The following is a 51,953-nucleotide window of genomic DNA, read 5'->3' as shown; positions in this document are numbered from 1 at the left end:
CCCTGTTAAGGTGTGAGCAACGCAACACCGAAGCTACCGCATACCACCTTAAGCACTAAACGCAACGCATAGAAAAAATGCCAAGCGTTGCGAATCACTCTTAAACAGATTGTTAAGCGCACTCTAGCGCTGAAGGCAAAGATTTAGTATACAAAACATCCAACTCTTCATTCCAAAGGTCCCCAGATTTCATGCACTCAATCAATTCAATAAAACTACGATCACTAAGTAAAATGGTGGCAGTAGATGCTGAATACACTGAATTGGGCAAGCATTCAGTCAAAAGACCCTCGACTAGCACTATAAGACGATTTTTAGTTCGTACATCACTTTTAAGGTTATATGTTTCATACCTTTCCCAGCAAGTTTCAATCATACCTTGAATTTTTTCGCCTAGGAGAAATCTACTCATTACAAGCCTCTCAGAATGATTGAGATTGAGTACATCAATAGAACACTTACCTTTCTCAGTTTTTCCTTTGAGTCGGTAAAGCCGCATGGAAAGATGATCAGATGGTTGATCCACGTAAGGATTGATAATAGGTTCACTAAGCACATTATGGGTACTCTTAGAGCCGTTGCATTTTTTACATGAAGGAAGCAGATTTTCCCAATCAACTACCTTCTCTGGATTGTTTTTTTTATCTTCAAAATGCTCGACTTCCATATAGTTACTTTCTGAAGTTAATGAGCATTCACAGTAAGCACATTTTCCATGGCTAGATAATAGTAAAGCTGATTTAATGTGCTCGTTATTCCAAACGCTTTTTTTGCTCGTTTTGAACTCTTCTGTAAGTGCATGTACTTTTTCTTCTGTTAAAAAGGTAGGCTTCTCTTGGCGCTGCAACTTTATCATTCGCCCCCCTCTTTGATGGAGAGTAATTCAAGTTTCAATAGCTTTCGAATATGGTTGTCAGGATGAATTAGTTTATCTAATTCATTATATAATTCTAATGCGAGAGCATATTCTTCTTGTTCTATCGCATTTTCAAAACTGCCCAACACCTCTTTATATGTGCTTGTACGGGTGTCTTCCATTCCCATTATGTCCACTAAAACTTCTTCTACAGTCCAGCCTTGAAATCCGTACTCACCACCATTTACGTCTCTTTTGCTCACTTTACCATTCGACATCTCTAGTGCGATGATTTCATTGGGCTTTGCATTTTGCAGGACGTGTGGACTGTGAGTCGATGTAATAAACTGAATACTGGGAAATACTTCAACTAAGATCTTAGCAATTTTAGCTTGCCATTCTGGATGTAAGTGTAGTTCCAGTTCGTCAATTAATATTATCCCATCAAACTCATCAGCTTTGATTGGAGGATTCTTAAACCTCAACTCTATGTCTTTGATAATCCCAAATATAATTGATAGACAAGACTTAAAGCCTGACGAAAGATATTCATAATATATTTCACCACTAGGTGAGTTGACCATGATTTCATTTGAGGACGCAATTACCTTGCTAAAGGTGAAATCTGGGTTCAACAAAGCAAAGCTTTGTTTAGCCAATTCAAGGTTATGTAGTTGCACATCAGTCAAAGCTCCAGGGTGCGCAGAATAAAGATATCGATTTACAAACCAGTTCTTTACTTCATTTATTTTCACACCAGACTTTGCTTCTTCGTACAATACATGAATTTGCTTATCTGTATCTTTACTAACTGCATTAAGCGGTTGATAGCTAAATGTTCTTGATACTTTTAACGAAAGTAACTTATCGGACAGTTGATGAAGCCCTCGAACCTTTGACTGTAGCTCTGGCGAAAAGTCAACAATGTCAACATGAGATTCAAGCATGGCTCCATCATTCTCAATTGACGCAGTGAACCCACCTTGTTCACTGCCTACATGCCTCTTCAAAATGTTTGTACTATTCCATGAAAATGAATGTGCTATACATTCAAGAATGGTTGTTTTACCAATTCCATTCGGACCACATATAAAATTCATATTAGCGTCGAAATCGAGGTGGAGACTTTCTATACCGCCAATACCTCTGATATCTATCGTTTTTATTTTCATAGTTACCTTATTTGTTCAATTTGACTGTGCGCTTAACAGCTATATTAGACAGAATAATTCTGTATTTTGTCCCTGACACCATTCTGTCTAGTAATCTGAACCACTCAGGACTTGTCTAATAACTAATTTAATAACAACACCTTACCTGCTTGCTTCTGAAGCAAACATGATGAAACACAGAAATTTTCGATATAGCTTCGGCAAAATACAGAAAATGGCGCAATGTGTGAGTGAGTCGTCATCTTGCAGGTTGATTTCTTCCCCACCGCCTTAGCATTTTGGTTCCAGAACTGTCGGTAGCATGATGGTTAAGCCGCAATGTCGGCTAGTCTCTTGCTGATAAATTTACAGAACGACATTCAAGATTCGAGAGATGGTATGTGAAACAGATCGTTTAATCAATCAGTATTTCATACTTAAAATCAAACTATCTTATTGATACTTCTAACACTTTAACGCCGCGTGTAACGATTCATTTTTAGTGACTCACAAAGTCTTGGTACTCGTCCATTTGGCTTAAGTTTTCTATGCCGTTACATCGCCGCTTTCAACACGCTGGCAGACCTTAGCATTTATCCTTGTCAATTTAATGGTCTTTATCTACCTGAATTCTATACCTAAAGTTCCGCAGCCATGAAGCCTTTTGTGCACTGATAATTTTTGTCATCACGATTAATGCTAGAAAGGTGCAACGCGTGTTGAGGTGGACTGTCCACTCAACTACTCACGTTCTGAGCCGCACAGATTCAGCACTAAATACCATGTGTTGTGAATCAATCTTGATCGACGACTCCACACGTTTAGCCTCCACCACCAGCGAATCCCCATAGAACGGATAGATCAAAAGTCATCAATAGGTTTAGCTGCATAAAAAATGACGGAGCGAGGATGAAGGCATTCAGAAATTTCGCAACCGAGCAAAGGGTTAGTTAAGAGCGAACAGCCCAATAAAACCGAAGGCTTTCACCATTATGCGCATGGTAGAACAAACACAAAACAACAAAAAATTATTGTTATTCGATAATTTATTGTTGATCTACAAACATTCCGATGTATATTAGCTCCTCAACACCAACCCTAAACTCTTACGAGGTATAAAATGAAAAAGGCTTTACTGTTTCTTGCTCTTAGTTCTGTTTCTGTTTTCGCTCACGCTAAAGCAACACAAAATTCCGACCAGATGCTTGCCCAAATCGATAACGTTATTGTTTACGCAGGTGAAAATGTAGACAGCTCAGAAGAGGTATATGAAACGATCAATTCAGCTAACTCTGCTGGGTTTGAATACTGCGCGGTTTATTTACCGGAGGGGGAATTAGAGGCCAGCACGACGATCACTTTACGCCGCACTGAAGATGGCTTTATGTTGGAGTGTGCCTCTAATTAGAGCTAACGCATAAAAATACCGACCTCTTGGGTCGGTATTTATTCATTTATTGTTTTAGATGCCTATGTTGCGGCATTTAAAGCGAGTGACTGAGCAAACTCTCGCATGTGCCTTGCGTTGTCTGCTTTTTCTGCATCACCACATGCTTTTCCGTAGTATTGAATGTTTGGCGAGGAATACACGGGCAATACTTTTTCAGCGTAGGTCATCACGGTACCCGCTTCCCGGCACAAAGCGCCGAAAGAGTAAGGTTTTATATAATCATGGCTTTCTTGTAGCAACATACCTTTGAGCCAGTAGTCTGGCGTGTCGTTGTGCCACGCCCAAGCCAAATGACCCAGTTCATGCTCAAGTACCTCTACCTCTGCAGCAGATGACAGCACCAAAAAGCTGCGGCTTAAATTCAGATCAACCGAACCCACGGTTCCTTCGTCTGAGAACTCGTGGTCTTCAGGAAGAATCAGTGCATAGTAGCTCCCCTCTCGCTGCATGGGTTCCAACACCTCATCGCCAACCAGGTTGACTAACTGTTTGTGCAGCTTGCTGCTTTCCGCATCTTGGAAACCGGAAAGGTCGATTCTCGTGATGCCTGATAATGTTCGCTCCATTGGTACGCATGAGTTTTGCAGAACAAGATTAGAGTAGCCTATCATCTTCTGAATTTTTGACTCGCTCATCGATGCATCGGTAAAAAAGTGAACGGGAGTTTCGACTTTTTCACCCATATCACAAGGGGCAAGGGTCAATTCTTCGCCTCTGTGTTTACCAACGAAAAAGAGTGCCACAACACCCAGTAAAGTGCCGCCAACCACGAGGTTTTTCTTCATTATATTCCTTTATTGCCTTATCGCTTTATTACTTACTTTTTATAGCTTCGGTGCTTACTATTTATTGCTTGTGTGCTTAGTGCTTTATCAAACCATGTTTCGATGAGGGCAAGAGCGTTACACTGCTGCCATCAGTGTCTTGATAATGCTAGTTACATGAACCCATTAAGCTAACGCTTTTTCCATAGACAAGTGCACAATGCCTGCTTCCATGAACTCTTCTCCAAATGGTGTGAATCCTAGCTTGGTATAGAAGTCGATGGCTTGCTTTTGAGAGCCAAGATACACGCGCTGGTAACCGCTCTTCTTCGCTTCATCGATGAGCGATAAAACAATCTTCGAGCCAAGCCCCTGTCCTCTAAAATCTCTCATGATGGCAATACGGCCGTGGTGACCGTCGCTTAAAATACGGCCCGTGCCGACAGGCTTTCCATCGACAGTCACCACGGCATGGATGGCCGAACTGTCTAACCCGTCGAACTCTATTTCAGGTGCGATAAATTGTTCGTTAATAAAAACGTTCTCGCGAATAGAACGAATTGATTGTTCATTTTCACTATCAAAAGCAACATTTTTTACTTGGATCATCATTTACCTTTTGTGAACGTTAAAACTGAATGAAACACGAGAACCAAACTAAAAGCACTCGCTTGCATATGCAACATAACTAAGGGAACGGATCAACCTATTGAAAAGCCGTGCAACATGAAAGGAGTAGTACACAAAATTGAGAAGGATAGCGACAAAACCCAACGCTGATGTGTTGAAATTCACGCGTTGGGTTTGAAGAGATAGTGGTTTATAAACCGGATTAAGCGTGCGATTTTAGGTACTTTTTAACTTTTTTCATCGCCATTTGACGCTTTAGTGGCGACAGGTAATCAATAAATAGGTTACCCGATAGATGGTCAATTTCATGCTGCATGACGATAGCGAGAAAGTCATCGCTTTCAATGGTGATTGGCTTCCCTTCTCGGTCGAGAGCAGAAACAACCACAGACGTAAAACGCTCGACATCCGCATAGTAGTCAGGCACTGATAAGCAGCCTTCTTGGCCCAAAGCTTTGTTGGAGCCACTTGCGACTACCGGGTTCACCAAGATTAACGGTTGGTCTCGGCTGTCTGAAATATCGATAACCACCACGGCCTCTTTACGACCGATCTGAGTGGATGCCAAGCCGATACCATTATCAGTGGCATAGAGTGTCTCTAACATATCGTCGATGAGTGTTTGTACCGTCGATACATCTTGCACCTCTTCCGCTTTCACTTTAAGCCTTGGGTCCGGTGCGGTAAGAATGTCTAAAACTGCCATGCTTTCCTTTGAATTTTCAATTGAATCATTACGTTGTAAAAGAGTGAACAAGATAACCCAATGTTCTTTCAGTACCAAGTATGGGCGTTCTGACTAGTCAAAATTCTTGAAGTTTACCGGCTCCTTCAACAAGTTCACCAAAGGTAAGAACAGAGGTTCTGGCAGTTCATCTAAGTCGAACCATTGCCACTGCTTGCACTGATGAGGCTCCATGACTTGAGGCTCACCACGAGAACTGGTCGCGACAACATACAAGGTGACGTAGTGCTTGCCTTCTTTTTCGAAGATATCGTTGGTAAAGCCGAGCTTCTTAAAAGCGCCGACCTCTAACCCTGTCTCTTCAAGGGTTTCTCGCTGCGCGCACTCTTCAATGCTTTCACCCAGTTCAAGGTGCCCACCAGGCGTCGCCCACGTATTCGCACCATGTGAGCCAATGCGCTCGCCAAGTAGAATGCGTCCTTCCCGGAAAATGACCGCAGCCACACCTACACGTACTTGATTATTCACTCTTTACTCCTTTGAAACACATTACTCACTACTTGGTGAGGTATACCCTGTGGTGGTCGCGATCACTTCAAAACCACGTTTGGATACAATGGGTTTACTCATATCAGAAGCATCGATGGTAAGGTATTTAACCCCTCTCGACTTGGCTTCCTCAATGCGTTTGTTCAGTAGCAAACTGTAATAGCCTTTACCTCGAAATGCTTCGATGGTGCTTCCGCCCCAAATACCTGCAAACGGGCTGCTTCCATTAAATATGACCCACGCTGAGGTCACAGGCTGGTGGTCGACATACACGACATAGATAGACACTGAATCGGGAGCGTGCTGTTTAAGGCTAATTAAGTGATTGTAATGCCATTCGAAATCGCCCCCCCAAACTTGCTCTTGGACTTTAATCGCATCGCGAATGCCTTTGCTGTCCGCCACCTCGGTGATCTTACCTTTATCAAAAGGCTTGCAGGTGGCCTTAGACAGGTCCAACACCATGAATGACTCGCGCTCATCCTGCTCAAAACCATTCTCGAGCAATACGGCACTGATGTTCGTTGGTGTATCGGTACTGTACGTCTTCCACTCAAAACATAGGTCACGCTGCTTAAAGTACGCGAGTTGCTCTTTGACGATAGAGTCTGTGAGGCTTTCATCGAAGTCGAAAAAGGAGATATAGCTACCATGACGATCGTTCGATACGAACTTAGTCAGGTTGTTCTCTGTGACCTTAATACCATTGAATGAGTTAAAACGTTTCCGCTCAAATTCGTTGTACTCTTGCATTACATCCGTTGTATTCATAATTTTCTCTTGGTAGATCGCCCTATCTCTAATCTTTACACCATACACTTCGTACGCCAACCGAGCGAAAACCGATCGATTTACAATTTTTGCTACTGGTGCTGTTTGGCATTACGTCGGTTAAAAGTACCTTCGCCCCTAAGGCGATGGCATCTTCGATTCGAGATCTTAACAGCGCCGTTTGGCATCCCTTTGAACGATAGCGCTCTTGTGTATACGCATTGGCAAGTATGGCGTGTTCGTTGTTGATGAAACTCGTCGCCCAAGCGCACGGTTTACCCTCTATTTTCGCAACGTAACAACGGAAAGTATCCGTGCAATAGAGCGCGCGTTTCTGCTGCCAAATTTGGTCTGAACACTCTAAACCGGATGTTTTGAGCAAAGCCAAAAACTCATCGGCATTATCTTGTGTCCATCGCTCAATCGTGACTTTACCTACATCGCTCAATGGTTCTGGGCTCGATAGTTCTGCGCTTGATTTTTCAGTACTCGGCTTTTCTACATAGCCTTCTGCCGATAGCTCAAGAAACTCATGCTCAAAAGCGGGCACAAACTGATGTTTCGATAACCATGATTTCAGCTCTGCTGTTAAAGCGTTAGGCGCAATAGAAATCTCAGGTGAGATACCACCTTTAAATAGTTTGAGGTCTGCCTCTAAGCTCGCGGAATTGCAAACGCCATCAATGAGGATCTGGTTGTCGTACTTACGTGTTTTGTCGATAAAAACAGTGAAGCCATCATCTTCAATTGAAATCAGTTCACTGGCTAAATCGGTTGAAAGGGTTCGCTCGTTATTAAAATAAAAGTATGCGTTATATGCGTCTTTAACTGCTTTAACTTGCATTGTTTTCCTTAACTTGATGGAAACAAAAAGCTCTGTAGAGCCAAAACAACACACGATTAAGTGCTGCTTGTTTTGAATAGTACAGAGCCAATAGGAATACTGCGATTGTTACAGGTTTACTTTTAGCGCACCTGATGAATCCGCGACTAAATTTATTGTTCTAATCACGGCTTGCTTAGAAAGTGGACTGTATAAATGTGGGTAAAGTGCCCCATCATCTTCAACCCCTACTGGCGGCTCATCTCTTAAGTCTTTAGCAATCACGCTTTTGTCGATTTCTAGAAGATATGCTTGCGCCACTCCCACAAAGAAACAATCTACAATTTTTTGCAGTTGCTCTTCATAAGCAAGGTGGATAAAGCCTTCGTCCTTCAAGGATGCGGGTTCATAGGTTTCTGTGCTTTGGTATTCTTTGTAATCACTTTCGGTCAGTAAGTGGTATAGCATTTTTATTTATCCTACTTTCTAAGACTTTGAGTCTACTTAAGCCGTTTAGCGACCACCAAAGTATCTTCAAAGATCAAACTCAGAGTTATAGATTTTGAAAACATTGACTAAAGGTTCCTCCCAGCCGAGGGACTCTCTAAGCTGATCAACAATTGGTTTCACTTGGCTCTTTGCCACGTTGATTTCAACTTTTAATAGCGGGTAATTTTCGACTTTTCCTTTGCTCCCAAACACAGGCGTAGATCCATCAAGCGCTCGGTGAGACCCGATAACTGACCCGATAGCCCAACAGTGGTCATAGTTTCCAATCCTGTCGACACCGGACTCATGTAAAGTGCTAAGAACTCGCTCTTGTTGTTCAGGCGTACAGAAAATTTCAAGTTTATACATCTAATTTAAACTCCAAAATACCCTGTGTTTTGAATCACTCGGAGACCTCACGAGATGTTTTACAGCTTTCTACCACAGCAAAACTATTCTAAACACAAAGCCTAAAATTTAAGGTGTTGAGCTAGACTCTGAACCTTGTTGATAGGTTTGCGGTCATTCACCTAATGAATCCCAATCTGTTAGGTTTAACTGCTTACGTCTTATGGCGTAGAAGATTGACATAAGCAAGCCAAACAAAGCCCCGCATTGCAATGATTTATAGGCAGCTTCCAACATAGATATCCCAACCTCATTCCAATCCAAAAACCATTCAAAACCCCACCATATAGGAGCGAAATAGACCAAACAAAACACAAAATTTGAGAAAAAGCCCTGATAGTAAGGTGGCCGTATACAAAACCCGAGTTTACGCAACAATCTATCTATTGGGGGGTTATAGTTCGACTTCCAAACACCTTTGTCACTTAACTCTTTTAGAGCAAGTTGTATTTTCGTTTCATAATCCATGAGCTAACTCCTAAAGCTCTGCCTTTTATGCAAAGAAACCTAAAGACAACTGAGTTGCAGACAAATGTAAACCCAAGCGCACGCCCCACGTTACCCGCCTGATTACATGGTTTATTGTTAATCTCTTACGTCGCCCATATGCTTAACAATGCGCGCATACAGTAAGATATTTAAACTCATCGATATCGCAACATCAACGCCTGTGGTAGCAATATCGCCATCATCAGATATCACTGAAAAGTAATAGAAAAATAACAGGATATAGAGAGGCAACATAAAAATGAGAAACCTCAAACCCACAACAAAGCTGATACCAAAATAACGACCTAAGAAGTCTCGCCCATTTTCTGCACCATTCGCTCTATAAGCAAAATAGGTCCCTAGAAGTACGATGACGCTGAAACTGATTGATTCGATAACCTCCCAGGTATTTGAAAAGCCATTGGCGTAGCCATACATCGCGAGCGTACCCAACGCGATATATATAAATACATACCGAAAACGATCTTTCTCCGACAACTTATCGGCTTTGATGTCCGCCTTTAAGCCTTTGATGTTCCAAAAATACATACCTTGCCCTTTTACTGATAACGGTTCCGAGACCGAACATTGACGCTGTTTATAATTGAAATAGTTCGGCTACTAATAGCAACAGCTATTAAATTGACAATTAAGTCATTTAATAACAATGCCTTAGCAAGAAAGTCGCATCATACATGACGAGAAACAGAAGTATTCCTAATAACTCTAATTAAATGTAGAAATCGTATGAATATGTGTATTACTTATCATTTTATCCATATACATCCTTGCCCAGACGGGATAGTTGATTTTAGGTTTGTGTGTGCTGGGAAGCCGTAAGATTCTCTGTCGAGAATGATGCTCACTTTGGAATAAGCAGCTGATATATATGGCTAAAAAACCTTGTCTGTTTGAAATCACAACACCCATATGCAACTATGCGCAATTGCGTATGAATATATGCATCCTATGAAATATAAATTAAACAAGGGATATTTAATGAAAAAGTCAGTGCTAATGTTGTCTATGGCTATTATGGCGAATGCCAGTGCATCGGATCTGGTTGTTAGTGATCCAAAGACTCTTCTGCCAAATGAAAACGTACAAAGCTTCTCAATGGCCGATCTGAATGGCGACGGTGTTCAAGAGTTAGTCTTCGTGACTGCAAACGGTGAACTACAATATTCTCAGCTAATTAGCCTTGGTAATGGCTTTTTAGACTCTAGCGATTACGACCAAATACGAAGGGAGCAAGGAAAGGGTTATAAAATGAATATCTCATTAAACGGAGACAACTACAAAAACACGGTAGTAATTGCAAATAGTGGCTATCTAAGCCTACAAGACGGTATAAATACACGATGCAAAGCTAGAATGGCGCTACAAAATGGCACTATCGTTGCCGATTCTAGTAGCGGAAAGATAACATTGACCTATGTGTCTAGAAACCATATTGCAGGCAAAGTTAAGTGCAATTCAGGTAAATTCAAGCAGCTAGATGAAGTGAGTTTTAGCGCCACTTGGTAATGGCCTTAAACCAACCACATATTCGTGACACCCGCCCTACTATATTCTCTGTTTTATAATCAGCTAACATAGTGGCTAGAGTAGTCGCGAGTAAATTAAAAACGCCGACAGAGTTGTCGGCGTTTACTCTAAGTTTATTTCGTTAAGTATCTACTTCGCCAATGTACTCAAAAACTCGGCTTCGAATTCTTCATCAGCTTCTCGGGTGAGGCATCCCACCAGCCAATCGATGCTTTGATGGTCGAGCTTACTGTTCACGACGAACGCTTGCTTTACACCAAACTGATCCAGCTTGGCTGAGCCGTAGTTCTTGAATGATTTATTACCGTGGTAATGGAGTGATTTAATCGCTTCAGTGTTTGGCTCTGGTAAGGCATCAAGGGTGTTGGCAAGCTGAATCACCAACTCCATTGGATTCTTCGATGAAGAAATACGATACAGAAAACCGCCCTCCACTCTTTGGCGAACCCAGTAATCAAATCCGCTACAATCCATTACCTTGTCGCTGACTAAGGCAGCTTCACTGCGATAGCCACACGGCTCTACCACAACAGGTGTGTGTTTAAATTCTGGTTGGCCTGAAGCTGCATCGGTATGAGGCAAGATCAGGTCACACGGCTTGCTGTCTTTGGCGGTCGGCGCATTCCAGTGAATAGGCATAAACACCTGTTCACGACGCATCTCTTTGGTTACGACTAAGCGGGCTTGGCATTCACCTTGTGCGCTGCGCACTTTAACTACAGGGTTAATAGTGGCGTGGTTGAAGGCATCTAGCCCAAATTCATCTAAGCCAAGCTCGGCAACCGTATCTGGGTGCATGGCGACAAAGGGTTCTGGTGTATGTTCGCCTAAGCCTGCGGCTAAGCCAGTTCGGCTCATGGTGTGCCATTGGTCTCGGATTCGACCTGTGTTCATAATAAGTGGGAATTCGACACTGGTATCGGCAATCGGCTTATCGTGCTCAACCGCTACAAACTGCGCTTTACCCGATTCAGTAAAGAACTCGCCATCGGTGAACATGCGCTGCTCGATGATCTCTGGTTGATATTCAAGTACCGGCCATTGCTGCGGAGTCAGTTCACCATAGCCTTTCTCATCTAACTGAGTAAGCCCGATTAAGCATAAATCGCGAGCTTTACCTGTCTCATTACCTAGGGCTGTCATCTCGCAATACTCTTTGAAGATCTCGCCTTCGTGGCGGTAATCAAACTGCTCTTTAAATCCCATTTTTTGCGCGACTTCTTTTAAGATCCACCAATCGGGCTTGGCTTCTCCTGGGCTTGGTAATACGCGGCGTTGGCGTGAGATTCGACGCTCAGAGTTGGTTACGGTGCCCGACTTTTCACTCCACCCTTGCGCGGGTAGCACTACATCGGCCAAGCGAGTGGTTTCCGTATCGGCAATGCAGTCCGACACCACCACAAACGGGCATTTCTCCAAAGCGGTTTTGATTTTTTCGCTATCAGGCAGGCTCACAACTGGGTTAGTCGCCATAATCCACACCGCTTTTATCTTGCCTTCATTCATGGCATCAAATAGGTCTATGGCTTTTAAGCCTGCGCGAGTAGCCAAGCTGTCGGTTTGCCAAAACTCGCTAACGGTTTGATGTGATTGTGGATCACCAAATTCAAAGTGTGCTGCTAAGGTATTGGCTAAACCGCCCACTTCACGCCCACCCATCGCATTCGGTTGGCCTGTTACCGAGAATGGGCCCATACCCGGCTTACCGATTTTTCCGGTTGCCAAATGACAGTTGATAATAGCATTTACCTTGTCACAACCTTGTGTGGATTGGTTCACGCCTTGGGAATAGATGGTGAGCACTTTCTCTTTAGATGCGAACAACTGATAGAACTGTTCAAGTTGTTGCTCGCTAAGCCCTGTCAGTTCAGGAACGCTTTTATCGCCCCAGCCTGACTCGGTATAGCGATAATCTGTGGCTGTTCGAATCGCTTCCGTAAAACCTTGGGTATGATGTTCAATGTAATCAGAGTCAAGCTTGTCGTTATCATCTAAGTAAGCCAACAAGCCATTGAATAGTGCGACATCAGAGCCAGATTCCAATGCCAAGTGTATATCGGCAATCTCACAGCTGTCGGTGTAGCGCGGGTCAATGACGATCACTTTCATGTCTGGGTTAGCTTGCTTGGCTGCTCTTAAGCGTTGAAACAGTACAGGGTGACACCAAGCGAGGTTTGATCCAGTGATGACGACCACTTCGGCTTGCTCTAAATCTTCATAACAAACAGGAACGGTATCAGTACCGAACGCGCGTTTATGCCCAACCACGCTAGATGCCATACAAAGGCGAGAGTTACTGTCGATGTTAGCGCTACCAATAAAACCCTTCATCAGCTTGTTAGCCACATAGTAATCTTCAGTCAGTAGTTGGCCTGACACATAAAAGGCGACAGAGTCTGGGCCATGCTGTTCTATCGCTTGTTTGAACTTGTCTGCCACCAGCTGAGATGCGCTACTCCAAGGTAGAAGTTGTTGTCCGCTTGCGACTCTTTGCATCGGCTGAGTTAAACGGCCAATTGGTGTTACGGTGTCTCCCAGTGCAGCGCCCTTTGTACACAACTTGCCATAATTCGATGGGTGGTCTTTATCGCCACGCACTTCCAATTTCCCCGAAGCCGTTGGCCTTACTTCAATGCCACAACCTACGCCACAGTAAGCACACGTTGATTTGATCCAATCCTTGTTTGAACTCATCACTCTTCCCTCGTGCAATGTTCTTTTTATTGTTTCCACCGTTCTAACAGAGCGCCTCTTACTAACCACTCTTCGCGGTGAAAATTTCTCTTTTTTAATAAAGCAATTTACGCACCACTATTCACTCCTTTCCCAATCAAGAAAAATAACCATCAATTACAACAACTTAAAATAAAATCACTTACAGAAAATAATGTTAATTAAATGCTATCGAGAAAATATTGAGATTTTTGCACCATGTTGATCAATTTTGCACCACAAAGGCTCATTTTCATAAATATTCTCTTTCTTAGATCTACCACTTTAGGGGTAACTGAGCCGTTTATCATTTAATTAAACCACTGATTTAAAATGTTATTTTTATTTTCCTCGATATCTATTTTTATCTGGCACCCTACTTGCTGTCCTATTTACCAACAACTCAAAATTTACAGTTTTCAGTTCATTGGAAGAACAGCACATTATCCACCAGAGAGTGGGCCGTTTTAGAAACGCTAGGAAGCCAACAAAAAAGGAATTTACTATGAGCAAACAAAAGATTGTCGTCGTTGGTAATGGCATGGTTGGCCACAAATTTATCGACAACATCATTCAAGCTGATTCAGACCAATATGAAGTTATTACCTTCAGTGAGGAATCGCGCCTTGCCTACGACCGTGTTCAACTTACGGCCTACTTCAACGGTAAGACAGCCGACGATTTGGCTTTAACGAGTGAAGCTTATTACCAAGAAAATGGCGTTAAATACCTAATCAATGCCAAAGTCACTGAGCTCGATACCGAAAACAAAGCAGTAGTGACTGACAGTGGTCACCGTGAAAGCTATGACAAACTGATTCTCGCAACAGGTTCATTCCCGTTCGTTCCTCCTATTCCAGGGAACGACCAAGAACACTGTCATGTGTACCGTACGATAGAGGATCTCGATGCGATTGAGTCATCTGGTAAACAGAGCAAATCGGGCGTGGTGATTGGTGGTGGCTTACTGGGTTTAGAAGCGGCAAACGCGGTTAAGAACCTTGGATTAGAAACCCATGTAGTAGAATTTGCGCCTCGCCTGATGGCAGTTCAACTCGATGACGGCGGCGGTGCCCTGCTGAGACGTAAAATTGAAGATTTGGGCGTACAGGTTCACACCGAGAAAGCGACATCTGAAATTGTGGCGGGTGAAAATGCTCGCTACCGCATGAACTTTGCCGATGGCACACATCTAGAAACCGACATGATCGTGTTCTCTGCAGGTATCCGCCCTCAAGATGCTCTGGCTCGTAGCTCGGACATCGCAATAGGTGAACGCGGCGGTATCGTGATTGATGATTACTGCCAAACCAACATTGATGATGTGTACGCGATTGGTGAATGTGCGCTGTGGGATAACAAGATCTTTGGCTTAGTGGCTCCGGGCTACTCAATGGCGAAAATCGCAGCAAGCCATATCCTTTCCAATGGCGAAGATGAGAGCAGCTTTACGGGTGCCGATATGAGCACCAAGCTTAAATTGCTGGGCGTAGACGTAGCCAGTATTGGTGAAGTGCATGGCAAAACCGAAGGCGCACAGTCTTACACCTACAACGATGAAATTGAACAAGTTTATAAGCGCTTAATTGTTTCTGCTGATGGCAAGAAGATCGTCGGTGCTGTGTTAGTGGGCGACGCAGACGCGTATGGTTCGCTGCTGCAAATCAAGCAAAACGACATGCCTCTACCAGAAAACCCATCGGTATTGATTCTGCCAAACCTTGCTGACGATTCCGGCAGTGCTATGGGTGTTGAAGCGCTTCCAGACAGTGCTGTAATTTGTTCATGTTTTGACGTCACCAAAGGCGACATCAAAGAAGCCGTTTCGGCAGGCTGCACCACAATGGCAGCACTGAAAGAATCGACCAACGCATCAACCGGTTGTGGCGGCTGTTCTGCCCTTGCTAAACAAGTATTAGATAGTGAATTGAGCAACTTGGGTGTGGAAGTCTCTAACGACATCTGTGAGCACTTTGCTTACTCTCGTCAAGAACTGACCGACATTATTCGCGTCAATAAAATCAAAACCTTCGATGAGCTACTTGAGTCTCATGGTCAAGGCTTAGGCTGTACCGTGTGTAAGCCGGCGGTGGGTTCGATTCTCGCCTCTTACTGGAACGACTATATCCTGAAAGATGAGCACATCGAACTGCAAGACACCAACGACATCTACCTTGGCAACATGCAAAAAGACGGCACCTACTCTGTGGTTCCACGTATTGCCGGCGGTGAAATCACACCAGACAAACTGATCGTGCTGGGTGAAGTGGCAAAAGAATACGACCTCTACACCAAGATCACTGGCGGACAACGTGTCGACCTATTTGGTGCACAACTTAATGAGCTGCCTGCCATCTGGAAAAAGCTGATTGATGCAGGCTTTGAAACTGGCCACGCCTACGGTAAATCGGTTCGAACCGTGAAGTCGTGTGTCGGTAGCACTTGGTGCCGTTACGGCGTCAACGACAGTGTTGGCCTCGCGATTAAACTAGAGAACCGCTACAAGGGCCTACGCTCACCACACAAGATCAAATTCGCGGTATCTGGCTGTACTCGTGAGTGTGCCGAAGCGCAATCAAAAGACATTGGTGTTATTGCCACAGATAAAGGTTGGAACCTGTACGTCTGTGGTAATGGCGGCATGCGCCCACGTCACGCCGACCTATTCGCAACCGACCTAGACGAGCAAACTCTCATTCAATACATCGACCGCGTGTTGATGTTCTACACACGTACTGCAGACCGCCTGCAACGTACTTCTGTTTGGATGGAAAACTTAGAAGGTGGTTTGGAGTATCTCAAAGAGGTGGTGATTGAAGACAAACTCAATGTCGCGGCAGAACTCGAAGCCGACATCGCACTCAACATCGAAAACTATCAGTGTGAGTGGAAAACCACTATCGAGAATCCAGTGAAGATGAAGCGCTTCCAACACTACATCAACAGTGAAGAGATGGACTCTAGCCTGTCATTTATCAAAGAACGTGAGCAGCGCTTCCCGAAGCCTTCGGTCAATACAGACCAAGAAGCAGAGCGTAATCAGGCATTAAGCAGCACTCAACAAATCGAAATTACGGAAGTCTCGTAACCGGTTTGGTCGTTAGCAGACCCTTCGATTTCGGCAATTCACTGCTAGCGGCCTTCTTTACGACCTTCTTTTTAGAAAATGGAACAAAATCAAAGACTCTATAAATTGACAAGGAGACTGTCATGGAAAATTGGACCACGGTTTGCTCTCAAGAGGAACTGACACCCAATGCGGGTGTGTGCGCCAAAGTAGCTGATCAGCAAGTCGCCATCTTTTACTGCAAACGCAGCGACAAGCTTTATGGCCTATCGAATTTCGACCCTGTGGGCAAAGCCAACGTTATGTCTCGCGGCATTATCGGCTCGTTAAGTGGAGAACCCTATGTGGCCTCTCCACTCTACAAGCAGCATTACCACTTAGAGACAGGCGCTTGTTTGGAAGAACCTGAACATGCCCTAATTCGCTTTGAAGTGCGCAGGCAAGGCAACCAGATTCAAGTACTGGCACCCGAAGCGTTGGCAAGTTAGTCATCTGACGACAAATGTTCAACTAACAACAAGTTATCACCTAACTAAAAGGTTGTACTTTCAAATTCACCCATTAACATGCCTTAGCCGCCTATAATTAACAGTCTAGGCAAGCTACGGAGTTGGCATGTGGACGGCTAGATAACTCTAGATTCCATATTTAAAGGATTTAAAACATGGATAACTCAAAATTTTCGCTGTTTTCGTTTACCGGTAAGATGAAGGTCTTACACCTCAGCTGGATGGCCTTTTTCATTACCTTTGTGGTGTGGTTTAATTTCGCACCGCTGCTACAAATGGTAAAAACCAGCCTAGGGCTAACCACTGAAGAGATCAAAACCCTTCTCATCTTAAACGTTGCCTTAACCATTCCAGCGCGTGTCGCGATTGGTATGCTGACCGACCGTTACGGTCCAAGACTCGTCTACTCTTCGCTACTCGCGATCTGTTCCATTCCGTGTTTCATGTTCGCACTGGCTGACTCTTTCATTCAAGCCGCCATTGCTCGTTTCCTACTTGGCTTTATCGGTGCTGGCTTCGTAGTTGGTATTCGCTTGGTATCTGAATGGTTCCCACATAACGAACTGGGTACAGCGGAAGGTATCTACGGCGGTTGGGGTAACTTTGGTTCAGCAGCGGCCGCGTTTACTCTTCCTACCCTCGCATTGGTATTTGGTGGTGATGAGGGCTGGCGTTATGCGGTTGGCGTAACCGGTGTAATGAGCTTACTGTTCTCTGTTGTGTTCTACAAAAACGTATCCGACACACCAAAAGGTTCTACCTACTTCAAACCAGCTCAAGTAACTGCAATGGAAGTGACGTCTAAGGGTGACTTTTTCTTTCTACTCTTCATGAAGATCCCTATGTACGGTGCACTTGCTCTGCTTGCTTGGAAACTGTCTCCATCAGGTATTGGCATGCTTTCAGACGCAGCGGTTTACGGTGTATATGCGGTACTTGCTGCACTGTATGTGTATGAAGTAACTCAAGTTTGGAAAGTGAATAAGAACGTATTTAAAGAAGAAGTACCAGAGATTCACCAATATAAATTTAAGCAAGTTGCGGTACTAAATGTTCTGTACTTTGCGACATTCGGCTCAGAGCTAGCGGTGGTTTCTATGCTGCCTCTGTTCTTCTCTGAAACCTTTGAACTAACGCCAGTTCTAGCAGGTATGGTTGCATCGGCTTATGCCTTCATGAACTTGATGTCTCGCCCTGGTGGCGGTTGGATTTCAGATAAATTCGGTCGTAAACCAACGCTTCTTATCTTAACAGCAGGTTTGGCTGTGGGTTACTTCGCAATGGGTCAAGTAGACAGCACATGGCCTGTATGGCTAGCGGTTGTTGCTGCAATGGCGTGTTCTTTCTTCGTACAAGCGGGTGAAGGTGCAGTATTTGCAACAGTACCTCTTATCAAACGCCGTATGACAGGCCAGATTGCAGGTATGACAGGTGCTTACGGAAACGTGGGTGCGGTAGTTTACCTAACAGTACTTTCGTTTGTTAGCTACCAGACCTTCTTCCTTGTGATTGCTGCAACAGCGGTTCTTGGCTTTGTGACTCTGATGTTCATGGAAGAGCCCAATGGTCAGATCGCTGAAGTGAACGACGACGGGAGCGTAACCTTGATTAACGTATCGAGCTAATCACTCATTGAATCGGGAGAAGTAACCGGGCTGCGACACTTGGTTACTTCGTTCAAGGGCTCTCGTTATTACTGAGAGCTTTTGTTCTTTCTTCAAGTAACAATGAGCACCAAAGGAGCAAGGACGTTATGACGCTTTCATTCAGTCAAACTCAAGACGCCACGCTAGAACGGAGCCAGGCTGTGATACCAAAGGGACCACAAACCAAGGTTCAGGGTATTCACGCTGAGGCTGGCAATCAGTTAAAGCTCAATTTCGGCGGCTACTCACACCAAGGGATAAGAAACGAGAATCAAGATGCGATTATCGTTAAACACCCTCAGACCAGAGCGGAACATGAGTTCAAAGGGAGTGTTGCCTGTATCGCTGACGGGGCAAGTTGCAGTGAGCAAGGGCAAAAAGCCAGCCATACCAGCGTGATGCAGTTCATCACTGATTATTATGCCACTCCTGAAAGCTGGAGTATTCAACGCTCTGCCCAAAAGGTTCTGACTTCACTCAATTCTTGGCTGTTCAATGCCTCTTATTCCGGCCTTGATGAGGATAAACAGCTCGCGCACAACAATATGGTGTCGACCTTTAGCGCAGTGATTCTCAAATCAAACACCGCGCATATTTTCCATGTGGGCGACAGCCGCATCTACTTAGTTCGCGACGGTGAAATTAAGAAGCTAACTCGCGATCACACCCGCAAAAATCTGGTCAATACTCACTACCTCACTCGTGCTTTAGGCATGGATAACCAACTCAACGTCGATTATCAAACTCTGCCCATCAAAGCGAAAGATCGCTTTATTCTCACCACCGATGGCGTGCATGAGTTTGTTGCTGAATTCGACCTAATGGAAGCGGCCTCAAATCAGTTCGACTTTGAGCTCGCCACGCAAACCGTTTGTAATAAAGCACTGGCTAGAAACAGCAGAGACAATGTCAGTTGTTTAATGCTTGAAGTGGCTCAGCTCCCTAAGCCTTCCCTTATTGAGTTTCACGAAAAGCTCGCGAGACGCGTTATCCCTCCCGTGCTCAAACTCGGACAGATGATCGACCAATTTCAGGTTCTAGAGGTTCTCTATTCAGGAACGCGCAGCCATGTTTATCGAGTCATACAAACTCAGACACAAACCGAGTTCGTCATTAAAGTGCCTTCTATGCAATATCGCGACGATCCCGCCGAGCTCAAAGCCTTCTATAACGAACAATGGGCTGGGATGCTACTGAACAACAAGCGCATCATGAAGGTGTACCCGACCGATGAAAAGTCACAGTTTCTCTACCAAGTATGTGAAATGGTTGAAGGCGTGACGTTGAGGCAATGGATGTACGACAATCCTAAGCCAAATCTGCCCGAAGTCCGCACTATTCTTGAGAAGATCGTTCAAGGTATTCGTGTATTGCAACGTGCCGATATGGTGCACCGCGATCTCAAACCTGAGAACATCATGTTACTGCCAAACGGCGATATCAAACTTATCGATCTAGGAGCGGTACTCATTCGCGGAATTGAAGAAGGAATGCCTTTTGAAGAGGATGCTGTGCCACTCGGAGCGGTCAACTACATCGCACCAGAGAGTATCAAGCAGAATGTTGCTACTACACGATCGGATCTGTTCTCTGTTGGTGTTATTGGTTATGAAATGCTGACAGGGCAACTGCCTTATCCAGAAATGACGCCACGCTCTCTCATGCAATCACGCCACCACCAATGGCAGTATCGCCCGATAACTCAACACCGCTCCGATATTCCTGCCTGGTTTGATCTGGTACTAAACAAAGCCTGCGCTGAACACCCCACCGAGCGATACGGTGTACTTGGCGATTTTATCTCGGATTTATACACACCGAATTCAAAATTAGTAAAACGTAAAACCAAGCAACCACTGCTCGACCGTCATCCAATCCAGTTTTGGAAGGTACTTGCCCTACTTTTAGGCTTAGTAGCGCTGGTTGAGTTTGGTTTGTTGATTCAATAAAAAAGCCTCAGCGACCAATTGGAGCTGAGGCGTTCTTAAAATTAGATCATCCTTATATTAGCTACGTTTCACTAAACTTCTCGGCACCAATTCAATGCCCGACTGGTAACGTTTTGCTGAAGCGTTCAACGCCAAAGCAAAGGCGCTGTCTGCAATCACTTCAAATTGCTGTGGCAGTGAATGGACTTTAAAAGGTAAGAAATCCAATAAACGGTTATCACCAAAGGTTGCCAGCTTTACTTGCCTGATCAGTTCTGGTTTTTCGACCATCACATCCAGTACACCTTCTAATAAGGTGTAAGACATAGTGACAATCGCATCGGGCACTGTGCCTTTGGCAATCCAACCCTCAAAAATCTCACGCCCTGATTCTCTGTCAAAGTGCTCACCATAACCCACAACCATCGGCTTGTTGTCTGTTAGCCTTGTTTGTTGAGTATGTGTTTTATTTGCCGCTTCAAAACCCAACTGACGTTCACGTGAAATGTTCAGATCAGGCAGTGCTCCAATCAAACCAACACTATGAATACTGTCATCAAGAATCGAATGCGTCAGTTCAAATGCAGCTTCGAAATCTTCACTGATCACACAGGCAAAGTGCTCATCATCTAAAGGACGGTCTATCGCGATGACTGGCGTACCTGAGTTTTGTAGCTTCAAGTAAAACTCATTGGCGTCTGGCATTGAGCTCGCCACCAGCAAGGCATCAATACGACGGCTTACCAAGGCTTCAGCGACCTTTCGCTCGGTTTCAGCGTCATCATCTGAGCAACCAATCAAAATCTGATAGCCCACTTTACGTGAGTTCTGCTCGATCAGTTTTGCTAAACGCGCGTAACTGCTGTTTTCCAGATCGGGAATAATCAAACCAAATGAACGGCTATTACCAGCGCGCAGCGAGGAAGCAGCATGGTCTGGTCGGTAGTTATACTCTTCCACCACTGCCATGACTTTCTGCTGAGTCTTTTCACTGATTCTGTATTTCTGCGCCTTGCCATTAATCACATAGCTGGCTGTCGTTTTCGACACACCGGCTAGTTTGGCAATCTCATCTAGTGTCATATGGGTGACCTGTATTTTGTGCGTAGGATCATATAACCAATCTTCTGATCCTTGGATTAGTTGAATTATATGCTGAATCGATTCAGTATAAAAGCTGAAAGGATTCAGCAAAATCTGAAAAGTGACTTCAATCATCCTTTTGAATGGATTGAGCGTCATTTGTCGTGATTCAGCTTCTTGTTGTTAACGAAACTGGAATTACGACACGCAGCAAAACTATTTTGAAAACCAAAATCGGCTTTGCTGAATTTTTTTACACTGAATGCTGAACCGATTCAGCAAGCATAAAGCAGCGGGCAAATATTGCTCTAGACTGAATCGTAGCGATACACAAATTCTCAAGCGATACGCTAAAGAGGCACCATGCTTAAATTATCAAAATCTGACATCACTCTAGGCCAAACTGCCGAAGACAAATTCAAAGCAATCCAAAACATTGCTGGCGACCTGACAGCTAAAGGTTTAGTTGACTCTGGTTACGTTGAAGGAATGCTGAACCGTGAAAACCAGAACTCTACGTTCCTAGGTAACGGCATCGCGATTCCTCACGGAACGACGGATACTCGTGGCCTAGTGAAAGAGACAGGCGTTGCGGTACACCACTTCCCTGAAGGTATTGATTGGGCAGACGGCAACCGTGTTTACGTAGCAATTGGTATTGCAGCGAAATCTGACGAGCACTTAGGCATCCTTAAGCAACTAACAAAGGTTCTAGCGGCAGACGGTGTTGAAGAGAAATTAAAGCAAGCTAAATCAGAAGACGAAATCATCGCCCTACTTAACGGCGAAGTTCAGCTAGAAGCCGACCTAGACGCTTCTTTAGTTCAGCTACTGTTCCCTGCGAGCGACATGATTCAAATGTCTGCAGTTGCGGGTGGCCTACTTAAGAACACAGGTTGCACAGACAACGCATTCGTTGCTGACCTAGTAACAAAAACACCAACTCACCTAGGCCAAGGCCTGTGGTTGTTGGGCAGCGACAAAGGCGTAACACGCACTGGCGTATCTTTCGTTTCAACAGCGAACCATTGTGAATACGAAGGCACACCAGTTAAAGCATTGGTAGCATTCGCCGCTTGTAACAGCGCGCACCAATCTATTCTGGCAAACCTAAGCAAGATGGTTTTCGAAGGTAAACAGCAACAACTGTTAACCGCTGACGCGGCGCAAGTGATTGGCCTTCTAAAAGGTGAAGCGGTTTCTACAGCTTCTCAAGACGACGACAACTGCGCAGTATTCAAAATCAAAAACGCACACGGCCTACACGCTCGTCCAGGCGCAATGCTAGTCGCTGAAGCGAAGAAGTTTGAATCAACAATCCGCGTGTCAAACCTAGATGGCGACGGAAAAGAAGTGAACGCGAAGAGCTTGATGAAAGTAATCGCTCTTGGCGTTAAACACGGCCACCAACTTCAGTTTGTTGCTGAAGGTGATGACGCAGCACAAGCACTTGAATCGATTGGCAAAGCTATCGCTTCAGGCCTTGGCGAAGGTTAAGGAGTCGATATGTCTGATAAACAAATCAAAGCCGTTACTGTAACGCTTAACCCTGCTCTAGACCTGACAGGTGCTATCGACGCACTTAACGTGGGTTCAGTGAGCCTAGTAAACAAAGGCTCTCTGCACGCAGCGGGCAAAGGCGTAAACGTCGCAAAAGTTCTTTCAGAGCTTGGCGCGAAAGTGACCGTAACAGGTTTCCTTGGCCGCAATAACGAAGAAGCGTTCTGCCAACTGTTTGAGCAGATGGGCGCAACGGACCGCTTCATCCGTGTCGACGGCGCGACTCGTATCAACGTAAAACTGGTTGAGAATTCAGGCCAAGTAAGCGACATCAACTTCCCAGGTGTGCCTGTTGATACTGACTCGATTAAAGCGTTCGAAGAAACCCTATTAGAACTTGCTGAAACGCACGATTACTTCGTAATTGCAGGCAGCTTGCCACAAGGTATCTCTCCTGAGCTTTGCGCTTCTTGGGTTCAACGCTTACACGATTTAGGTAAGAAGGTGCTATTTGATAGCAGCCGTGACGCACTTAAAGCCGGTATCAAGGCGCAGCCTTGGTTGATCAAACCAAACGATGAAGAGCTGTCTGAGCTGTTCAATGCAGAGCTGACAACTCGTGACCAATGCCAACACGCGGGCCAAGCCCTAAGTGAAAAAGGCATCGAGAACATCGTGGTATCACTTGGCGCTGAAGGCGTGATGTGGCTAAACCAAGGTGAATGGTTACATGCTCAACCACCGCGCATGCAAGTAGTAAGCACGGTAGGCGCAGGCGACACCTTAGTTGCTGGTCTATGTTGGGGTCACATGCAACAGATGCCAAAACCAGAACTTATTAAATTCGCAACCGCCCTATCTGCTCTAGCAGTTTCACAGGTAGGCGTGGGCATCACCAGCCAACAAGAGCTGGATTCAGTACTACAAAATATCCAATTACAGTCGCTTAGTGCTCCAACTAGCCAGTTAGACACAAGCAAATAGGACAAAAGGTTTATTATGAATATTACCATTATCACAGCTTGCCCGAGTGGCGTAGCAAACAGCATCATCGCAGCAGGCTTGTTAGAACAAGCGACAAAAGCACTGGGTTGGAACGCCGCTATTGAATGTCAATCAAGCGTGTTACCTGATTCAACTGTATCGCAAGACGCTATCGACAGCAGCGACGTTGTGGTTATCGCAGCCAACACAAACGTTGATAAAGCGCGCTTTGTCGGTAAAAAAGTGTACCAAGCAGCTATCTCTGAATGCACTGCAGATGCAAAAGCATTCCTAGAGAAAGCGGTAGCAGAAGCAACAGTATTAGACGCTTCTCAAGTTGAAAGCACTGTTGAAGTGACGGGTACTTCGGCAAATGCTTCAACAGAAACAACAGGCAGCAAGAAGATCGTAGCGATTACCGCTTGCCCAACGGGTGTTGCACACACCTTTATGGCAGCTGAAGCGCTTGAAGCTGAAGGCAAACGCCTAGGTCACCAAATCAAAGTGGAAACTCGCGGCTCTGTAGGTGCGAAAAACCAACTGACCGACCAAGAAATCGCAGACGCTGATCTTGTTATCATCGCAGCCGATATCGATGTTCCATTGGATCGTTTTAACGGCAAAGCGCTGTACAAAACAACGACAAGTCCTGCTTTGAAGAAAACAAAGCAAGAGATGGAAAAAGCATTCGCAGAAGCTAAACCATACCAACACACTGCTTCTTCAAATTCAGCACCTGCTGACGAGAAGAAAGGCGTGTACAAGCACCTAATGACGGGTGTTTCTCACATGCTTCCAGTGGTAGTTGCAGGTGGTTTGATCATTGCTCTTTCTTTCGTATTCGGTATCGAAGCGTTTAAAGAAGAAGGCACACTGGCAGCAGCACTGATGACTATCGGTGGTGGTTCTGCATTCGCACTGATGATTCCTGTTCTGGCTGGTTTCATTGCATTCTCAATTGCTGACCGTCCGGGTCTAGCTCCTGGTCTAATCGGCGGTATGCTGGCTAGCTCAACAGGTGCAGGTTTCCTAGGTGGTATCGCAGCGGGTTTCATTGCCGGTTACGCAGCGAAATTCATTGCCGACAAGGTTCAACTTCCACAATCCATGGAAGCCCTCAAGCCAATCCTGATCATTCCGTTTATCGCGAGTTTGTTCACTGGTCTTGTGATGGTTTACATCGTGGGTGGCCCTGTTTCTGGCGTGATGAGCGCGATGACAACTTTCCTAAACAACATGGGAACGTCTAATGCGATTCTTCTGGGTGTGATTCTAGGCGCAATGATGTGTTTCGACCTTGGTGGTCCAGTAAACAAAGCAGCTTACACATTCGGTGTTGGTCTATTGGCTTCGCAAACTTACGCACCAATGGCAGCAATCATGGCAGCAGGTATGGTTCCTGCGCTAGGTATGGGCCTTGCGACTTTCCTAGTGAAAGACAAGTTTGAAGCGGGCGAGCGTGAAGCAGGTAAAGCATCATTCGTTCTTGGCCTTTGTTTCATCTCTGAAGGTGCAATTCCATTCGCAGCGAAAGATCCAATGCGTGTTATCCCGGCATGTATGGCAGGTGGTGCACTAACAGGTGCTCTATCTATGATGTTTGGTGCGCAGCTAATGGCTCCACACGGTGGTCTATTCGTACTACTGATTCCTGGCGCTATTTCTCCAGTACTGATGTACCTAGTGGCGATTGCAGCAGGTACGTTAGTAACAGGCTTTGGCTACGCAGCACTTAAAAAGATGAGCGGCTCTAAAGTAACGGCAGAGGCTTAATCCCCCTTCTCTGTTAAGCTCCTTCTATAAAGCGGCTTATCATTAAACAAAGGCTCCTCATATGAGGAGCCTTTTTGTTATTCGCAGTCTTGGGTCATTAAAATGGGCAACTGAAAAGAGAAGGTCACCCCTTCCACTTCGTCATCATCAATGTGACGAATCATTTCTACCAAATACCCTTGTACATCCAGCTTTAAACCTTGTTGTTCAACAACGTTAAACAGAGCCTCTAACGCGGTGCTGTAAGCCACATCCGAAACCAGATAAACATCGCTGCACAGGTAATACCCTTCAGGAATCATCTTATCGTAACGGTCTTTAGCGACTTGCCAATTTCCGATTTCAGCGTCGATGTCGTCCCACTTATTTCTCATCTGCTTGATCGGAGTGGTGCTCATCAATTTAATCGACTTTTGACCATACATCTCAAACGCGGTATCCCAATCAGGATCGTCTAGTTTAAGCTTCTGCATGCCGCGCTCTGGATACCAAACCAACTCTGTCGGCATCGACTTAACCAGCTCTTTTTCGATGGAAGACTTCACACCCGGATGCGCCAATCTCTGGATGAAATCGGCAGTCTCCTTGGGGGTGGCGTTGTAACCCATTTCTCGGATGTGCTTTGCCGTCACGCCCAACTCACGCTTGAGCGCCTTGCCTAGCGACTGTGACGATGAGAATCCACAATACTGTGCAATTTCAATCACGCTCCACGACTCATCATTGATCAGCAAGCCCACTGCGATTTGTAATCGAACGCGACTTAGATACTGTCCCGGTGTTTCATTGAACAGCTCAGTAAACTGACGATGAAAATGGTATGGAGAAATCGCGCTTTCGGTCGCTATCTCTTCCCATGTGCGACGTTCACCCCACTCTTCATGCATTAAATTAAGTGCATGGCTAAAGCGTTTTTGGAGGTGCTCTGGCAAAGATTCCACTAACGCAATCTCAGGCACCAATTTAAAACCAGGCACTGATTGATAATCAGCTTTACTCTGTTGCGTCATACGGTTTTTGTTCTCAGGCATAGAAGCTCTTGTCTCTGTCGACTTGATCAAGTTCGATCGCTTGGCTTCACTATCGTCTTTGTCCTTTATAAAATCAATCATGAGCGTTCCAAAGTGAGCTGTGTCTGTACTTGTGGTTCTTGTTCGACCGGTTCTTTTTCAATTAGATCTTCAACTTGAGGCGCTTTACGGCAAAACAAACCAAGCAGCACGGGGATCAAAATCAACGTTACTGCAGTGGCGAACAGTTCACCAAACACCAAGGACACTGCCGCTGGCTTTAAGTATTGTGCTTGCTCCGCAGTTTCACTTAGCAATGGCAACAACCCACACACAGTGGTTATCGTGGTTAAGAAGATCGCTCTCAAACGGCTAGTCCCTGCAATTACTAACGCTTTCTGTAATGGGACCCCTTGGCGATATTCAGCATTAAAACGCGTGATCAGTACCAACGAGTCGTTAATCACGATCCCCGTCATGGCCATCATTCCGAACATCGAAAGAATGCTGATCGGCAAGTCCATCAAGTAGTGACCAAAAATCGCGCCTGCGAATCCAAACGGGATGACTGCCATGATGATCATTGGTTGCCAGTAAGACTTCAAAGGCACCGCCAACAAGATGTAGATCATCAGCAGAGTCAGAATCATCGCTGATTTAAAGCCATCCGACACTTCCCCTATCTCTTCAAACTCACCGCCCGCTTTGATGGTGACGCTTGGATATTGAAGGTGCAGAGACTCAATCGTATCTTCAAGTTGCTCACGTGTTTTCTCTGGTGATTGCAGGTCACGGTTTTGCTTCCAATAGAGGTTAATCACTTGCTCTCGGTCTCGACGATAAACCACTTGCGGCTCTTGCTCGTGACGGAACTCAGCGATATCTCCCATCATCACACTACCACCGTTCGGCAACATAATGATGGCTTGTTGTAGCTGAGCTAAGGTTCTGCGCTCATCTCTTGGGTATTGCAGCAGCACCTTGGTCTCTTGTCCGTTTTCTAAAAGGCGATGAACTTCCCTTTCGCCAAACGCTTCGCCTGCGAGTTGAGCTAGCGTGGCTTGAGTCAAACCAAGCTGTTGACCATATTGATTCAGCACCAAACGAACTTGGGGTAAGCCATCCTGACCATCATCGTAAACATCTGAAACACCTTTTAAGGACGCTAGAGTATCTGCTAGCTGTTCACTGACACGAGAGGTCAACTCACGATCATTAGAAGAGATCGTTAAGAATGTGCCACCAGCAGGCTCCTCTGCTGAGCTGAATTTCACCGAGTAAGCCCCTTCAATTTGCCCAGTACTTTCTCGCCATCGCTTCAGCAGTAAATTGCCCGGCAATAAGCTTAAAGATTCATTGGTAAGTTCGGCAGTAACTTCTATTTCGCCATAGCCATCAGACCATGCAAGCAGGTTCACCACGGGCTTCTGTTGTAATGGATAGTCCTCCATCAAGCCATTTTCTACCTGAGTCATTGCTTGCTCTACTTGCAGCAAAGCTTGGCGCTGCAGTGGCAACGGCGCACCGTCTTCTAACTCAATCACTGCTGTGATGTAACGGCCTGGAATTTCAGGGAATAGCGCACTGCGAATCGCACCATTCGACCACATGCCATAAGCCAATGAGATAACCGCAACAAACCCAAGCAAAGACGCCACCTTATAGCTAAGTGCAAACTCCAATACTGGTTTGTAAACGTTGAGATTGAACCACTGCAAGCCACCTTGAGCCGCATTCTGAACCTTGGCAAGAATACTGGTAGATGGCTTTTTCACAGAGAGCTGAGCCAAGTGCGACGGTAGAATGAATTTGCTTTCAATCAGCGAGAAGATCAAAGCGAAGATCACCACTGCCGAAAACCCAGCAAGCACCTTGGCTAACTCATTGTTAATCCAGAGCATTGGAGAGAATGCAGCAATGGTCGTTAGCACACCAAACACGGTTGCCACCGATACTGAGTTAACGCCCTGCCAAGCGGCTGTCTTTCCATTTATATTAGAAGAGTCGTTTATATTAGAAGAATAGCCGGCTCTACGCGTCCGTTTTTCATGTATCGCTTCACCGACAACCACAGCGTCGTCCACCAGCACACCGAGTACCAAGATAAAACCAAACAAGGTGATGTCGTTGATGCTGTAGTTAAACCACTGCATTGCGGCGAGTGTTCCAGTGAGCGCAATCGGGATCCCCATTGCAACCCAAAACGCAAGCCTAATCTCAAGGAAGATCCCAAGTAAAATAAGCACGATTAACAAGCCTTGCCATGCATTTTCACTCAAACGAAACAGCTGCTCTTCAATGTAAGGCGCCATATCAGCCATGGTATTCAGCTTAATATCCGAAGGCAGAATCGCACGTTGGACATCCAAAGTTTCACTAATCGCTTCGCTGACTTTAAGCAGGTTATCGGTTTGGCTAGTACTGACCAACAAAGCAATGGCATTGGAACCGTTGTTACGCACGATAGAACCGCTGTATTGGTAGCCACGGGTCAGCTTGGCAATGTCTCCCAAGCATATTTTTCCGTTACTTCCCGAAATCACGACAAGCTGATTGAGCTTCTGTAAGTCATCGGCATAACCGTCACCACGAATTACCATTCGGCCTTTGTCACTAATAAGCTCTCCGCTGCGAGATTCAAGCGAGCGCTGCTCTACAAGCCTTGCGAGCTCTTCCAAGCTCAACCCCAGCGCTTTGAGTTGATCAGGGTCTGGCTCGATGACCAACTGAGGCGTTCGAGTTCCCCAGTTTGATACCTTTGATATTTGAGGGTTCTTCTTCAGCGCTTGTTCCAGTTGCTTGGCAATAGGTTGTAATTCGTCATCGGTTCTTGGCCCTGACACCACCACAAACGCGGCTAAATTGGTAAATTCATTGCGCACCACTTGCGGTCTTTCTGCTTGAACAGGAAAGCCATTGATGGCGTTAACTTGATTACGAATGTCATCCAACAGCTTGTCTAAATCTGTACTGCTGGTTTTACGCACCACGACCCGAGACACGCCAGCACTCGATTGGCTGGTGATCTGTTTGATGCCAGCAATGCCACTGATCGACTCTTCGATTCGTTGCGTTACGCTCTCATCAATTTGTTGTGCAGTACCGCCAGGATAAGCCACAGTAATACTGATTGATGATGGCGCGATTTGCGGAAACGGCTCAACTCGCAGTTGCCCAAACGCCAACACACCACTGATAACAATCGCCATCATCAACAAATTGGCAGCAACTGGGTTGTTAATGAACCATTTTGTCATCCAACTCATTGGTTTGATTCCTTAATCTGTGCGGCATCAGATTTACCCGCGAGCATGGCTTCAGAATGGATTCCATTGAATCTAGGCGCGACTTGTTTACCGATAAGCATGGAAGAAAGTGGATACTGCACCACACGGCGAGGCTTATCACTTCGCTCATTGAAGCGAATATCAAGCTCTTGGCTGCCTTGACCAATAAGTATTACCGACTCTTTTCGTAAACGATCTTCTGTGTCCAACGTCCACACATACCCGTCTCGCGTCATCGCACTCAAAGGTACGCTAACTACGTCATCTTGTAGACCAAGGTTAACCACTGCTTGAACCTGCTGATTAGGGAAAAGCCTAGGCTTGTTTTGGTAAGGATCTTTAACCGACAGAACTACTTGTCTTTGGCGAGTCACCGAATCGACTTCCGGCGACACGTAGCGCACCTTTGCCGGCCATTGATTACCTGAACGACTCACGACACGAATACTGGGCTTAACCAAGGCGGATTGTACTTGTTGCCAATGCAATTCAGATATTGGAAGCTCGATATCAATCGAATCACTGGCGGCTAACTCAAAGGCCACTTGCCCCGCCTCTACCCACTCTCTTGGGCTAATGTGGCGTTTCATGACGACCGCATCAAAAGGCGCGGTGATCGTCGACTCTTCCACTAGCTTCTTCGCACTGACATAAGCTTGCTTGGCTTGTTGTAAATTGGCTTTTGCGGCAAGTACTTGAGGCTCTCTGCGTGCAAAGGACGAGCTTGTTTTTGGGTTGAGCATTTTGAGAGCGACAGTTTGTTCATGCTTAGCCTGTTTCAATTCCAGCTCCGCTTGCTTTAGCGCACTTAACGCTTGCGCCAAGTTCGCATCAACGGCGCTGGTATCTAGCCTCGCCAACACATCGCCCTTAGTCACTAATTGTCCTGGCTCGATGTTTTCATTCAGCCATTTTAGTTGCGCACTACTCGACGCTTTAAGTTGAATTGGCCAGCGAGCAGCGGTTAAACCGAGTACCGTTAACGTCGATTCGTGCTGCGAAGGTGTCACCTCCAATACAGAAACGGGTGCCAGTACTGCTTGCTTCTTCACAGGTTCCGCTGCCTCAGGTTCCAATTCATCGACAACAATCAAGGCAACAAAGATAGCTGCACAACCGACTAATACCGAAAGTGGCTTTTTAAATTTCATAAGGCATCTCCTTGGTTGCCTGTTGGACAGAGGTAGGATTGAGTCGCTGACTGATCTCAGTAAGACGAGAAAGGGTTTGTAGCGTAATTGGCAGCATCACTGCGGTTTCAACAAACTCCAGTGAATAAGTAACGATAGAGAACACTTGTCCTGCAGTCGGCTCGATAAGCTGACTCACCATCCACAAATTGCCCACTACCGCGCCAAACAACACGGTGAAGATCAGTCCGTAGACAATCGCCTCAGTATCTGAAAGCTTGATTTCACACTGTTTTAAGCGTTCAAAGTGCCAACGAAGCGCTGATAAGCGAACGCCGCTCAGCAATTGAACCTGCTGTTCGACTTGATCGTTAAATTGGCCATTAAGTCGGGTAAAGGTTCGGTGGAACACGCCATAAATCGCGAGCATCGATAGCCCTGCAAACAACATGCAAAGCGCCAATGAGAAATGGAATGTAGAGAGAATCACCACAGTCGCAACAAGCTGAACGACAGCTGTCATCAAAGCGGGCAAATCATCTTCTAAGAAATCAACCAGCTCACGCGACATGGTGAGCCGAGCGTCTTTGGTTGATACAGATAAACCACGCAGGTTGCGCTCCACGATATTCGCCAGTTTTACACGAATCGCGCCATATACACGGGTATCGTAAAAACGACGAACGACACTGATGATCACCAGTACAAAAAGGATCGCGGCCAGCATCATCAAAGGCTGAAAGCTTTGGTTTAACACGCCGTCGATAGCGTAACCAATAAACAATGGCAACAGAATAAGCATCACGTTTTCAGCCAAAACCATTAACCAAGTCGCAGCGACCTTTAATGGATTCAGCCGAATAATCGTTAGCAAAGAGATGGGATGTTTGAATAGCATTATTGAGCCCATAAATGAATATGACGTCAGTATTACCAGTTCGGCATAGGAAAAAGTGTCCCAGATTGCTGTATTAACAAATTAGACGACAGACTCGCTTAGTAACTAGATCGGTTACCTTTTGTTTACCTCTGCTCCTTTACTGTCCTTGATAAGAAAAATTAACAATAAGGAAAGAGCATGAAATTATTCGCTTCATTACTCACGACTGTCGGTATTACTGGCGTTGTCTGGGGGCTATTACATATCCAGCCTGCGATTGCGGACGCCTCAACTGAGCAACCAATAGCTCAGTCACCAACGAATAAGTCCTCAAAGAAACAGTCATCAAAGGAAAAACCGCAGACGACTGCAAATACGACTTACCTACAAGGTTTGAGCAAGGCTATCCCTTTAGAGGATGTGCCTGAGCTGTGGGTCGATTTCTACCAAAACCTAGAAGCCAATGATGAGGAGATCGCGCAGCAACAGAAAGTCATCGTGATTTATAAAGACATCAGTTCAGATTTCAGTGAAGCCACAGTCACGGTTGGCTTCCCGACTCAGCAATCAACACCAAATAAAAACAGCACCTCAATTAAGGTTCCAAGCAAGTCTAAAGGCACTTTGTTACTGAGCCAAGGTGAGCATACTGAACAGCAACTAGCGCTGGCTTGGGAAGGTATTGCAGTCTTAAAAGAGGTGGATATGGTTATTGAGCACCACCAATTGAATCAGCATGGGTTGCCAGATTCTAGTGCGTTATACGTCTATTATAAGAATGGTCAGTAAAGGATTTAGTTATGGATTTCACTATGGATAGCATTGGGAACTTTCTCTCTCAAACATTCACAGAAACAAGCGTCATCCTTACCGAGACTTGGGTTGATGATAACTTTCTACTGCTTGCTCTGGCTCTGTTTATCTTTGAGCTTATCCGCTATGCCTTTAAGAAAAAGCTAAGTTGGAACATGTTGGGAGACAGCGCGACTAACTTAGTCACTTTGTTCTTCTTATTGGTTACCGTTTTCTTTGTCGGGTTAGCTTATGTGGGTGCGTTTGTTTACGCCTACGAGAACTTCAGCCTAACTCAACTGCCGATATCTGGTTGGACAATTCTTGGTTGCTTGATCTTGGCCGATCTCGCGTACTACTGGGAACACAGATTCTTACACAGCAACGGCTTAGCTTGGGGAACACACTCGGTTCACCATAGTTCGCCTTACTTTAATATCTCGGTTGCTTACAGGTTTGGGCCTTTGGATTGGTTCTTCCCATTCTTTTTCCATTTGCCGTTAATTCTGCTCGGCTTTAATCCGTTTGTGGTGCTGATGTGTGAAACCTTTGTGCAGCTATATCAAACGTTATTGCACACCGAAACGGTTAAGCGATTACCTCGCCCTGTTGAAGCCGTGTTCAATACGCCATCGCACCACAGAGTGCATCACGCAACCAACAAACAGTACCTTGATAAGAACTACGCTGGGATCTTTATTATTTGGGATCGTATGTTCGGTACCTTCGCCAAAGAAGAGGAAGAAGTCAGATATGGCGTGTTCCCTAGAATCAACTCTGTGAACCCATTTAAGGTATATTTCCACGGCTACGTTAAACTGTGCCAGCAGTTATGGCACGCGCCAAATTGGAACTACCGACTACAGGTTCTTATTCAGCCGCCTATCTGGGCTTGGAAACGTGAACGAGAAACAAAGTAAGGACACTTATGAGCATTAACGCCCTGTTGATTGAAGACGACAGTGACTTGGCAGAAGCCATCGCAGACTATATGGAACTCGACGGTTTCGAATTCGACTTTGCCTATAATGGCGCAGCAGGGCTAAACCTCGCCATAGAAGGACGCTATGACATCATCTTAACGGACATCAACATGCCCAAAATGGATGGGCTCGATGTCTGCCAATCTCTTCGCCAACAAGGCGTGACCACTCCGATTCTCATGTTGACGGCAAGAGACACGCTACAAGACAAGCTCGCTGGGTTCGAGGTAGGTTCGGATGACTATCTAGTGAAGCCTTTTGCGATGGAAGAGCTCAAAGTACGGTTGATGGCGTTAGTGCGCCGCGCTCAAGGCTCCGTGACTTCATTATCCGTGGCAGGCCTAAAGCTGGACTTGGATAAACACCAAGCCATTAGAGACGGCAAGCTATTGAAGCTTTCCCCGGTATGTTGGCGAATGCTCGTGATGTTAGTAAGAAACAGCCCTAATGTGGTGAGCAAAGCCAAGCTTGAAGAGGCCTGGGAAGATGAAATGCCAAGCTCTGATAGTATGAAAGCGCATTTGTTTAAGCTTCGACAAGTGGTTGATGCGCCCTTTGATACCAAGCTAATCCATACCGTTCATGGTATTGGCGTTGTCTTACATGAGGAGCAGTCATGAAACAGGCAAACATGAATCGAGTCAGTATTAAGCGCGACATCTACCTCTATCTATTTGGCATTGTTGTGTTGCTTACCGCCATATACAGCTTAATGGTTTCACAGAGCTATCATATTGGTCTGAACGAATCAGCAAAGTATGGATTCTTGTATGAGCTAGAAGTTGCTGAGCAGCGTTACATTGAGACTGGAGAATTACCCAGCTACCAAAACCCAACCTTTCAAGCCTTTCTAAGCTACTCAGAAGTGCCGACTCAATTTCAACAAGCCTTTGATTGGGACACGTTTGATAACGACGCTATTTATGAACATTACGACTCTCCAGCCAGTAATGAGTCTGGGCAATACCTCTATGCCGCTAAGCATTCAATTTCTGGTACAGACAAATCGCTGTACATCATTTCTGAGTACGATGAAGCGATTTATCTGAAGCTATTCGAGCTCAATCCACCTGAATCCGTCAATCAGATAAACAGCGCCTTTATCGCCATCGGCGCTCTTTTACTCTTAGTATTTTTGATCATTCGCCTTTTGATACACCGAGTCACCAAACCGATTATTACCTTATCAAAATGGTCGGAATCTCTTGATGTGGAGAACACTCAAGGACTGACTCAATTTAGGTATAAAGAGATCGATAAGTTGGCTTCTCAACTGGTTAAAAGCGTACAAGGCGAACGCCAAGCCAATGAGCGTGAGAGCTTCTTCTTAAAAACTGCAAGCCACGAACTAAGAACACCGATTGCCACCATTTCAGCCAGTGGCGATATGTTGGTTCGATTGTCTGACAACATTCCAAACAGCGGTCAGCGAGCTATCGCACGAATTCAACGTTCCGCCACCAATATGAAAGCCTTGGTCACGACTCTGCTGTGGATGAGCCGTAATAGCGAGATAGAAACCAACTATGAGCAGATTAAGCTAACTCCCCTGATCAATAACATCGTCGAAAGCCAGCGTTATCTGTTAAAAAACAAAGAAGTAGAAATTAAAATCAATATTGAACCAGAAGAACATACCCTTCCCCGCGAGCTGACCGAAGTCGTGCTGACTAATTTAGTCCGTAATGCATTCCAACACGGCGGGAGTGGAGAGATTCGTATCGCCGTGTCACAAACTCAGTTTGAGGTCACCAACCGTTTAGAGGATGAAAACATAACCCACGATTCTGAACAGCAAACCTCATTTGGCATTGGCTTAGAACTCATTGATCGCGTTTGTCAGAACCAAGGGTGGCGATTTAATCATGGCACTCACGGCAACGAGTTCAGCGTTAAAGTGGTGCTTTAACGAATTTGGAGATCGGTATCAGATGGTGACCAAATATTTACCTTCGCTTGGTTATGCTAGTCGCACAATCAAGTTAGGAGTTATGTTATGGGTACTTGGATTTTAGAAACACTATTGTGGGCAATTGTCACTGTGGCTGTGTGTGTCGCGATTTGGGGATTTAACTTACCTAATATTTTAATCGCACTAGGTGTTTCGGTGGCGGTGTCTTTGATAGTGGGGAATAGTTGGAGAAGCTAGTTATTCAACAAGCAAGATGGGTTTAAAAGTTAGTGAGCTTTGGCACACCCGACAGACGTTACCTTAACCAAATGCATTGATTAGGTGCACACTGTCGGGCGTAAATTAAATTAGCTACTTAGCGTGTCTTCGAATACACCTAGCTCACGCCCCAGCCAGATCGCTCGTACTGTATGGTCTAATGTTTCTTCACCGCCAGTTACAGGGTGAATCAGCACCGACATATCACCGCGCTCTTGCTCAAGCCATTCCACGATGCCTGACTCTTTGTTGGCAAAATGAATCTCAAACATCGGCATTTTATGTGGACCAACCAAACGCTGTATTAATGGGAAAACCTCTAATACATCTTTACGTTCCGCTAAAATTTTCTGACGCAGTGTTTCTGCCTGCTCTGCAAAGCGCAGAGGGAAATAGATATGACCGTGGTACATGGCACCATCCTTTAGAATTATGATGCGAACAGTTTAACCTGCTTTTTCTAGCAAGGACAGCCAACCAATGGCAGCCAAAGTATTAAACATCATGTAGAAGACTGATCTAGCTGAAATTTCTAGAGCATTGCAACAAAAACGCCACACGTAGTTTTAGTGTGGCGTTTGTTCTTAAGCTATAAAATGCTTTAGCAATAATTAGCGTTAGTAAATTGAATCAACATTCAAAGGACTGTTCTTTGGTTTCTCTAGTTTTAATTGTTCAACCGCACTAAGACCTTTAGAGCTAATTCCGCCACTATAAGACTTCGTGCCATCAGCATTAGTCATTGAAGTTTCGCCCACGTTCCAAGCAACAAAGAAATCACTTAAGTCATAGTTTGAAACGTAGGAGCTACAAACCATCATTAAGTCGCCACCGGTTAGCCCAGTATCTTTGGCACTACAATAGTTTTCAACCGTATCACCCTCTGTATCACCTCGAGCTTTACGGTGCATAAGTTTGAACATATTCCAGCCTTCATCTTCACCATACACATCAGATTGGCTTGCGCCGCGTGTATACCAATCATCAATTGCAAAGTTCGATTTTGCCCAGATTTTTAGCTGACCAAACATAACTAATCGTAAACCTGCATCACCATGTGACCACGCATGTTCATTATTAAGCTCTAGCCATTTAGGTGCTTTCTTAATATCCGATTTAATACGATCCATTTCAGGGTTTGCATTGCGCCCTTCTAACTCCTGCATATACAACGCGAGAAGGTTATTGGTCACTTCTGTACTACCAGCCGCTAGGAAAGGAGCTGATGCTAAGTTATGACCCACCTCATGCCACAACAGCCAGTCGTTCACAGGGTTGGTTGGAATGTATGTCCGATTTGCGTTAAAGCTTGAGTTCATCACTGGGTAGCCAGAGTGAGCCGCACCAATCGAAATCTGAACGTCATTCACAAAACGATGGCGGAACCCCTTCAGTTCTGGGTAAGTGAACCTACGATGTAAACCCGTGCTTTGTTTCTCATCACGCCCGTAGAAGTCACTTGCAGCTTCAGCGAATCGATTCATATCTGTTGCGAATTGATTCAAATCAGCGGATTCTAGATTCCTGATTGGTGTCGTATAAATAAATGAACCCGTATCGATTTCTGCAATTGGAGCCTCTGCCGATTGAATAGAGTTAATCCACTCCCCCTCTTTCCACCAAGCCGCTTTTAACGCGCCATTAATGCTAAACGAAACTTCACCAAGCTCTTTTACTTTTGGTTGAATGTAAATCAGGCCGCCATAAGGGGCTTTGAAATTTAAGCTCGAACCATTGTAATCGTAGCTGGTTTGCATACGTGGAGGACGTTTCAAGCTCGTTTCGTGATTCGGCTTACCTGTAAGATCATCCGCCATCATCACGGTAATCGTAGCTGCCACTCCGTCTTCAATGGTTACTTCTTGTAATTGAGGAGCCCACAGACCTGTCGATTGATTGTTTCCTGCCGAATACGTCACCGCTTTACCGTTGGTCTGAACCATTACCGTACTTGACGAAGATGCTCCCGAAGTTCGACCAGGATACATTGTCGTGTCGACAACAATATTATGATCCCAGAAAGAGCGTCCCAACATGATACGAGTCAGTGGCTTTTCCATATAGTTCAACGGATAACTAGGGTTTAACTGCCCCACTAAATCGCCTTCACCATAGATCATGTTATTGGCTACCAAAGAAGCTCTAAGATCAACAGGACATTGTGCTTCTTCTGTATCTGTTTGATGTTGGCCGTCTGTATAACAATTTAAGAACTGAACAGCTTGCTTAAAGCCTAACTCATCTTGGATCTCGCTTTCAAAGCGGTAAGCGTTGTCGTTCCACATCCAAACAGATAAGTTGTCGAAAGTTTGATTCAATTCGCTGTTAGACAGACGCTTGCCTTGAGTACCTTTCGTGCGATAGTAAATCTCATGCTCATAAAGCGCCGTAAAGTTACCGCCTAAGTTCGCCGCTTTAACCATACTACCAACAACAGCTTCACTCACTTCATAGCGATCAAAATCTGCACGATGATAAGCACCACGAACTGTAACACCGTCTCCAGAACGAGTTTCAATACAGTTAAATTCATACTCATAATCGTTTGTACAAATAGGAGTCCCAGCAAACGCAGATTGCAGTTCTTTGATAGCCGCTGCTCTCTCCTCAGCAGATTCAACAAAAATACGCGCGTGTTTAGTTACCATGACTGGTTTACCAGACTCATCAAAAACAGCCTTGCCTTCTTCGTCTAGCTTTTGTACTTCATAAGTTGGAATTTCAAACTTAATCTTCGACTCATCTTTGATCCAATCAACCGTACCATCCTGATTGACCGTGAATGGAGGCTCTCCTTGGTTATCTTGAAAACGCTCAAGAACTACCATTTCCTTTTGGCTCTTCACGTGAAGATTAGGATAAGGTGCTTGGCAGTAATAAGAGCTACCGCAGAAAGCTTGGTTTGTCGGCGTAACGTTTTCACCACCAAGAGATACACCTACGGCATCTGCCAAGCGTCCAATAGGTTCAGGGTTAGTCGTTTGAATCGCATCCATAAACAAGATATTGCCACCGTCATTAACATAGTTAATAAGAGCCGTAATATCGTCTTGGTTTAAGTTCGGGTTATCCAAGTCAGCAACAAACTGGTTAGTCATGCCATCTTGAACCAACTTAGGTGGGTATGCCTGAAGGATCAAAATCGGCGTATTGCTCGCATCCAAATCATCAAAGTCACCTGAACCACGCTTTTCTACTGATGCAAAACCATACTGAGGACTAACAAAGAAGGTGTACTGCTTACCCATAGTGGAGTGGTGATAAGCCGAATAGGCTTGGTCAATATTGGTGACTGCATTCATCCCCGCAATAGGCAAACCATTATTGAACCACTCAAACAAGTTCGAGAAAAACAACCTCATGCCACCGCGGTCATCATGTAGTAGGTTTTCGAACGTCGATACAGTGCACTGTTGTTTGCTGCTGTCGATATGTAATGTGCGATTAGCCCAATAATTCTCTGGGCATGACAGAATACTTGGATATAAGCCATTGCCCATGAACACGACCTTACCTTTGCCAATCTCGCCTGCAGTAACGAATGGGAAACCATAAGTCGCGTTGTCTTCAGAGACTAAAGGAATCGGAGGCATCGAGATGCTTGGGTGTTGTGCGATGTAAGGCTTACCTTCACGAGTCCAAGCCTGTTGCTCACCAAAGTAAAGCTCACGGTTTTTATCAGTTCTTGGCATCACCACAGGGAATGCTCTGTTCGATATGTTCAGAGCTCGCATACCACGGGTATACCCCGTCGCACCGTAAAAACTACCATTGTCATTGAAGACATGGAATGTGGTGACGTTGTGGAAGATTTGCTGCAGAGACTCTGTAACATACTGACCAGGACCCATAGATAAAACGGCAGGTTGACGAACATAATCCATAAATTGAGGCGTTTGGCGCAGCTGCTCATCAATGACTGCTGTTAACCCTTGGCTAAACTGACCAACAAACTCATTAGGGAGTTCGAAGTCTGTACCCTCTATCAGCCCCCCATTTGGCAGAGTTAGGTTGATCAACTCATTTATAACGTTAGGGTACTTTGAAAAGGTATCTAGGACTTCTTCAGATATCTCATAATAACTTACATGATCAACCGCGTAGCGCTCTAGTAATGACTGGATATTCGCTTTCTCAACCACATTATTGGTCACATCAGACAATTTATAAGCAATCTGATTACCCGTAATGGAGCCAAACTCAAACGTATCAATACCAAAAACGATTCTGTCGCCCCACAGGTACTCGAAGGTTCCCTCTTCATCCGTCACGCCCGTCGCGTTAGCCGAAAAGAAACTGATCCCAGAAATCGGCGTACCATTAGCATCTGTAAGCTTACTGCGAGTTAACACCTTGCCTTCAACACTTGGCTTATAAGCATAGGTAGACTCCGCGTCTGCAGAAACAAAACCAGCGTTAAGGTTATTGTCCGCATTAGGGTCAACCGCAGGAACAACAGTTGTGTCTACGTGTGAACTAGGAGCCTTACCTACTTCATCGGTAGACTCTTCTTCTTTCGATGAAAAGTACGCATCGACAGCATCTTGATCATCAAGTTGCGAGAACACATCCTCAATATCAAAAGCATCCAGCTCTTTTAAACAGATAGCACTTTCAGTCTCACAAACATCAATTGATTCGAGTACCTTGGTAACGTTGTCTCCATGTAATTCTGTCAACTCAAATGCCGCATGAAGCGCATCATTTGAAATCGTGCTTTCTGTGACTTCAGGGAGAGGAGCCGTGAAATCACCTAAAGTAAGGTGACCCAAGGTACAACTAAAACTCACGCCTTGTTTTACAATGAACGTTCCGTTTTCAAGATGAATGCCGTCACAGTAAACATCTCCAGAAACAAACGCCCCGCTCGACAATAGTGAACCGATGTAAGTTGTTGGGGGAATAATATCTGTTGGGGGAATAATGTCAGTCGGCGGAAGGATATCCGTTGGTGGAACAATATCTGTCGGCGGAAGAATATCCGTTGGTGGAACAATATCTGTCGGCGGAAGAATATCCGTTGGTGGAATAATGTCTGTTGGAGGAACCGTATCAGGGCCATCACTATAGCTTAGTGAGTCGTGATTACACCCGGAAAGAGCCGCGGATATGATAGCCAACGCAATTAAGTTTTTTTTCATTGAGCGAAGTTAGTCGTAATTTTAAATGGACCGTTATCTTATAGATTTACTCCATCTCGATGACTATTGTTTTTTGTCTTAACCACAAAGACCATTACTCATAAGCGATTGAATAAGATAAATAAAAAGATAATTGAGACTCTCATTCCAATTGCAAAACCTCTCCCTACCTTAAAACGAAAAAACACCATATCTCGATTGAGATATGGTGTTTCTACTCAATAGCTCTTAGCCAATTTGGTATCACGTAAGTAGCAGCGCAACTGCATCACAAGACTAAACATCACCCCCACCAAAAACAGTGTGATGACAATACTTGCACCACTTGGCAAATCGTAATAAGCCGACACCGCTAAGCCCGATAAAATGCCAACGATACCAATACCGATACTCGCGATAAAGAAGCGAACGCCTTTATACGCAGCTGCACATAACGCAGGTATCACCAGTAACGCAAACTCCAAATATATCCCAGTCAGCTTTACGGTGATCGGCATCAGTATAGCGAAGATAAGATAAAAACCACTACCCTGCATAAATTCAGGCTTTACGCTAATCAATACCAACATCGCGGTTGTGATTATTGCCAATGGCCAGACATCATCCCAGGTAGACCACAACAGCTGCCCGTTGAGAATGCCTTGAATAAAATCGGCGCCATGAGGATCTTTGCTGACCAATAGAATCACTAGTGAAGCCGATACCACAAACAAACTTCCTATCATTGGTTCTAAGTGTTGTTTGTAACGCTTTTCCATTAACGCAATTAATCCGCATAGCAACAATGACATGACCCACGGGCCAATCATCTCTGCAAACCAAGAGCCACTAAACAGTGCATATCGGCTCAGCCAATACTGGCTCAAGGCAGCGCCTAGGGCAGCCATTTGCGCGACAGCGAGATCAATAAAGATGATCTGGCGCTTGAGGACTTGCTCCCCAAGCACGATGTTGCCAACTAATGCTATTAATCCACACAATACTGCAGGTGCCAGCCAGTCATACTCATTCAACATTACGATCTCGTTGATGTGTCTGGGTTAACGAGCGTTCTCAGCAACTCATCAATGACTTGATCGTACATTTGGTCAAGGCTCTGACCTTCTGCAACCGTCAATGGTAGCTGTATCGTAGGTTTGTTGATATGCTGGTTTAGCCAATTAGCAGGACGCTGATCTTGGTGTGATGAATACACAATCGCATCAAACGAAGCAGGATCCAATTTGGTCAATGACTGTAAATGTGACGTAGTCGGTGATATCCCAGGCTTAGGTTCTAAATCAGCAATTTGCGCCATATCTAACCAATCAAAGAGGTAACGATATGTAGCATGATACCCCACCACTTTTTTACCTTGTAACGGCTCTGCTTTCGTTTCCCACTCTGCCAATTTATTACGCCAGTTAGCACGAAACTTCATGCCATTACGCATATAAGTATGTGCATTATCAGGATCAAGCAATTGCAAACGTTTGGTGACTTCCCTTGAGATCGGAATCATATATTCAGCAGCGAACTGAACATGTGGGTTTCCGTGAGCATGGATGTCTCCCATACTTCGATCGACATGATCATGGGTATCAAGCATACCTACCATATCGCTCGCGTATAACATGGTGGGTGCGCTATCTTGAACCGCAGGATTACCACTGCGTACTTGCAGCATTGGTAACCAGCCTACTTCTAATTCAGACCCTGAACACATTGCCAAATCTGCTTGACGCATCTTGGCAATAAGTGATGGTCTTGCTTGAACATAGTGCGGGTCTTGCTTAGCCGTAGTCGCCGAATAGATGTTGGCATCAGGAGCGTGACTATGAACAAGAGCTTGCCATTCAGGCTCACAAACAAAAATATTCAACGCCATTGCAGGCGAAGATGCCATTATAGATGAAGATACAATGGCAACACCTGTTGCCATTGTAAGTTGGAATTTCCTAGAATGCATGAGCACCGTGCGCCCCAAAGGTCATCACATACTGAAGGGTAAATACGTTATCTGTCTCTTTACTTTGGTTTTCAACGCGAGAGTATTGTGCTCTAACTGTACCAAAATGAGATGAATCCCAAGCGATCATTGCATCTGCTTCTTTGTCGTTCATCGCAGTAAAGTGCATGTGGTCACCATGTGCGTGTCCATCATAGCTTTCCGCTTCACCGTAGCGTAGGCCAGCAGACCAGCTTGGGCTAAATCGGTATACACCCGATACATAATAACCTGCTAGCGTATCTGGTGATTCTGCGTCATTTTTGTACTTGTCATCAACGATGCCATCTAACAGCATGTACTCAGCTGCAAGCGTGAAGTTTTGGTATTTGTAGTTACCGTTCGGAGCCCACTTCCATACAAAATCAGCACCGTATAAGTTTGAGCCCGTAACCGCCGCACCGTGGCTATGATCGTGGTCATGGTCATGCCCGTGATCATGGTCTCCAAACTCACGAACTTTACCGTTTTCATTTCGTAAGTAGCTCAAACCAAACTGCCAGCTTGATGACTCTGAAAAGTCATCACCCAGCTTAAGAGTTGTAGTGTAAACACCGACGTCAGAGCCATCATCAACAGACGACATCTTGCTACCACTTAACGCTTCAACGCCGAACTTCACATACAAATCTGTAGGAAGAACGATGTTTGCACGAACACCATCATCGTAATAATGAGAGCCTAAGAATGTGCGGTAAGCGGCAGGACGTTCAACAAAGCTATCAGTATGCATGTGTTGGTTATTCAAGTAACCAAAATCTGATAAGAAACGACCACCTCGAATGCTTAAGCCGTAAGGCATCGTCAGTGTTTCAATGAAAGCTTCTTCTAGCAGTAATTCAGTTTCATCATCGTGAGTTTCAATAACCGTAGTCAAAGAGCCATAAAACTTGTCATCAATATTCGCAGACATGTTCAGCTCTGTATGACCAAGACCAAAGCCTTCATCGCGCTCCGAGTTATTACGTTGACCGTCTTGATAATAACCATCAAGAACAACGCCAATTTGAGGGTTTGACAACGTGTCGGCAAAAACAGGGGAAACGAGAATGCTACCAACCGCTAGAGAAACCAATTTTTTATTCACAACTTTTTCCTTTCTAAGATACATCATCAATTAATTCACTGTTATGTTATAACGTTTCAATAAATAGTTAATCGTTGAGATGTAACAAAATATGAAATCACTTTAGTACCAAGGCGGAATGAAGAGCAAAAGTCCCAATTAATCAATTACATAAGGAATTAGATAATTAGCAATGCGAATGATAGTGTGAAGAAGAGTCGTAACGGTATTTATCGAAAGGCTGATATAGAAAGGAAAGAATAGGTTGATTAGCTGAAACTGAAAATAGAGTTTGAGTTAACGTTGACCGTTAAAACAAACTCTATGAAAGTGGTGTCGACTATTGTTTTAAAGAACTACGGGCGTAGCTTTAAAACTCGGTCAATGTCTTCAGCCGAGTGGCGCTCTGGTACTTGTTCCCACTCTTCGCCCCATGAGCGGTTAATAATACGACCGCGTTGGAAACCCTCACGCGCTTCAAGCAGCTTCGCCCAGCGAACGACATTGGTGTAAGACTCCACTTGTAAGAACTCAGCAGCATCATAAAGGTTACCGAGTACTAGGTTGCCATACCAAGGCCAAATCGCCATATCAGCGATAGTCAGCTCTTCTCCAGCAACAAAGGTACTGTTTGCTAGCTGCTTATCCAGTACGTCTAGTTGACGCTTAGCTTCCATCGCGAAACGGTTAATTGGGTACTCTTGCTTTTCATCTGCGTAAGCGTAGAAGTGACCAAAGCCACCACCTAGGAATGGGGCTGAGCCTTGTGCCCAGAATAGCCAGTTCAACGTTTGAGAACGAGCAGCGCCCTCTTTCGGTAAGAAGTGACCAAACTTTTCAGCCAGATGAACAAGAATGGAAGCCGATTCAAATACGTTCACGTCTTCATTGCCAGATTTATCGACCAAAGCAGGAATTTTCGAGTTAGGGTTTACGCCAACAAAACCAGAAGAGAATTGATCCGACTCGCCAATATTGATCAAGTACGCATCATATTCAGCTTCTTTCACGCCCGCGGCTAATAGCTCTTCAAGCATGATCGTCACTTTTTGGCCATTCGGTGTGCCAAGAGAATACAGTTGCAGAGCATGTTCACCAACAGCAAGATCCTTGTCGAATCGAGCACCAGATTCAGGGCTATTGATGTTTGCCCACTTGTTACCACCGGCAGTATCGTTAACCCATACTTTTGGTGGTGTGTATTGTTGTGACATGATATTTCCTTATTTGTATAGGGTCTTACCAACAGATATTAGGTCACATTTACTCGGTTAAAACCCCTCAATGCGTTTTCTTTTCAAACTGTTAAGCATGCCTTATTCCAGAAAGACATATCCAACATACAGCGTCCTTTTCAAAACGTTCACAACCCAATACAGCGCAAGTTTGATGTTGGTTAAAGCAAAGTATCATTTAATGACAACATCTCTAGAGCTTCAATAAAGCTGTGATAATATCGGCTGATTACAAAAAATAGGAATTTGGCAATGTCTTCAGATTACAACGGCTCAAGCGCGGCATACGCTCGCCAAGAGCAAGGTTACCGTGAGAAAGCACTCAAACTTTACCCTTGGGTTTGTGGTAAGTGTGCACGTGAATTTGTTTACTCGAACCTAAGAGAGCTGACGGTTCACCACGTCGACCATGACCACACCAATAACCCTGAAGACGGCAGTAACTGGGAACTATTGTGCCTTTACTGTCACGATCATGAACATTCTAAATACACAGACCACGAACGCTACGGTGTCGATGCCACAGCACGTTTAGACGACCACCAAACGGCGACACATAACCCGTTCGCAGATCTAGCGAAAATGATGAAAAAGTAAAACGCTCTTCTTTCCTGGCTCGATAACAAGAAACCCCAGTATGTCGCCATACTGGGGTTTCTTTTATCTGAGGCCATATAGGTTCTCGCAGGATCAAAAAAGCCTTCCGAAGAAGGCTTTTGAAAATCTGTTTTTAACTATGCTGCAGCTTGCTTGCGAGATTCTTCAATCTGTTTCTCACGTTTCTTTAGTGTTAGCTTATCGCGGTAAGAGAACCACACGTAAGACACAACCACTAAGAAGAATAGGTAAGACAATGAGAAGATGAATGGTGACTGGATAATATCGTTAGAGATCCCCCAAGACACACCTACCACTGTTACCGCGATTTTTGCAAAGAAACCGCACATTAGCAGCACTAGTGCTAGCTGTGGGAAACGTGTGCTGCGGAATGCAAGCCAGTAGCAACTACCCACTGCAAGTGCTGCAATGTAGAAACCGAATAAGAAAGAATGAATATGATCAGCGGCTGCTACACCACCAGTAATCGACATCAGTAGAATTAAAAATAGTTTCATAACACTTGCCTCTTAGTAGACTAGAAACGCATCCTTTCAAATTTGAAATCTCAGTTTGCATACTATCTTCCCACTTTTTACGGACAAAACAAGCCCAAAAAACGAACAAATTGTAACCAACAAGAAACACAACACCCCACATTAACAATCAATTAACATTAGTAAATTCAACAAACTAAGTCCCCTCTGGGGTTGTGGCGATCAATGTCTAATTTGATTTATTTTGTTACACAAAATTAACCACAGAAATAATTTAAAATTAATTGCAATGATGTGATGACAGCACGGTTTGTAGGGGCACTAGAACGAAGAGATTGGGTAAAAGCATGAATACTGGAGCCTAAACCAGCAAATTGTACAAAAAAGAAAGGTGTTAACAACAACTGCAACACGCATAAAAAACAGTTCTTTAACAACTCAAGCTTAATTTTGATAAAAATGGAAAAATAGATTCCAATCACATTTTTATTGGTTATAATCCGCGCTCTTTTGCGCTATCTGTTGATAAACGCAAACTAATTTTGAAGAAACAATCACAATAACCCGTCTTTAGTCCTGTGGCTCTCACTAGACCAAAGACAAAACTGAGAATAAAAATGAGCAAGATTGATAAAGCTACACGTATCCTGCTAGCAGGCTTCTGTATCAACCTTTGTCTTGGCATCCTGTATGCTTGGAGTGTATTTAACAAAGCCCTACAAGGTGAAGGCTGGTCTGCAGCTGAAGCATCAGCACCATACGCGACTGCAACAATCACATTCTCTATCTGTCTTCTTGTTGCTGGTATCCTACAAGACCGCATGGGTCCACGTAAGATCCTAATTCTTGGTACAGCTCTTACTGGCCTTGGCATGATCGCATCAGGCTTTGCGACTTCTCCACTAATGCTAAACATCACATTTGGTGTTATGGCAGGTGCTGGTATCGGCTTCGGTTACGCATGTCTTTCTCCTTCTGCAATGAAGTGGTTCCACCCTTCTAAGAAAGGTATGGTTAACGGTCTTATCGCAGCAGGCTTCGGTCTAGCGGCAATTTACCTTGCTCCAGTTACTGCTGCTCTTATCGAGAGCATGGGCATCCAAACAAGCTTTAAGATTCTTGGTGTTGGTGTACTAGCAATCGCTGTACCTCTAGCAGCAACAATCAACAACCCACCAGCGGGTTACGCTCCAGCTGAACCAAAAGTAAAAGCTGGCCAAGCTCCAAAAGCTGTTAAGAAGAGCGAAGACCTATCTTGGAAAGTAATGCTGAAGACTCCTCAGTTTTACTCTCTATGGATCATGTACGCATTCGCAGCTTCTGTTGGTCTAATGATCATCGGTAACATCACAAGTATCGCAAACGCTCAAGCAAACCTACCAAACGCGGTTTACCTTGCTTCTATCCTTGCCGTATTTAACTCAGGCGGTCGTGTTGCTGCTGGTATGCTTGCTGACAAGATCGGTGGCGTTCGTACTCTTCTACTTGCATTCATCCTGCAAGGCGCAAACATGGCGCTATTCGCTACGTTTAACACTGAGTTCACGCTAATCATCGGTACAGCGGTTGCAGCGGTTGGTTACGGTACTCTACTAGCAGTATTCCCAACGCTTACAGCTGAGTTCTACGGCCTTAAAAACTACGGTACTAACTACGGCGTGCTTTACACAGCATGGGGTATCGGTGGTGCAATCGGTACAGCGGTTGTTGGTTACTCGATGACTAACGGCGACAGCTACGGTCTTGCTTACACTATCTCTGCAGCAATGATGGCAGTATGTATTGTTCTAGCAATCATCACTAAGCCAATGTCTGAAGCGAAAGTTGCTGAGCTAAAAGCATCTCAAGCTTAATCTGATAAAAGATTGAATTTGAAAAGAAAGAGCTTAACCTTAGGGTTAGGCTCTTTTTGTATCAAGCGACGTATCAAGTGACATTAGAATCCACTCCTCAACTGCATCCAACTTACTATCTCGACAACTTCAATCGACTGATTGAACACGCTCAAACGCACTACCCTGACTTGCTGAGCGCCGATGAAACTCGTTGGCTACAAAGTTACAAGCGCCTTTCTACACATAGCCAGTGTTTAATGGTTCGTTTGCTGTCTCGTAAGGGGTGCTGGTTTCGCAGTGATAAACTCGACTACGTTGAAATACCCAATCTCCCCGGTGCGTTGCATGAGCTAAGTACATCAGGCTTTATTGCTCTGAGTAATCCTAAAGCTTCGCACAACCTTGTTATCACAGAGCATGAACTAGGCTTACACTTGCTCACCAAGCCTGAGCTATTGAACGTATTCCCTACCCTAAAAAGCAGTAAGTCGGCTAAAAAAGACGTGCTATTAGGACTGCTGACTCAACAACCTTTTGATAATTATGAAGCGTTAACATTTGACTGTATCCATGTTAATGAAGCCGAAGTTATCGATGTATTGCTGCTACTCTTTTTCGCCAATACATACCAAGACCTCAGTCAGTTCGTGTTAAGCGATCTTGGCCTGAACACCTTTGAAAACTACCCATTGAGTAAGCAGCGTCGTTTCTTCAACTCCAGAGAGCAGCTCAACCAACTGCTCTCAATGCGCGACGTTCAACGCCAATATTATGAAGGCGACCGTAAGGACAGCGACGTTCTTGAGCACCTTTTGCAATCCTTGCCGTGCGAATCAGAACATCGCACCATTGCGCGAAAGCGCTCGCGCCTGATCAATGACATTGCTCGGGATCTAGAAAGGCTCAATCAGAACGAAAAAGCCGTTCATTGGTTTAAGCAATCATCACTTCCACCGAGCAGAGAGCGGCTTGCTCGCATCTACGACAAGCAAGATGAGCTAAACCTAATGAGTGACACCGTCACGGACATGAAAACAAGTCCATCCGACGTATCAGAACTTGAAGTCGCCGTTAAGCTTGAGCAAAGGTTGCTACGCAAGCAGGGACAAAAGGTTCCACGCACTTCAAAACCAATTTGCGAACAAATTAGATTGGAATTAGACCTAAGCCAAACCAGAGTTGAGCTTGCCGTTAAGCAACATTTTGAAGTTCAAGGTTGGGAAGTCTATTTTTCAGAGAACAGCTTTCTGTGTGGGTTATTCGGCTTGACGTTTTGGGATGTAATTTTCTCAGATGTAGAGGGTGCGTTTATCAACCGCTACCAATATCGACCATTGGACCTCTATCACTCAGACTTTCAACAAAAACGTGAATTGCAAATCAATGCTGTAATCCAAACCATCTCGAATCAAGGCATTGATCACTTGCTCGATGTCTATGATGAAAAGCTTGGCATTGCTAATCCGTTTGTGCATTGGAATCACTTCCCTAAAGCACTCATCGAACGTAGCATCCACTCAGTACCACGAGCCTTGCTGATCGATCTCTTCAAAGTCATATTGAGTGACCTAAAACTGTTTAGAACCGGAATGCCTGACCTGATCGCTTTTAAAGATGACCAATTTCACTGGATAGAAGTCAAAGGCCCTGGAGACAAATTACAAGACAACCAATGGCGTTGGATAAAGGAATTTGAGCGACTCTCAGTCCCCTTTTCTGTTTGTTACGTTAACCAGTAGGCGTGAATACTGAGCTCTATGCCCGCAGCCAAGCCTTGCGAATCGCTCAATCCTATAGAGATCTTGTCTACAAAATTGTCAGAACATGAGCATTTTCAATCGTTTTCGATATAATTAGAAAAAATGCCAAATATCTAAGTACGTATGAATTTGAAAAAACTCTTCATTTTGTCTCTTGTCAGCGTGTTCTCAGGTTGTGCCGTGTACGCGGGTCTAAACTTCGATGAGCTGTTTGGCGAACAACAAGTTCGTGATCGCCAAACTCCTATCCTTTCAGCTCAATCGCAACACTTTCTCAACGAAGTTAAACCGATCATTGATAACCGATGTGTGGTTTGTCACGCCTGCTATGATGCTCCTTGCCAACTAAAAATGTCTTCTGTGGAGGGTATCGACCGAGGTGCAAGTAAAGCACTGGTTTATCAAGGTACGCGTTTAACGGCATCGGCTCCCACTCGCTTGTTTGAAGATGCGTTAACCACACAAGAGTGGCGCGACGCTGATTTCCACCCTGTACTCAACGAACGTATGCAGAACTCGACCGCTAACTTAGATGCTGGGCTTGTCTCTCGTATGTTGATACAGAAAGAGAATCATCCACTTCCAGAGCAAACGCAGCTAGAAGGCTTCGACTTTTCCATCGATCGTGACCAGCAGTGTCCGACTATCGAAGAGTACGCTCAATATGAGAGAGATTACCCTACGTGGGGTATGCCTTATGGGATGCCTAACTTAGACAAGACAGAATACGCGACTCTGATGAGCTGGCTAGAAAATGGCGCTTTGATGAACGAACATATTCCGCTGAGTGAGGCCGAACAAGAACTGGTTAATACTTACGAAAAGTTCCTCAACAAAAGTTCAAGAAAGAGCCAGCTTTCAGCACGTTACATCTACGAGCACCTGTTCTTATCACACGTTTATTTTTCTGAGTTAGGACAGCCGACACGTTTCTTCTCGATCGTTCGTTCTGCTACACCTCCTGGCGAACCAGTTAAGCGCATCACCACTCGTCGTCCTTATGACGATCCAAAAGTCCCTCGAGTGTTCTACCGTCTTATCCCTGAGCAAGGCACAATTGTCGACAAGACACACATGCCTTTTGCCCTCAACGAAGAGCGCCTGCAAAACTGGAACACTTGGTTTGTTGATGCCGATTACACTGTGGATAAGCTGCCAAGTTACGATATTGATGTTGCTGCAAACCCGATGACCTCGTTTGAAGCCTTGCCAGTAAACTCTCGCTTTAAGTTTATGCTCGACAACGCTCAGAACACCATCATGGCTTACATCAAAGGCCCAGTATGTCGTGGTCAGTTGGCATTAAACGTGATTAACGACCGATTCTGGGTATTCTTTATCGACCCAGACAAAGCCGATCTTCCAGAGATCAATGCCTTTTATGCGAGCCAACGTGACAACCTTAAGCTTCCAAGTGAGCTTGAAAGTAACACGGTTCCTGCAACTAACTGGGTTAGATATTCAAAACAGCAAGCACGTTACCTAGAAGGGAAATCAGATTTTGCTAATAAATGGTTTAAGAATGGCGAGAACTTAACGACAGACGTTATCTGGGATGGCAATGGGACTAACCCGAACGCTGCCCTCACTGTTTTCCGTCACTTTGACAGTGCATCAGTTGTGCAAGGCTTAGTAGGCCCTCAACCAAAAACGGCGTGGATTCTGGATTACGCACTTTTAGAAAGAATTCATTACCTACTTGTAGCTGGCTTCGATGTTTACGGAAACTTTGGCCACCAGCTCATTACGCGTATGTTTATGGATTTCT

Annotated in this window: 43 protein-coding genes (1 of these 43 running past the window's edge); 18 read left to right on the top strand and 25 right to left on the bottom strand. The window is 44.9% G+C overall.

Translation table 11 applies throughout. The features are described from left to right. Window positions 1-112: 112 nt before the first annotated feature. Window positions 113-856 carry an HNH endonuclease gene (locus tag OH460_RS14610; protein ID WP_269998167.1) on the bottom strand — a complete coding sequence of 248 codons (744 nt, stop codon included), beginning with the start codon at window positions 854-856 and terminating at the stop codon, window positions 113-115. Further along, on the bottom strand, window positions 853-2,028 hold the full coding sequence (locus tag OH460_RS14605; RefSeq protein ID WP_269998165.1) for an AAA family ATPase: 1,176 nt from the start codon (window positions 2,026-2,028) through the stop codon (window positions 853-855). The genes OH460_RS14610 and OH460_RS14605 overlap by 4 nt, the downstream gene beginning before the upstream one ends. Before the next feature lie 1,099 nt (window positions 2,029-3,127). Between OH460_RS14605 and OH460_RS14600 the strand changes: the two genes are divergently transcribed. After that, window positions 3,128-3,415, top strand: coding sequence for a hypothetical protein (locus tag OH460_RS14600; RefSeq protein WP_269998164.1), 288 nt, complete (start codon window positions 3,128-3,130; stop codon window positions 3,413-3,415). Between the two features lie 62 nt (window positions 3,416-3,477). Here OH460_RS14600 and OH460_RS14595 read toward each other — a convergent pair whose 3' ends face one another. The 10 genes from OH460_RS14595 to OH460_RS14550 all read right to left on the bottom strand — a co-directional run bounded on the left by OH460_RS14595 (window position 3,478) and on the right by OH460_RS14550 (window position 9,614). Beyond that, window positions 3,478-4,242 (bottom strand): hypothetical protein, encoded by a 765-nt coding sequence (locus OH460_RS14595; protein ID WP_269998162.1) that lies wholly within the window; start codon window positions 4,240-4,242, stop codon window positions 3,478-3,480. Window positions 4,243-4,407: 165 nt separating this feature from the next. After that, complete coding sequence (locus OH460_RS14590; protein WP_269998160.1) at window positions 4,408-4,830, bottom strand: GNAT family N-acetyltransferase; 423 nt, start codon at window positions 4,828-4,830, stop codon at window positions 4,408-4,410. A gap of 223 nt (window positions 4,831-5,053) precedes the next feature. Continuing rightward, window positions 5,054-5,557: a peptide deformylase gene (gene def, locus OH460_RS14585; RefSeq protein WP_102286259.1), complete on the bottom strand. Its 504-nt coding sequence runs from the start codon at window positions 5,555-5,557 to the stop codon at window positions 5,054-5,056. A gap of 93 nt (window positions 5,558-5,650) precedes the next feature. Further along, entirely contained in the window at window positions 5,651-6,064 is a 414-nt protein-coding gene (locus tag OH460_RS14580) for a nucleotide triphosphate diphosphatase NUDT15 (RefSeq protein WP_102442411.1), read from the bottom strand. A gap of 21 nt (window positions 6,065-6,085) precedes the next feature. Then, the gene (locus OH460_RS14575; RefSeq protein ID WP_269998155.1) at window positions 6,086-6,856 is read right to left on the bottom strand and encodes a GNAT family N-acetyltransferase; all 771 of its coding nucleotides are present in this window, start codon (window positions 6,854-6,856) and stop codon (window positions 6,086-6,088) included. Between the two features lie 28 nt (window positions 6,857-6,884). Then, entirely contained in the window at window positions 6,885-7,700 is an 816-nt protein-coding gene (locus OH460_RS14570; RefSeq protein ID WP_269998153.1) for a GNAT family N-acetyltransferase, read from the bottom strand. A 108-nt stretch (window positions 7,701-7,808) separates the two neighbouring features. Beyond that, the gene (locus OH460_RS14565) at window positions 7,809-8,147 is read right to left on the bottom strand and encodes a DUF952 domain-containing protein (protein WP_239940122.1); all 339 of its coding nucleotides are present in this window, start codon (window positions 8,145-8,147) and stop codon (window positions 7,809-7,811) included. 66 nt (window positions 8,148-8,213) lie between these two features. Beyond that, the gene (locus tag OH460_RS14560; protein ID WP_116870802.1) at window positions 8,214-8,537 is read right to left on the bottom strand and encodes a hypothetical protein; all 324 of its coding nucleotides are present in this window, start codon (window positions 8,535-8,537) and stop codon (window positions 8,214-8,216) included. A gap of 153 nt (window positions 8,538-8,690) precedes the next feature. Further along, window positions 8,691-9,044 (bottom strand): DUF6404 family protein, encoded by a 354-nt coding sequence (locus OH460_RS14555; RefSeq protein ID WP_269998148.1) that lies wholly within the window; start codon window positions 9,042-9,044, stop codon window positions 8,691-8,693. 117 nt (window positions 9,045-9,161) lie between these two features. Next, a complete protein-coding gene (locus OH460_RS14550; protein WP_061031132.1) occupies window positions 9,162-9,614 on the bottom strand; it encodes a hypothetical protein in 453 nt (150 codons plus the stop codon). Window positions 9,615-10,064: 450 nt separating this feature from the next. On the opposite strand from OH460_RS14550, the gene OH460_RS14545 reads away from it, so the two are divergent. After that, on the top strand, window positions 10,065-10,592 hold the full coding sequence (locus tag OH460_RS14545) for a hypothetical protein (protein ID WP_269998146.1): 528 nt from the start codon (window positions 10,065-10,067) through the stop codon (window positions 10,590-10,592). Window positions 10,593-10,742: 150 nt separating this feature from the next. Here the strand turns inward: OH460_RS14545 and OH460_RS14540 are convergent, their stop codons facing one another. Beyond that, a complete protein-coding gene (locus OH460_RS14540) occupies window positions 10,743-13,307 on the bottom strand; it encodes a molybdopterin oxidoreductase family protein (RefSeq protein ID WP_443088683.1) in 2,565 nt (854 codons plus the stop codon). Window positions 13,308-13,830: 523 nt separating this feature from the next. Between OH460_RS14540 and nirB the strand changes: the two genes are divergently transcribed. From nirB to OH460_RS14520, 4 genes are all read left to right on the top strand, one after another. Next, complete coding sequence (gene nirB / locus OH460_RS14535; protein WP_269998144.1) at window positions 13,831-16,413, top strand: nitrite reductase large subunit NirB; 2,583 nt, start codon at window positions 13,831-13,833, stop codon at window positions 16,411-16,413. A 122-nt stretch (window positions 16,414-16,535) separates the two neighbouring features. Next, window positions 16,536-16,880 carry a nitrite reductase small subunit NirD gene (gene nirD, locus OH460_RS14530; protein ID WP_269998142.1) on the top strand — a complete coding sequence of 115 codons (345 nt, stop codon included), beginning with the start codon at window positions 16,536-16,538 and terminating at the stop codon, window positions 16,878-16,880. A 176-nt stretch (window positions 16,881-17,056) separates the two neighbouring features. Then, the gene (locus OH460_RS14525; RefSeq protein ID WP_269998140.1) at window positions 17,057-18,526 is read left to right on the top strand and encodes a NarK family nitrate/nitrite MFS transporter; all 1,470 of its coding nucleotides are present in this window, start codon (window positions 17,057-17,059) and stop codon (window positions 18,524-18,526) included. Between the two features lie 128 nt (window positions 18,527-18,654). After that, window positions 18,655-20,496 carry a bifunctional protein-serine/threonine kinase/phosphatase gene (locus tag OH460_RS14520; protein WP_269998138.1) on the top strand — a complete coding sequence of 614 codons (1,842 nt, stop codon included), beginning with the start codon at window positions 18,655-18,657 and terminating at the stop codon, window positions 20,494-20,496. A 57-nt stretch (window positions 20,497-20,553) separates the two neighbouring features. On the opposite strand, the gene cra is transcribed toward OH460_RS14520, so the two are convergent. Continuing rightward, on the bottom strand, window positions 20,554-21,558 hold the full coding sequence (gene cra, locus OH460_RS14515) for a catabolite repressor/activator (RefSeq protein ID WP_269998136.1): 1,005 nt from the start codon (window positions 21,556-21,558) through the stop codon (window positions 20,554-20,556). A gap of 363 nt (window positions 21,559-21,921) precedes the next feature. Here cra and fruB point away from each other — a divergent pair, with 363 nt between their 5' ends. From fruB to fruA, 3 genes are read left to right on the top strand one after another with little or no spacing between them, the layout of a single operon-like run. After that, a complete protein-coding gene (gene fruB, locus OH460_RS14510; protein WP_050646611.1) occupies window positions 21,922-23,055 on the top strand; it encodes a fused PTS fructose transporter subunit IIA/HPr protein in 1,134 nt (377 codons plus the stop codon). 9 nt (window positions 23,056-23,064) lie between these two features. Continuing rightward, window positions 23,065-24,042 (top strand): 1-phosphofructokinase, encoded by a 978-nt coding sequence (gene pfkB, locus OH460_RS14505; RefSeq protein WP_269998133.1) that lies wholly within the window; start codon window positions 23,065-23,067, stop codon window positions 24,040-24,042. Between the two features lie 15 nt (window positions 24,043-24,057). Beyond that, window positions 24,058-25,815, top strand: a complete 1,758-nt coding sequence (gene fruA / locus OH460_RS14500) for a PTS fructose transporter subunit IIBC (protein WP_269998131.1) — start codon at window positions 24,058-24,060, stop codon at window positions 25,813-25,815. Between the two features lie 77 nt (window positions 25,816-25,892). On the opposite strand, the gene OH460_RS14495 is transcribed toward fruA, so the two are convergent. Genes OH460_RS14495 through OH460_RS14480 form a run of 4 tightly spaced genes read right to left on the bottom strand, consistent with a single transcriptional unit; the run spans window position 25,893 to window position 32,140 of the window. Next, entirely contained in the window at window positions 25,893-26,927 is a 1,035-nt protein-coding gene (locus OH460_RS14495; RefSeq protein WP_269998129.1) for a helix-turn-helix transcriptional regulator, read from the bottom strand. Next, window positions 26,924-30,091, bottom strand: coding sequence for an efflux RND transporter permease subunit (locus OH460_RS14490; RefSeq protein WP_269998127.1), 3,168 nt, complete (start codon window positions 30,089-30,091; stop codon window positions 26,924-26,926). The genes OH460_RS14495 and OH460_RS14490 overlap by 4 nt, the downstream gene beginning before the upstream one ends. Then, entirely contained in the window at window positions 30,088-31,263 is a 1,176-nt protein-coding gene (locus OH460_RS14485; RefSeq protein ID WP_269998125.1) for an efflux RND transporter periplasmic adaptor subunit, read from the bottom strand. Before OH460_RS14485 ends, OH460_RS14490 begins: the two co-directional genes overlap by 4 nt. Next, entirely contained in the window at window positions 31,253-32,140 is an 888-nt protein-coding gene (locus OH460_RS14480) for an ABC transporter six-transmembrane domain-containing protein (RefSeq protein WP_269998123.1), read from the bottom strand. Before OH460_RS14480 ends, OH460_RS14485 begins: the two co-directional genes overlap by 11 nt. 180 nt (window positions 32,141-32,320) lie before the next feature. Here OH460_RS14480 and OH460_RS14475 point away from each other — a divergent pair, with 180 nt between their 5' ends. The 5 genes from OH460_RS14475 (at window position 32,321) to OH460_RS14455 (ending at window position 36,046) form a co-directional block, all read left to right on the top strand. Further along, the gene (locus OH460_RS14475; protein WP_269998121.1) at window positions 32,321-32,911 is read left to right on the top strand and encodes a hypothetical protein; all 591 of its coding nucleotides are present in this window, start codon (window positions 32,321-32,323) and stop codon (window positions 32,909-32,911) included. Between the two features lie 11 nt (window positions 32,912-32,922). Then, a complete protein-coding gene (locus OH460_RS14470) occupies window positions 32,923-33,834 on the top strand; it encodes a sterol desaturase family protein (RefSeq protein ID WP_269998119.1) in 912 nt (303 codons plus the stop codon). An 8-nt stretch (window positions 33,835-33,842) separates the two neighbouring features. Next, entirely contained in the window at window positions 33,843-34,517 is a 675-nt protein-coding gene (locus OH460_RS14465) for a response regulator transcription factor (protein WP_269998117.1), read from the top strand. Then, window positions 34,514-35,806: a sensor histidine kinase gene (locus OH460_RS14460; protein WP_269998115.1), complete on the top strand. Its 1,293-nt coding sequence runs from the start codon at window positions 34,514-34,516 to the stop codon at window positions 35,804-35,806. Before OH460_RS14465 ends, OH460_RS14460 begins: the two co-directional genes overlap by 4 nt. A gap of 87 nt (window positions 35,807-35,893) precedes the next feature. Further along, the gene (locus OH460_RS14455) at window positions 35,894-36,046 is read left to right on the top strand and encodes a hypothetical protein (RefSeq protein ID WP_269998113.1); all 153 of its coding nucleotides are present in this window, start codon (window positions 35,894-35,896) and stop codon (window positions 36,044-36,046) included. A gap of 110 nt (window positions 36,047-36,156) precedes the next feature. On the opposite strand, the gene OH460_RS14450 is transcribed toward OH460_RS14455, so the two are convergent. From OH460_RS14450 to yghU, 6 genes are all read right to left on the bottom strand, one after another. After that, window positions 36,157-36,480 (bottom strand): DOPA 4,5-dioxygenase family protein, encoded by a 324-nt coding sequence (locus tag OH460_RS14450; RefSeq protein ID WP_269998111.1) that lies wholly within the window; start codon window positions 36,478-36,480, stop codon window positions 36,157-36,159. Between the two features lie 204 nt (window positions 36,481-36,684). Further along, window positions 36,685-41,208: an SslE/AcfD family lipoprotein zinc metalloprotease gene (locus tag OH460_RS14445; protein ID WP_269998109.1), complete on the bottom strand. Its 4,524-nt coding sequence runs from the start codon at window positions 41,206-41,208 to the stop codon at window positions 36,685-36,687. Window positions 41,209-41,426: 218 nt separating this feature from the next. Beyond that, window positions 41,427-42,224: a metal ABC transporter permease gene (locus OH460_RS14440; RefSeq protein ID WP_269998107.1), complete on the bottom strand. Its 798-nt coding sequence runs from the start codon at window positions 42,222-42,224 to the stop codon at window positions 41,427-41,429. Further along, entirely contained in the window at window positions 42,224-43,129 is a 906-nt protein-coding gene (locus tag OH460_RS14435; RefSeq protein ID WP_269998179.1) for a metal ABC transporter solute-binding protein, Zn/Mn family, read from the bottom strand. Before OH460_RS14435 ends, OH460_RS14440 begins: the two co-directional genes overlap by 1 nt. A gap of 16 nt (window positions 43,130-43,145) precedes the next feature. Then, window positions 43,146-44,282 (bottom strand): hypothetical protein, encoded by a 1,137-nt coding sequence (locus OH460_RS14430; protein ID WP_060981514.1) that lies wholly within the window; start codon window positions 44,280-44,282, stop codon window positions 43,146-43,148. Window positions 44,283-44,617: 335 nt separating this feature from the next. Continuing rightward, entirely contained in the window at window positions 44,618-45,475 is an 858-nt protein-coding gene (yghU, locus tag OH460_RS14425) for a glutathione-dependent disulfide-bond oxidoreductase (protein WP_269998105.1), read from the bottom strand. Between the two features lie 273 nt (window positions 45,476-45,748). On the opposite strand from yghU, the gene OH460_RS14420 reads away from it, so the two are divergent. Next, window positions 45,749-46,093, top strand: a complete 345-nt coding sequence (locus OH460_RS14420) for a YajD family HNH nuclease (protein ID WP_004740276.1) — start codon at window positions 45,749-45,751, stop codon at window positions 46,091-46,093. A gap of 137 nt (window positions 46,094-46,230) precedes the next feature. Here the strand turns inward: OH460_RS14420 and OH460_RS14415 are convergent, their stop codons facing one another. Next, window positions 46,231-46,611 carry a hypothetical protein gene (locus OH460_RS14415; RefSeq protein ID WP_061031149.1) on the bottom strand — a complete coding sequence of 127 codons (381 nt, stop codon included), beginning with the start codon at window positions 46,609-46,611 and terminating at the stop codon, window positions 46,231-46,233. Window positions 46,612-47,207: 596 nt separating this feature from the next. On the opposite strand from OH460_RS14415, the gene OH460_RS14410 reads away from it, so the two are divergent. From OH460_RS14410 to OH460_RS14400, 3 genes are all read left to right on the top strand, one after another. After that, on the top strand, window positions 47,208-48,443 hold the full coding sequence (locus OH460_RS14410; protein WP_269998102.1) for an L-lactate MFS transporter: 1,236 nt from the start codon (window positions 47,208-47,210) through the stop codon (window positions 48,441-48,443). A 56-nt stretch (window positions 48,444-48,499) separates the two neighbouring features. Beyond that, window positions 48,500-50,164 carry a VRR-NUC domain-containing protein gene (locus OH460_RS14405; protein ID WP_269998100.1) on the top strand — a complete coding sequence of 555 codons (1,665 nt, stop codon included), beginning with the start codon at window positions 48,500-48,502 and terminating at the stop codon, window positions 50,162-50,164. A 144-nt stretch (window positions 50,165-50,308) separates the two neighbouring features. Next, on the top strand, window positions 50,309-51,953 hold the 5' portion of the coding sequence (locus OH460_RS14400) for a fatty acid cis/trans isomerase (protein WP_269998098.1). The gene runs 710 nt beyond the window's last position; 1,645 of the gene's 2,355 nt are visible here — the first part of the coding sequence; its start codon is at window positions 50,309-50,311; its stop codon lies off the right edge, out of view.

The sequence above is a fragment of the Vibrio sp. Makdt genome (assembly GCF_027587015.1).
Lineage (GTDB): Bacteria > Pseudomonadota > Gammaproteobacteria > Enterobacterales > Vibrionaceae > Vibrio > Vibrio chagasii_B.
Note: the sequence above shows the minus strand (reverse complement) of the source record. Positions and strands in the feature narration are given on the sequence as shown.

What these genes read in the sequence shown, in the direction of transcription:
- OH460_RS14495 (WP_269998129.1), bottom strand. Translation starts at nt 26,927, where the DNA reads ATGATTGATTTTATAAAGGACAAAGACGATAGTGAAGCCAAGCGATCG.
- nirB (WP_269998144.1), top strand. Translation starts at nt 13,831, where the DNA reads ATGAGCAAACAAAAGATTGTCGTCGTTGGTAATGGCATGGTTGGCCAC.
- OH460_RS14460 (WP_269998115.1), top strand. Translation starts at nt 34,514, where the DNA reads ATGAAACAGGCAAACATGAATCGAGTCAGTATTAAGCGCGACATCTAC.
- OH460_RS14420 (WP_004740276.1), top strand. Translation starts at nt 45,749, where the DNA reads ATGTCTTCAGATTACAACGGCTCAAGCGCGGCATACGCTCGCCAAGAG.
- pfkB (WP_269998133.1), top strand. Translation starts at nt 23,065, where the DNA reads ATGTCTGATAAACAAATCAAAGCCGTTACTGTAACGCTTAACCCTGCT.
- OH460_RS14410 (WP_269998102.1), top strand. Translation starts at nt 47,208, where the DNA reads ATGAGCAAGATTGATAAAGCTACACGTATCCTGCTAGCAGGCTTCTGT.
- OH460_RS14415 (WP_061031149.1), bottom strand. Translation starts at nt 46,611, where the DNA reads ATGAAACTATTTTTAATTCTACTGATGTCGATTACTGGTGGTGTAGCA.
- OH460_RS14470 (WP_269998119.1), top strand. Translation starts at nt 32,923, where the DNA reads ATGGATTTCACTATGGATAGCATTGGGAACTTTCTCTCTCAAACATTC.
- OH460_RS14605 (WP_269998165.1), bottom strand. Translation starts at nt 2,028, where the DNA reads ATGAAAATAAAAACGATAGATATCAGAGGTATTGGCGGTATAGAAAGT.
- OH460_RS14525 (WP_269998140.1), top strand. Translation starts at nt 17,057, where the DNA reads ATGGATAACTCAAAATTTTCGCTGTTTTCGTTTACCGGTAAGATGAAG.
- OH460_RS14440 (WP_269998107.1), bottom strand. Translation starts at nt 42,224, where the DNA reads ATGTTGAATGAGTATGACTGGCTGGCACCTGCAGTATTGTGTGGATTA.
- OH460_RS14435 (WP_269998179.1), bottom strand. Translation starts at nt 43,129, where the DNA reads ATGGCAACAGGTGTTGCCATTGTATCTTCATCTATAATGGCATCTTCG.
- OH460_RS14485 (WP_269998125.1), bottom strand. Translation starts at nt 31,263, where the DNA reads ATGAAATTTAAAAAGCCACTTTCGGTATTAGTCGGTTGTGCAGCTATC.
- OH460_RS14565 (WP_239940122.1), bottom strand. Translation starts at nt 8,147, where the DNA reads ATGCTATACCACTTACTGACCGAAAGTGATTACAAAGAATACCAAAGC.
- fruA (WP_269998131.1), top strand. Translation starts at nt 24,058, where the DNA reads ATGAATATTACCATTATCACAGCTTGCCCGAGTGGCGTAGCAAACAGC.
- OH460_RS14545 (WP_269998146.1), top strand. Translation starts at nt 10,065, where the DNA reads ATGAAAAAGTCAGTGCTAATGTTGTCTATGGCTATTATGGCGAATGCC.
- cra (WP_269998136.1), bottom strand. Translation starts at nt 21,558, where the DNA reads ATGACACTAGATGAGATTGCCAAACTAGCCGGTGTGTCGAAAACGACA.
- OH460_RS14590 (WP_269998160.1), bottom strand. Translation starts at nt 4,830, where the DNA reads ATGATCCAAGTAAAAAATGTTGCTTTTGATAGTGAAAATGAACAATCA.
- OH460_RS14560 (WP_116870802.1), bottom strand. Translation starts at nt 8,537, where the DNA reads ATGTATAAACTTGAAATTTTCTGTACGCCTGAACAACAAGAGCGAGTT.
- OH460_RS14570 (WP_269998153.1), bottom strand. Translation starts at nt 7,700, where the DNA reads ATGCAAGTTAAAGCAGTTAAAGACGCATATAACGCATACTTTTATTTT.
- def (WP_102286259.1), bottom strand. Translation starts at nt 5,557, where the DNA reads ATGGCAGTTTTAGACATTCTTACCGCACCGGACCCAAGGCTTAAAGTG.
- OH460_RS14475 (WP_269998121.1), top strand. Translation starts at nt 32,321, where the DNA reads ATGAAATTATTCGCTTCATTACTCACGACTGTCGGTATTACTGGCGTT.
- OH460_RS14480 (WP_269998123.1), bottom strand. Translation starts at nt 32,140, where the DNA reads ATGCTATTCAAACATCCCATCTCTTTGCTAACGATTATTCGGCTGAAT.
- OH460_RS14610 (WP_269998167.1), bottom strand. Translation starts at nt 856, where the DNA reads ATGATAAAGTTGCAGCGCCAAGAGAAGCCTACCTTTTTAACAGAAGAA.
- OH460_RS14600 (WP_269998164.1), top strand. Translation starts at nt 3,128, where the DNA reads ATGAAAAAGGCTTTACTGTTTCTTGCTCTTAGTTCTGTTTCTGTTTTC.
- OH460_RS14520 (WP_269998138.1), top strand. Translation starts at nt 18,655, where the DNA reads ATGACGCTTTCATTCAGTCAAACTCAAGACGCCACGCTAGAACGGAGC.
- yghU (WP_269998105.1), bottom strand. Translation starts at nt 45,475, where the DNA reads ATGTCACAACAATACACACCACCAAAAGTATGGGTTAACGATACTGCC.
- OH460_RS14540 (WP_443088683.1), bottom strand. Translation starts at nt 13,307, where the DNA reads ATGAGTTCAAACAAGGATTGGATCAAATCAACGTGTGCTTACTGTGGC.
- nirD (WP_269998142.1), top strand. Translation starts at nt 16,536, where the DNA reads ATGGAAAATTGGACCACGGTTTGCTCTCAAGAGGAACTGACACCCAAT.
- OH460_RS14490 (WP_269998127.1), bottom strand. Translation starts at nt 30,091, where the DNA reads ATGAGTTGGATGACAAAATGGTTCATTAACAACCCAGTTGCTGCCAAT.
- OH460_RS14450 (WP_269998111.1), bottom strand. Translation starts at nt 36,480, where the DNA reads ATGTACCACGGTCATATCTATTTCCCTCTGCGCTTTGCAGAGCAGGCA.
- OH460_RS14445 (WP_269998109.1), bottom strand. Translation starts at nt 41,208, where the DNA reads ATGAAAAAAAACTTAATTGCGTTGGCTATCATATCCGCGGCTCTTTCC.
- fruB (WP_050646611.1), top strand. Translation starts at nt 21,922, where the DNA reads ATGCTTAAATTATCAAAATCTGACATCACTCTAGGCCAAACTGCCGAA.
- OH460_RS14465 (WP_269998117.1), top strand. Translation starts at nt 33,843, where the DNA reads ATGAGCATTAACGCCCTGTTGATTGAAGACGACAGTGACTTGGCAGAA.
- OH460_RS14575 (WP_269998155.1), bottom strand. Translation starts at nt 6,856, where the DNA reads ATGAATACAACGGATGTAATGCAAGAGTACAACGAATTTGAGCGGAAA.
- OH460_RS14455 (WP_269998113.1), top strand. Translation starts at nt 35,894, where the DNA reads ATGGGTACTTGGATTTTAGAAACACTATTGTGGGCAATTGTCACTGTG.
- OH460_RS14595 (WP_269998162.1), bottom strand. Translation starts at nt 4,242, where the DNA reads ATGAAGAAAAACCTCGTGGTTGGCGGCACTTTACTGGGTGTTGTGGCA.
- OH460_RS14550 (WP_061031132.1), bottom strand. Translation starts at nt 9,614, where the DNA reads ATGTATTTTTGGAACATCAAAGGCTTAAAGGCGGACATCAAAGCCGAT.
- OH460_RS14555 (WP_269998148.1), bottom strand. Translation starts at nt 9,044, where the DNA reads ATGGATTATGAAACGAAAATACAACTTGCTCTAAAAGAGTTAAGTGAC.